Origin of the sequence: Pseudarthrobacter sp. NPDC058329, assembly GCF_042879835.1 — a bacterium.
Lineage (GTDB): Bacteria > Actinomycetota > Actinomycetes > Actinomycetales > Micrococcaceae > Arthrobacter.
The window spans coordinates 1-46744 of record NZ_JBHVZR010000007.1 but is presented as its reverse complement, the minus strand read 5'-3'; the positions used below and the strand labels follow the sequence as shown (position 1 = coordinate 46744).

The window sequence follows — 46744 nt, the reverse complement described above, 5'->3', positions numbered from 1 at the left end:
AGCAGTTCTACAAGGAGATGGCGTGGCTCGCGGACCAGGAGATCTCCACCGGCTGGGAGGAGCCTGGCGGCACCGTGACGTACCGCCCGTTCCAGGCCGTCAGCAGGGATGCGATGGGAGCGTTCCTCTTCCGACTGCACAACCCAACGGCTGACTAAAAATACGAAATACCAGTCAAAAGGGGCAGGCTCCGGATCACTCCGGGGCCTGTCCCTTGCCCTTCGGGCTACTTGGAAGTACCTACCCGCAGTACTTGCTTGCTTTATCCGCCAGCGGACCAAATTACTTGTTTTTCAAGTCGAGTACTTAAACAAGTAGTGCCCGGACGATGCCCGGGTACGTGTCTTTTCCGCCTGGGCAAAGTCAGGTATCGGCGACGCTTGTTGGCCACTTTTCACCGTGTCACGGTGGTTCTGGAAAGCCGGAAGAACAGCACTACCGCTGATTCATCCGACGGGGGACATTGGAGGCAATCGTGGGGAATACTCCTGCACCGCAAGGACAAATTTCGGTTCGTCTGTTCGGCACGTTCGAAGTGAGGCGCAACGGCGTCACACTGTCCGCTGCTGATATGGGCGGCTGCAAACCGCGCCACATCCTTGAAATACTGCTGCTGAACCTGGGCAGTCCAGTTTCCAAGAACCGCATCATCGAAACCCTCTGGGGGCCGGCCGCGGGCCACGGAACGGTGGCAACACTCGAAAGCTACATCAGCGGCATCCGCCGCGCCATCCAGCCGGGCAACACAAAGAACGGTCCACTTCGCACAGCCAATGGCGGCTATGTCCTGGACCCGGCTTTGGTGGAGCTGGACCTGGCCCGGTTCCGCCATCTGGTCGACGAGGCGGAGCTCGCCTCGCCCCCGGACGCCTACACCATGCTGACCCAGGCGCTGGAACTGTCTGCGGATCCGTTGCTCGGTTCCGAACTCGCCTTCGACTGGGCGGACGAGGCAAGGGCGGGCCAGGAAGCTGAGAAGGTGGCGGCGCAGGTCAAGGCGGCAGAGGCCGCCGCTTCAGCAGGTCGGCCCATGGATTCCATCCAGTGGGCACAGCGGGCAGTAGAGTCCGACGCGCTCAACGAGCGTGCCTGGACGCTGCTCATTACGGGCTACGAACAGTTGGGGCTGCCGGCTGAGGGATTGTCCGCTTACGCCCGCTGCAGGGCGGTGTTTGATCGGGAACTTGGTTGCGCTCCCGGGCCGGCGCTGCAGGCCGCACACATGAGGCTCCTCCGGCAACGGGCCGAGGTGAACTCGGACCTTTCAGAAGTTATGGCAGCCCTTGTTTACCTCGGGGACAGCTTGGACGGGCAGAGGAACTCCTGGGGCCCCGCAACCGACGAGGGCTTCACGCGGGAAAACGCGGGGCGCATTGTGACCTCATTCCTGCGCCGCGCACGCGTCGCCGTCTGAGACCGGGCAGCCGCCGGGGCCGACAGCAGCCCATGGGCCCAGCCCTCGCTGTAGGGTAGGAATACCCGGGATTCTTATGAATTCCGGGTATTCGCGTTGCCTGCGATCCGCTGAACCCCACAGGAGCTTTTGCCATGAGCCTTCCCGGCCCGTCCACTGCCGGCCATTCCAGCGCGGGCCCGTCGCTGGACGGACTGCGCCGCGCGCTCGCTCCGGACCAGACTTTCGCCCGCGTCCGGGCCGAGGCTGCCCGCGGCTTCGACGCCCGGGGCCAGGACTACCAGATCAGTGCGCCCGCCGGACTGCGGCCGGTGCTTTTGGCCGAGATGGCGGATGGAGTAGCGGCAGGCGGAGCGTCCTACGGCGCCGGGCCGGGGGTGGTGCTGGCGGTCACGGCTACCGGCCGCGAGGCAGAGGACCTGACGGCCGCGCTGCGGGCCTACCTCCCGGCGGACGCCGTCGCTGAGTTCCCCAGTTGGGAAACCCTCCCGCACGAACGGCTCTCACCGCGCTCGGACACCGTGGGCCGCCGCCTCTCCGTGCTCCGCCGCCTTGCGCACCCGGAAAGCTCGACGGCGGGATCGCTCCGCGTGGTGGTGGCGCCTGTCCGCGCCGTGGTGCAGCCCGTGGTGGCCGGCTTGGGCGAACTGGTTCCGGTCACGCTGAAGGTAGGCCAGGAGCGGCCCTTCACTGAGGTGGTGCGGAGCCTGGCAGACGCCGCGTACGCCCGCGTGGACATGGTGACGCACCGTGGGGAGTTCGCAGTCCGCGGCGGCATCATCGACGTTTTCCCGCCCACCGAGGACCACCCCGTCCGGGTGGAGTTCTTCGGCGACGAGGTGGACCAGATGCGCTGGTTCGCCGTTGCGGACCAGCGCTCGCTGTCCTCACCCGGGCTGCACCATCCCACCGAACTGCATGCTCCGCCGTGCCGGGAAATCCTTATCACCCCCTCCGTGATGTCGCGGGCGGCAACGCTGAAATCCCAGCTTCCGGCCGCGGCCGACATGTTGGAAAAGATTGCCGGCGGGATCGCCGTGGAGGGCATGGAGTCCCTGGCACCGGTGCTGGTGGATGCCATGGTTCCATTTGTGGAGCAGTTGCCTGCCGGTTCCATTTCGGTGATCATCGAGCCCGAGAAGGTCCGTACCCGCGCCCACGACCTCGCCGCCACGAACGAGGAATTCCTGGAAGCGGCATGGTCCACTGCCTCCGACGGCGGGACCGCGCCGCTGGACCTCAGCTCGCAGGCAAGCGCTGCGCTGCACTCCGCCAGCTTCCGTTCGTTGACCGAAACGCGGACCTCTTCCCTTGAGCACGGTGTCTCCTGGTGGTCCATCACTTCGCTGGCGCAGGACGAGGAGCTGCTGCCGGACATCGATGTCCTGAACCTGCACGCACGCGAACCGCGGGGCTACCAGGGCGACGTGGCGGAAATGATGGAGTTCATCGGGTCCCATGTGCGGGACCAGTGGCGGGTCGTTGTGGCCACCGAAGGTCCCGGGCCGGCCCAGCGCCTGGCCGAACTGTTCCACGACGCCGACATCCCGTGCGCCAGGGTGGACAGCCTGGACCACGAGCCCCAGGCCGGCATCATCGAGGTGACCACTGCCGCCGTCGGTCGCGGTTTTGTCCTGGACGGCCTCAAACTCGGGCTGCTCACCGAAGCCGACCTGCTGGGCAGGACTTCCGCCGGGTCCACCAAGGACATGCGCCGCATGCCCTCCAAGCGGCGCAACGCGGTGGACCCGCTGCAGCTGGTGGCGGGCGATCACGTGGTCCACGAACAACACGGCATCGGGCGCTTTGTGGAACTGATCCAGCGCAAGGTGGCCGGCGGCGGTGACGGGGTGCGCGAGTACTTGGTCCTGGAATACGCGCCGTCCAAGCGCGGCGCCCCGGGGGACAGGCTGTTTGTCCCCACGGACCAGCTGGACCAGGTGACGCGGTACGTGGGCGGGGACACTCCCGTCCTGAGCAAGATGGGCGGCGCCGACTGGGCAAGCACCAAGTCCAAAGCCCGCAAAGCTGTCAAGGAGATCGCCGGTGAGCTGATTCGGCTGTACTCGGCCCGGATGGCCTCGCGGGGACACGCTTTTGGGCCGGACACCCCATGGCAGCGCGAGCTTGAGGAAGCTTTCCCGTACGTGGAGACGCCGGACCAGCTGACCACGATCAACGAGGTCAAGGCGGACATGGAGCGCGAGATCCCCATGGACCGGCTGGTCTCGGGCGACGTGGGCTACGGCAAAACGGAGATCGCGGTGCGTGCCGCCTTCAAGGCGGTGCAGGACGGCAAGCAGGTGGCCGTGCTGGTACCCACCACCCTGCTGGCCCAGCAGCACTACGAAACGTTCACCGAGCGGTTTTCCGGCTTCCCGGTAAGGGTCAAGGCACTGTCACGGTTCCAGGGGACCAAGGAAACCAAGGAGACCGTGGAGGGCGTCAAGAGCGGCTCCGTGGACGTCGTCATCGGTACGCACCGGCTGCTGTCCAAGGACTTTGAGTTCAAGGACCTGGGCCTGGTGATTGTGGACGAGGAGCAGCGCTTCGGGGTGGAGCACAAGGAAGCGCTCAAGAAGATGCGCACCAACGTGGACGTGCTGGCCATGAGCGCCACCCCGATTCCCCGCACCCTGGAAATGTCCCTCACGGGCATCCGGGAGACCTCCACCCTGGCCACGCCGCCCGAGGAACGCCATCCCGTCCTGACGTACGTTGGCCCCTACACGGACAAGCAGACGTCCGCTGCCATCCGGCGTGAACTGATGCGCGAAGGCCAGGTGTTCCTGGTGCACAACAGGGTGTCCACCATCGAGCGCACGGCCGCCAAGATCCGTGAACTGGTACCTGAAGCGCGGGTGGAGGTGGCCCACGGACAGATGTCGGAGAGCCGCCTTGAGCAGATCATCGTGGACTTCTGGGAGAAGCGCTTCGATGTGCTGGTGTGCACCACCATTATCGAAACCGGCCTGGACATCTCCAACGCCAACACGCTGATCGTGGACGGGGCGGACAAGTACGGCCTGTCACAGCTGCACCAGCTCCGCGGCCGCGTGGGCCGGGGACGCGAGCGCGCCTACGCCTACTTCCTCTACCCGTCCGAGAAACCGCTGGGCGAAGTGGCGTTGGAACGGCTGAAGGCCGTGGCCACGCACAACGAGCTGGGCGCTGGCATGCAGCTCGCCATGAAGGACCTTGAGATCAGGGGCGCCGGCAACCTGCTGGGCGGCGAGCAGTCAGGCCACATCCAGGGCGTCGGCTTCGACCTCTACATCCGCCTGGTGGGGGAGGCGGTAGCAGACTTCCGCGGCGAGGCCGAGGAGAAGGCTGCCGAAATGAAGATCGAACTGCCGGTCAATGCGCACCTTCCGCACGACTACGTACCGGGGGAGCGGCTGCGCCTGGAGGCCTACCGCAAGCTGGCGGCCGCACTTACCAACGAGGCCATCGAAGAAGTACTGGCTGAGCTCGTGGACAGGTACGGCGAGCCGCCGCTGCCGGCCCGGAACCTCGTGTCCGTGGCGCGCTTCCGGGTGGGTGCCCGCGAAGCCGGCCTGTCCGATGTGGCCCTTCAGGGCAACTTCATCAAGTTCTCTCCCGCGGCCCTTCCGGAGTCCAAGGTCATGCGCCTCAACCGGATGTATCCCGGTTCCCAGTCCAAGCCTGCCCTGGATGCAGTACTGATCCCCAAGCCGAAGACAGCGAAGATCGGCGGGCGGGACCTGCAGGACGCGGAGATCCTGGAATGGGCCAACGGCGTCATCCGGAACATCTTCTCCGACCAGCCGCTGGCGGTGGGATAGACCTTGATGGGAGGACACCACGCCGCGTCGGGAGCCGCGGCGTGGGTAGCTATTGCCTCAACGGGGCCGTACACGCTGGGCTGGTACCCGCTGGATGCCACCGGCATCCTGATCGGCGGAATGGCGACGGCCGGAACTGCCCTGGTGTGCGACTGGGACCACCGGCACAGCACGGTGGCGAATTCCCTGCCGCCGCTGTCCAACGTCATCGCGGTCGGGATTGAAAACGCCAGCGGCGGCCACCGGCAGGGTACCCACTCCGTGCTCGGAGCAGCCTTCTTTGTGCTGCTGGCAACCTTGGCCGGACAGGTCCAGGTGCAGACGGACTGGGGACTGCTGTCCGTGGGCGCGGGGCTGCTGTGTATGTTCATGATCAACATCGCGGCCAAAGCCCTGAAGCTTTTTCCGAAGGCGGGCTTCATCAGTAACTGGGTTTTTGCCCTGACCATGGCCGGGCTGGTCACCTGGTTCGCGCCGGACCAGTGGACCTGGCTCCCTGTGTCGATGCTGACCGGCGTCGTTGTGCACATCGTGGGTGACCTGATCACCACAGGAGGCGTGCCGCTGCTGTGGCCGATCGTCATCCGGCCACCCAAACTCCTCCGCAAGGTCCCGCTGCTCCGCCAGGTCTGGCGGCCCAATGGCGCACTGTCCTTGCCGTTGCTGGGCCGCGCAGGATCGAAACGTGAGTGGCTGCTCTTGATCCCGGTGAGCGCCTACGCCATGGTGGGGCTGTGCCTGGCCGGGTGGTCGCTCGCCGGAGAGAGCTGGCAGGCCCTGGACTTCTTCCGCACCATCACCGATTTCGCTGTGGGGACAGGTCCGGCGAACTAACTCCTTTCGCTTGGAAATCATCGTCAACTCTGGTCCCAAGGGTTTCCCAAGATCGCCCGAGCATAGTGGGCGCACGGGAAGCCGCGGGTGGAAGCGCTCCCGCCAATGGATGAGGAGATGGTTTCAAATGCAACAAAACAAATTGAGCCGGGGTCCCGACGGGGCCGGGCACCGGCACCTGCTGGGGAAGGCAGCGGCGGGCCTGACTGCGGGGGCGATTCTTGCCTCGGTAATGTCAGTCCCGGCAGCCGCGGTACTTTCCGAGACGGGTCCGATCGACCCCACTCACGGCTACCCGGCCTGGTTCTCGGACGGAGGCAATGCTGCAGCGGGGCTGGATCCGCTGCAACTCGAACTGTGCCTCGATGGTCCGTTGTGCCTGGCAACTGCCGAACGTCCCAACCCGGACCAGCCGGTGTCCTTCCCCGACAACTTCCCGGGGGAGGCCTTCTGGTGGACAGGTGAGGCGTCAATCGACTCGGGAAACACCAGCGCACTGCTGGTACTGGCGCAGGAGGCCGCCTTTGTCAACGAGGACCCCGTTGAGGGGGACCAGGTGGCATTCAGCCGGGTGCGGATCCGTATTGACGGCGTGGCTGCGAACTCGAATTACACCGTCACGCATCCGTACGGAACGATCACTTTGCCCTCTGATGCGGCCGGCAGCATCAACTTCACCGAGGACCACGGCTGCTTTGACACCCCGTGCAACCAGCAGACATTCGAACGGGCGGCGAACGGTACAGTCGGCCCGTTCCTGCGCTGGACCTCAGGGGCGCCGGAGGGATACATCGGCGACCCCAACCAGGTGCACGCGGTGGTGGGCAGCCCGACGGGGAACAACTTCTTCCAGGTAGAGGGGCCAGGCATCAGCCCTCTGCGGACGGACCTGTTCGCCATCCAGGGCAAACTTGCCGGTGTGTTCTCCGACGTAGCCACCACCCATCAGTTCGCGGATGCAATTGCATACGCGAAGAACGAGGGAATCACCACGGGCTACCCCGACGGAACGTTCCGTCCGTTGGGCTCGACCGAACGTGGTGCAATGGCCGCGTTCCTTTACCGGTACACCGGCCAAAGCGATGCCACGTTCACCCCGCCCACCACGGCGACGTTCACCGATGTGCCCACCAACCACCAGTTCTTCAAGGAGATCGAGTGGCTGAAAAATTCGGGCATCACCACCGGGATGACTCCCACCGTGTTCGCTCCCAACGAGCATGTAAGCCGCAAGGACATGGCTGCCTTCCTCTACCGGTTGTCAGAAGAGCCCGAGTTCACGGCGCCGGCAGCGTCACCTTTCAACGACCTCACCCCTGACAGCCAGTTCTACAAGGAAATTACATGGTTGCAGGACCAGCAGATCACCTCCGGGTTTGATGACGGCGGCTACCACCCGTTCGAGAACGTGCAACGGCAGGCAACCGCCGCGTTCCTGTACCGGATGGCCGGATCGCCCGCCGTATAACGGACCAGGAAATCCAGCAGTAATCACGGCAAACAAAAGACCCCCCGGAACATATCCGGGGGGTCTTTTCCGTGAACTTTGAGGGCTTAGTGCTCGCCGGCTGAATCCGAGCGGCCGAGGATGGTCTGCGGGATCCAGTACGCCAGTGCGAACAGCGCCAGGCAGGCGGCCATCGGCCACGGGTTGCCCAGCGTCAGGAAGGACAGCGAGTAGATTGAGCCGAGGAACAGGGCCATGCACACCACGAAGAGGAAAATGCTCGTGCCGAGCTTGTTCTCGTTCTGGGGCGTCTGCAGGGTGCCCTGGTCAGACGCTGAGCCCTGGTTGGAAGCCGGGATACTGCTGGACATTAGTTCCTCCTTTGGCCCGCGGGCCTCAATCTGTGGCGGCTCCGGTTGCCGTCAGTAGGAGGATGAACCCTGTTCACCCTTGACGATGGCAATGCCGGAGCTGGCACCAATACGTGTTGCACCTGCAGCAATCATAGCCTGCGCGTCTTCGAGGGACCGCACGCCGCCGGAGGCCTTCACGCCGGGGCCGGGGCCCACCGTCTTCCGCATCAGGGCGACATCCGCTGCGGTGGCACCTCCGCCGTTGAAGCCTGTTGAGGTCTTGACGAAATCGGCGCCGGCTTCCACGGCGGCCTCACAGGCGAGGACCTTCTGACCATCCTCCAGCAGCGCTGTTTCGATGATGACTTTGAGGATCGCGCCGCTGGCGTGGACTGCCTCTGCCACCGCTGTGATGTCCTCAACCAGCGCACCCTTGTCCCCGGCCCTGGCGGCCGCAATGTTGATCACCATGTCCACCTCGTCGGCGCCGTCCAGCACCGCGCCCCGGGCTTCGAAGACCTTGACGTCGGTGGGTGTGGCGCCCAGCGGGAAACCCACCACGGAACAGGTCAGGACACCGGAACCCTTGAGGGCAGTCTTGACGGTCTTCACCCAGATGGGGTTAACGCACACGGACTTGAAGTGGTATTCCGCGGCTTCGGCGCAGACCTTGAGGACGTCAGCTTCTCCCGCCTCGGGCTTCAGCAGTGTGTGGTCGATGAAGGATGCGATGGTGCCCGATCCGGTGGCGGAAGTGTGAACGGAAGGGGTGGCTTCGTTGCTCATGATGGTCCTCTCCAGGGGCCTGTGGCCAGGGCGCTGTAACGCCCATGACTCGTTTCGGGAACCATCTTGCCACAGCCGGAGCGCCCGTCCCCGGGCGGACGGCCGCGCGGGTAGGCCGCGGGGCGGCCGCCGCGGTCAGGCAGCCGCCGGCAAGGCAGCAGGAGCAGAAGCCGTCAGCAGCTGCGTGGCGCAGGCGCCCGCCGCGGAAGCAGCAGCAACGAGCAGCCCCAGCCGGACGCCGTCGAACGCTGCGGCGTCACCGAGTGCCCAGATGCCCGGGACGGACGTCCGGAAGTCCTCGCTGATGACGATCCCGCCGTTTGCTGCCGTCCGGAGGCCGGCGCTGGCCGCGAGCCCGTCCCGGGACACCCGCTCCTCGGCAAGAACCACCAGGTCGCCGTACATGCTGCTGCCATCCTCGAAGACTACTCCGGAGGCGGCGAAGCCTGACCCTGATACGGCGGGCATCACGGTGGCCGGCCTGGCGGTGGTGCGGATGGGGCGCACACCCCGGGCGCGGAGGACAGCTTCCGCCTGGCCGGCAGCGGCGCCCGTGCCCACCAGGATTCCCAGGGGACGCCTGCCCAGTTCCCGCGTGACCTCGCTGACGGCTTCGCCGATGCGGGCGGCGTCGTCAATGGTGGAGTAGCTCAGGCACCGGCCGGCGCCCGTCACCGGGCTGGCTACCGGTGCCGACCCGGTGGCGATGACCAGCTGGTCGTAGCTGAACTCCATGCCATCCGCCGTCGCAACAGTCCGGTTCTCCGCGTCGATGTAGCTGGCCGGCTGGCCGAAGCGGACGGAAACCTGCGGGAGCAGCGCCAACTCCAGCAACTCTTCCGGGGTGTCGTCCCGGTTGCTCAGCACGGTGATGGTGCCGCTGAAACGTGCACGGTCCAGCTGGCTGACGAGAGCCTGCGCAGCAGGGCCCGCCCCTGCGATGACAATGCGGGTAGCGGGAATGGTGGAGGTGGAGGGTGCCGGAGCGGACATGTGCTGGCCCTTTCGCTGGCGGCCGGAAGCCGGCCGGAACTTCGTGATGGAACCCAGCGTAGGCCCGCGCTTTTTCCGGCGTGTTTCCCCGCAGTTGCCGTTTAACCGGTCCGTGTTCGCCAATATTTACCGGCCGGTAACAGAACCCGTGACGTGGCTCTCATTCCTCCGTTGGTCGACACATTTGGCCCCCTGGGGCAGCTAGACACGGATGCGGTAACCGCGTTTCACCACTGTCTCCACCAGGCTTCCGTCCGGCAGCGAAGAACGCAGCCGGCTCACGGTCATGTCGAGGGCGTGCACCGATCCGCGAAGTTCCAGCAGGTCCGACAGCGACTCGCGGGACAAGACGGCGCCGCCGGCACCCAGCAGGGCGCGGAGCAGCAGCAGCGGGGCGGGCGCGAGTTCCACAACCTGGCCGTTGATGCGGAGGCTGCGTCCGCGCAGCTCGATGTTGCCGCTCCGGGTGTCCAGCCGCCGGACGTGGTTCAGGGCGAGGTGTTCGCACACCAGCCGGATGAGCGCCCCCATCCGGAACCGTTCCGGTACCAGGGGTGTCACGCCGGCATCGAGCAGTGGCTGTGCCGTGACCGGCCCCACCACCGCGGTGGTGACGTTGGTCTTCAGGCTTTCGATGAGCTGTTTGTAGACACCCATTTCGTGGGCGGTGCTCCACATGGCGTCGACGGCGGGCGCACTCGTGAACGTCAGGACGTCGAGGTTCCCGCTGCACGCGGCCTCGATGAGGCGGGGAAGCCTGTCCGCGCCGTCGGGCTTCACCCAGCGGTATGGCGTGACGGTCAGGACCGTGGCGCCGGACATGCGCAGGCGCTCCAGCTGCCGGACATCGGTGTAGCCGTGCAGCTGCACCGCCACCGTTTTGCCACGGACGCCCTCGGCGAGCAGCATGTCCACCAGTGTGGCGGTGGTTTCGTCGCTGCTGATGCCGACGTCGGCAAGCCCCGCCGCGCGCACGGCGCCGCGGGCTTTGGGGCCCCGGACGAACATCCGGCAGGCGCCCAGGGTTTCCAGCAGCTCATCGCCGATGCCGAAGGAATCCGCCGCCTCGCACCAGCGGCGCATGCCGTAGGCGGTGGTGGCGATGCAGAGATCGGGCTTGGCCGCGATGATGGCCCTGGTGTCCTCAATGAGGCGCATGTCCTCCTGCACTGGAGCGATTTTCAGCGCAGGAGCGTGCAGCACCTCGGCGCCCCGGCGTTCCAGGGCTTCAATCAGGTCCTGGGACCGCCGGTGCGAAGTGACACCGATGCGGAAACCCTCCAGAGGGGCTTCGGTGGCGTCGGGCGCTTCTTCAACCCGCGGCGTTTCGGCCGGTGCAAGTGCAGTCATGGAGGTCAATCCTTTCACGAGCCCAGCAGCGAGGCCGCCAGCCTGTCCAAATCGGCGGCGGCCTCAGCATGCCCGCGGTTGGCTTCCGCCACCCGAACCACCTCGCCGATGACCAGCACAGCGGGGTTGCTGCAGCCGGCGGCTGCAGTGGTGATGGTGCCGAGGTCGGCAATGGTGGTGCGCTGCCCGGGCCGGTAGCCGCGCTCCACAACGGCCATGGGCATGTCTGAGCGCATCCCGGCCCTCCGCAGTCCGGCGGCAAGCTGGTGGAGGGTGCCGATACCCATCAGGACAACGATGGTTCCGCCCAGGCCGGCCAGGTGGTGGTGCTCCTTTTCCGTGAGGGGTGCATGTCCGGAGACCACGGTGAACATGTGGCTGACTTCACGGTGCGTGACCGGAATTCCGGCTGCGGCAGGAACAGAGATGGCGCTGGTGACGCCTGAGATGACGCGGACCGGCACCCCGGCTGCCACGCAGGAGGCAACTTCTTCGCCGCCGCGTCCAAACACGTACGGATCGCCGCCCTTGAGCCGGACCACGTTGTTGCCTGCAAGGGCACTTTCCACCATCAGCTTCTCGATGTCGCCCTGGCTTACCTTGTGGTGGCCGGGCTTTTTGCCGACGTCCACCAGTTCGGCGGAGGTCAGGGAAGCCAGGTCCTGGCACGGGGCCAGCCGGTCAAAAAACACCACGTCGGCGTCACGGAGGGCCTTGACGGCCCCGACGGTGAGCAGCTCGGTTGTTCCCGGGCCGCCGCCCACCAGGGTGACGTGGCCAACGGGTCCGGCCGCCGGCTCGGCGGCAACGGGGATCCCGGTGGCGCGGCAGCGGTCCAGCAGGAGCTCCCAGCCGGGCTGGCCGTCGTCGACCGCGGCAACAAGGAAGGGACGTTCGGGCAGCGGGCCGTCGTGCCCGGCACCCTGCGGGGTGCTGAGGCGGGAGACGACGGCGCCGGCGGCTTCGTAGCGGCGGACCGCCTGGCGCGCCGCGTGGTCAGAGCCGGTGACCAGGACTTCGCGACCGGTCAGATCAATGCTGAGCTGCATGCCTATACCTCGTTCTCGTCCAGCAGTTCGGGCGTGGAGGGCCTCACCGGGATGGAGGCCCCGATCAGTACCTTGCCCTTTTCTTCCTGGGTGGCCGGGCGCATCTGCCCGCGCTCATCCGGGACAAAGGTGATGGAATCGTCCTTTTGGTCGGGTGCGTTGACGAAGGAGCGGAACCGGCGCAGCCGCTCGGGGTCCTTGAGGGTGTCCGCCCACTCATCCTGGTAGGTGTCCACGTGTTTTGCCATGGCGGCTTCCAGGTCCTCGGCGATGCCCAGGGTGTCCTTGACCACCACGTCCTCAACGTGCTTGATGCCGCCGTCGAGCTCTTCCTGCCAGCGGGCGGTGCGCTGCAGGCGGTCGGCGGTGCGGATGTAGTACATAAAGTAGCGGTCGATGTACTTGATCAGCGTTTCGTCGTCGAGGTCCTTGGCCAGCAGCTGGGCGTGGGCGGGGGTGGCGCCGCCGTTGCCGCCGACATACAGGTTCCAGCCGTCGGCGGTGGCGATGACGCCAACATCCTTGCCGCGTGCTTCGGCGCATTCGCGGGCGCAGCCGGAGACACCCATCTTCAGCTTGTGCGGGCTCCGGAGGCCGCGGTAGCGGAGCTCGAGCTGGATGGCCATGGCCACCGAGTCCTGTACCCCGAAGCGGCACCAGGTGGAGCCGACACAGGATTTCACCGTGCGAAGGCTCTTGCCGTAGGCCTGGCCGGATTCAAAGCCGGCGTCAACGAGTTCCTTCCAGATCTCGGGAAGCTCCTCGAGGCGTGCGCCGAACATGTCGATGCGCTGGCCGCCGGTGATCTTGGTGTAAAGGTTGTACTTTTCGGCCACGGCCGCGATGACGCCCAGCTTCTTGGGAGTGATCTCGCCGCCGGCGATGCGGGGGACCACCGAGTAGGTACCGTCCTTCTGCATGTTGGCCAGGGCGCGGTCGTTGGTGTCCTGCAGGGTGCCGCGGCCCGCGTCCAGGACGTAGGCGCTGTTCTGGCTGGCGAGGATGTTGGCGATGGTGGGCTTGCAGATGTCGCAGCCCGCTCCTGTGCCGTACTTGGCCATGATCTCTTCGAAGGACGACAGTTCCAGGACGCGGATGGCGTCGAAGAGCTCCTGGCGGGACAGCTCGATGTGCTCGCAGAGGGCCTTGGAAACCTCGACCCCGGACTTGGTGAGCTCGGTTTCCAGCAGCTTCTTGAGCATCGGGACGCAGGAACCGCACTGGGTGCCGGCCCGGGTGCAGCCCTTCAGCTCACCGAGTTCCTGGACGGGGGCGTTGCCCTCGCAGGCCCCGCAACCGTTGATGGTGTCGCGGATGGTTCCGGCGGTGACATTGTTGCAGGAGCACAGGGTGGCGTCGTCCGGCAGCTCGGTTTCCGGGGCGTCGCCGCCGCCAGCCGCGCTGAGGAACGCGCCGGGTTCTGCTGGAAGTTCGCGGCCCAGGAGCGGCCGGAGGCTCATGTACGGTGAGGCGTCACCCACGAAGATGCCGCCGAGCAGGGTCTTGGCATCGTCTGTGGTGACAATTTTCTGGTAGACGCCGCGGGCGGGGTCGGCGTAGACGATTTCGAGCGCGTGCTCGGTCTTGGCGAATGCGTCGCCGAAGCTGGCGACGTCGACGCCGGAGAGCTTGAGCTTGGTGGCGGTGTCGAAGCCGGGGAAGGTGGCGTCTCCGCCGTGGAGGCGGTCGGCGACGATCTCTGCCATGGTGTTGGCGGGGGCAACCAGGCCCAGGCACATGCCGCCGAAGTTGGCCACTTCACCAATGGCCCAGATTCCGTCCACTTCGGTGGCGCAGTAATCGTTGATGACCACGCCGCCCCGCTGGCCCAGGGAGAAGATCTGCTCCTCGCCCTCTGCGGCGCGGAAGAGCTCGTCACGGGGGCGGACACCAATCGCGACGATCACCAGGTCGGCGTCGATGATGCGGCCGTCAGCCATGAGGACACCGGTGACCTGGCCGTCGTCGTCGGAGAGTACTTCCGAGGGGAAGACACCGCCGTGGACTTCGAAGCCCTTGGATTTGATGAGCCGGCCCATTGCCTGGCCCGCGCCTTCATCCAGCTGGGTGGCCATCAGCCACTGCGAACCGTCGATGACAATCGGGTTGGCGCCGAGCTGCTCCGTGCCGGCCGCCGACTCGAGCCCTAGGAGGCCGCCGCCGATGGTGACGGCGTTGACCTTGCGGCCGAGCTTTTCCGTGAGCTCCGTGATGGCCTTGTTAATGGCCCAGACGTCTTCGAGCGTCCGGTAGACGTGCGTGTGCTCGGCGCCGGGGATGGGAAGCCGGGCGGCATTCGAACCCGTGGCAACCACGAGTTCGTCGTATTCGAAGACGCTTCCGGCTGCCGTTTCCACCGTTTTGGCGTCGTGGTTGATTTTGGCGACGCGCTCACCGGTCCTCAGCGACAAGGCATCGTGGTCCCACATGGACGCCTGGCCGAGTGTGAGGTCGTAGTCCATTTCGGTCAAGGCCTTGGAGAGTGCCACACGGTCGTAGGGGAGGTGGGCTTCCTCGGTGAGGACCGTGACATGCCAGCCGTCCAGGCCACGGGCGTACATAGCGTCCGCAAAACGGTGGGCCGCGGGGCCGCCGCCGGCGACGACGATGCGGCGCGGAGTCTCGGTGCTGGAAGTCTGTTCGGTCACGGTGGGCCTTTCGCATGGGCCGCAGACGGTTCTCTGCAGCCTTCTCTGACGAGTGTTCCTCCAGACTAGGGAGCCGCAGTTTCGCTTCAGTTTCCCAAATGTTTCGTCAACTTAACTTCTGCATCACGAACGCGTTTCCGGCTGCGTGAGGTGTCTTTTACGCGCCGGACACATTCACTGCACCCCTTTGAAACACCCGCGGCCTAGCGTGGAAAACGGCTGCAGAGGCGGCCAAAGGCAAGGATTACACGCACAGGGAGAGGAGCCGACATGACGGCAACACTGGAACTTGGGGCACCCGCGGCCGGTATTGATGAGGCCGTACCGGGCATCACGGCCGGCTGGCACCGCGTCTGCCTGGTGGATGATCTGGAACCCGCCTGGGGTGAAGCAGCCCTCGTCGCAGGACGCCAGATCGCGCTATTCCGCACCGGACCCGGCGAAGTGTTCGCGGTGGCCCACGAGGACCCGGCCACCGGAGCACACGTGATGGCCCGGGGAATCCTCGGATCCCGGGGAGCCCGTCCCACCATCGCCTCCCCGCTGCACAAAGAGGTCTATGACCTGGAGACCGGCGAGTGCTTCAGCACCCCCGGCCTAAGCCTTGCAACGTTCAACACCCGCATCGCGGACGGTTGCGTCGAGATCGAACTCTAAACAGCATCCCGCCGCGGGGGCGCGCGGCTATAGCCCCAGCGCCTCGCTCACGTCCTGCAGCACCTCGTCCAGCGCTGCGCGCGCTGCCTGGCGGGCCGCCGGCAGTTCAGCTGCGGTGCCCACGTGCTGGATGACTTCGAGGTAGCACTTCAGCTTCGGCTCGGTGCCGCTGGGCCGGATAATCACGCGGGTAAGGTCCCTGGTGAGGTAGACAAGGCCGTCCGTGGGCGGGAGCTGCCCGCTGCCCTCGGCGAGGTCCGTAAAAACCTCCACCGCGGATGACGCAAAGGATTCCGGCGGGCTGACCCGGAGGCGGTTCATCATGGCGTCCAACAGGCCCAGGTCCGCCACCCGGATGCTGAGTTGATCGCTGGCGTGCAGGCCGTGTTGCAGGTACAGCTCGTCCAGGGTGTCAAAAACAGTCTTCCCGCCGGCCTTTGCCGCGGCAGCGAGTTCCGCGATGAGAACCGCCGCGGAGATGCCGTCCTTGTCCTTCACCACATCGGGCGCCACACAGTAGCCCAGTGCTTCCTCATAGCCGTACAGCAGCCCGGGCACCCGCGAAATCCATTTGAACCCGGTCAACGTCTCCTCATGCGCGTAGCCCGCGGCCGTTGCGATCCGTGCCAGGAGCCGTGAGGACACGATCGAATTCGCGAACACCCCCGGGCTGTCCTGCTCGGCGGCGTTCGCATCGTCCGTCGCCAGCCGCGCCGCGATGTGGGCTCCGAGCAACGCGCCCACTTCGTCTCCGCGGAGCATCCGCCAGGCGCCGGTGTCCGGATCCTTTGCCGCAACTGCTGCCCTGTCGGCGTCGGGATCATTGGCGATCACGATGTCGGCATCCAGCCGCTCCGCCGTTTCCAGGGCCAGGTCCAGCGCGCCGGGTTCTTCGGGGTTCGGGAAGCTGACGGTGGGAAAGTCCGGGTCCGGCTCGGCCTGTTCGGCCACGAGCGTCACGTCAGTGAACCCGGCGGCCTTCAGCACGGCCTGCGCGGTTTCGCCCCCCACACCGTGCATCGGGGTGAGAACGATGCGCAGATTCCGGGCGGGAAAGCGCTCCGGCAGGGCCAGTGCTGCCGTGGCCTGTTCGTAGCCCGCAGCCAGGGAGTCGTCGAGCACCGTCCAGCCGCCGGAGGCGAGCGCAATGGTCTCATGCGGGCCGACCGCGTCGATGCGGGCCGCGATCTGCGCGTCGTAGGGTGCCACGATCTGGGCACCGTTACCGCTTTCCGTGACGGCATGGCGGCCCAGGTAGACCTTGTATCCGTTGTCCTGCGGAGGGTTGTGGCTGGCGGTAACCATCACGCCGCCGTCGCATTCCAGCGCCCGCACGGCATACGCCAGCAGGGGAGTAGGCAGTGCGGCCGGCATCAGGAAGGTTTCTATCCCGGCTGCGGTAAAGATGGCGGCGGTTTCTTCCGCGAAGATGTCCGAGTTGTACCGCGCGTCATAGCCGACGACGGCGCGCGGCCGCGTTCCCGGTGACGCCTGGCCCACTGCCTGGAGCAGGAAGTCCGCCAGCCCTGCGGCGGCCCGGCGCACCACCACCCGGTTCATCCGGTTGGGTCCCGGGCCCAGCGCCGCCCGCAGGCCTGCCGTGCCGAACTGCAATGTCCCCCGGAAGCTGTCTTCGAGCTCCTGCCGGGCAACCGGGGCGCCCTCCTCAACACTCCGGACGAGCTCCAGGAGCGAAGCCGAAGTCCGGGGGTCCGGGTCTTGGGCGGCCCATTCACGGGCCTCGTTGAGCAGGCGGAAATCGGCATCGGAAGACGTCATGGCCCTAACGCTACCCGACGGGCGTGGGCGCACCCTGCCTTAGAGCCGGGCGATGATTTCGGCGAGCAGTTTTGAAATCCGGGGACCTGCGGCCTGTCCCGACTCGATCACTTCCTGGTGGCTGAGCGGCTGCGGGCTGATGCCGGCGGCAAGGTTGGTGACCAGCGAGATCCCGAAGACTTCCATCCCTGCGTGGCGTCCGGCGATGGCCTCCAGGGCCGTTGACATTCCCACCAGGTCAGCGCCGATGCGTTTGGCATACTGCACCTCGGCGGGGGTCTCGTAGTGCGGGCCGGGGAACTGGGCGTAGATACCTTCGTCCAGCGTTGCGTCCACTTCCCGGGCGAGCCCGCGGATCCGCGCCGAGTAGAGATCTGTCAGGTCAACGAACGTGGCGCCCTCCAAGGGTGAGGCCGCGGTGAGGTTGATGTGATCGCTAATCAGCACCGGCGTGCCCGGAGCCCACTCTTCGTTGAGGCCGCCGCAGCCATTGGTGAGGACCAGGGTGCTGCAGCCTGCTGCCGCTGCCGTCCTGATGCCGTGGACCACGGCCCGGACGCCCTTGCCTTCGTAGTAGTGGGTCCGTGCGCCCAGGACCAGCGCCCGCTTGCCCCCCTTGGTGAGCACCGAGCGGATAGTGCCCACATGCCCAACAACCGCGGGAGCGTGGAAGCCGGGAACCTCTTCAGCTGACAGGGTGGCGGTGGTTTCGCCGATGAGGTCGGCCGCCTCGCCCCAGCCCGAGCCAAGGACGAGGGCGACGTCGTGGCTGTCCACGCCCGTTTCTTCGGCGATGTACTCGGCGGCGGCCCGTGCGGCGGCGAAGGGATCGGTCTTCAGGAAGTCTGTTGTACTCACTGGTACAAGCTATCCTGCCTCTCCGCCTTCGCCCACCCCTGCGCCGCTTTCCTGAGAGACCGTTTTCTTTGGTGGTGCGGGGAGGATGCAGGACAATGAGTGATTGTGACTACGCATCCAGACTTCAGCTCGCCCCGGATCGCAATCCTGGGAGGTGGTCCCGGCGGATACGAAGCCGCCATGGTGGCCGCCTCGCTCGGAGCGCAGGTCACCATCATCGAACGGGCGGGGCTGGGCGGCTCAGCGGTGCTGACCGACGTCGTCCCCTCCAAAACGCTGATTGCCACTGCAGACCTGATGACCCGCGTCGCCGAGGCGGGGGAGCTGGGAGTGAAGTTCGACGTCGACGGCGGCGACTTTGTGCCGGTGATGCGCGCGGACCTCAAACACATCAACGACCGCCTCCTCAACCTGGCCCGCAGCCAGTCCAAGGACATCCACGACGGCCTGGCTAACCAGGGGGTCCGCATCCTGGCCGGGTCCGGCCGGCTCGTGGACGACCACACCATCGAGGTCCTCACGGCCGAGGGTACGGAAACCGTTGAGGCGGACACCATCCTGCTGGCGGTAGGGGCCCATCCGCGTGAGCTTGCCACGGCCCGGCCTGACGGCGAGCGGATCCTCAACTGGACGCAGATTTACGACCTCGACGAACTGCCCGAGGACCTGATCGTTGTGGGTTCCGGTGTGACCGGAGCCGAGTTCGCCTCTGCCTACAACGGCCTGGGTTCGAAGGTAACGCTGATTTCCAGCCGCGACCGCGTGCTTCCGGGCTCCGACGTGGATGCCGCAGTGGTGTTGGAGGAAGTATTCGAGCGCCGCGGTGTCCGTGTTCTGTCCCGCTCCCGCGCCGAGACGGTGGAAAGGACCGACGACGGCGTGGTGGTAACCCTCAGCGACGGCTCCAAGGTCACCGGCAGCCACTGCCTCCTCTGCCTGGGCTCGATCCCCAACACCGCAGGCATAGGACTGGAAGAAGCCGGTGTGGCGGTCAGCGAAAGCGGCCACATCAAGGTGGACGGCGTCTCCCGCACCACCGCACCCAACATCTACGCCGCCGGAGACTGCACCGGCGTGCTGCCGCTTGCCTCGGTGGCCGCCATGCAGGGCCGCATTGCCGTGGCCCACTTCATGGGCGACAGTGTCACCCCGCTCAAGCTGCACCAGGTGGCGTCCAACATCTTCACCTCGCCCGAGATCGCGAATGTTGGTGTGTCCGAGGCAGAGATCGATTCCGGCAAGTACCAGGGCGATGTGGTCAAGCTTTCGCTGCGCAGCAACGCCCGCGCCAAGATGCGCAACCACAAGGACGGCTTCGTGAAGATCTTCGCCCGGAAGGGCTCCGGAACGGTCATCGGCGGTGTGGTGGTGGGGCCGAATGCCTCGGAGCTGATCTTCCCGATCTCCATCGCCGTGAAGCAGAAGCTGCACGTGGACGACGTCGCCAGCACCTTCACCGTGTACCCGTCATTGACCGGGTCCATTTCGGAGGCGGCGCGCCGGTTGCACGTCCACCTGTAGCTTCGGTGGCCGGGGAGCGGCCGGGGAGCGAAACCCGGGCTCCCTCGCCCGCCGGATATGGGTGTAGCGTGGCCGCATGACAACAGCCCTCGTCCGTCCCCGCAGCGGCAAAATCATCGGCGGCGTCTGCGCGGCCCTGGCCACCCGGTTCGGGCTCCCCAAATTCCTGGTCCGGCTGGGCTTCGTGATCTTTGGCCTGGTGGGGATCGGTGAACTGGTTTACATCGCCCTCTGGATCATGATCCCGAAGGCGCCGGCGTAACAGCCCGGTTCGCCTGTTGAGGGGCGGCTGGGGTCAGGCGGCGGTCACCGCCTGAAAGTGTTTTTCGATCAGACCCTTGATGTCCTCGTGGCAGCCGCCGCAGCCGGTGCCCGCACGGGTGGCCTTGGACACTTCGGCCACGGTTGAGCAGCCACCCTCCACGGCCCCTGCGATGGCCGCCCCGCTGACGCCAGCACACCGGCAGACGGTTCCCTGCGGGTCGGCGGCCGCGCCGGGCAGCTGGTCCGGCCCGTCGAGGCGCAAAAGCAGGGACCGGTCCGCCGGAAGCTCCGCGCCGCGCTCAAACAGTCCTACCAGTTCGGCAGCGGTACGCGGCATGCCCACTGCTACCAGGCCCTCCAGCACACCGCCGCGGGTGGTCATTTTGACGTAGCGGCCGTGTTCCGGATCCGCCCACTGGGCGATCTGCAGGCGCGGGCGGCCGTTGACTGCACCGGCAGCAAGGATTTCCTCGTCCCACGGCTCGGCAGCATTGTCCCCGGCAACTGCCATGTTCATGCCCCGGGCCTTCAGGACTATGACGCCGGCCTGCTCGGCGGGCAATTCCGGCAAGAGTTCGGCCTCCCCGGCAGCGTCGGACGCCAGGAGGGTCAAGTATTCTGCCAGCCACTCAGCCTGTCGCCACCCGGGCCCAACGAGGCCGGACGGACCCTTGGCATTCCTGCACTGCGAACAGTCCGCATCAGGGCAGCGGACTTCGGCGCAGTCGCCAATGGCGAAGATGTGCGGCTCATGGTGGGCCCGGAGCCGGTGGTCCACCAGGATCCCGGCGGACGTGGAGAGCCCGCAGCCTTCGGCCAGTTCCGTGCGGGGACGGACGCCGCACGAGAGAACCAGGAGGTCGCCGTCGATCGCTGACCCGTCATCCAGCAGCAGGGCGGAGAACCCGCCGTCGGGCGCGTTGTGCTCCACTCCGGTGGAACGCGCGTTGCCGGCCATCCGGACGCCGCAGCGCCGCAGGCCCGCGGCCAGCACGGCGCCGCCGCCGCGGTCGATGTTGCGGCCCAGCGGGTGCGGCCCGTTGTGGACCACGGTGACGGTTGCGCCTTCTTCCGCTGCGGCCAAAGCCGTCTCCAGCCCCAGGACGCCGCCGCCCAGGACCACCACCCGTTTGCCGCCGTCCACCGCCTGGCGCAGCACCTCCGCATCGCGAAGGTCACGCAGCGCGGTAACACCCGCCGGGAGCACCGGAGCCGCGGGGTCCGGGTTGATGCCGGTCAGGTTGGGAATCACCGGCCGCGATCCGGTGGCGAAGACCAGGCGGTCGTAATGGGCCACCCCGCCGTCAGTCAGGAGGACCTGCTGGCGGGCACGGTCCACGCGGCGGACGCGGACGCCAAGGCGGATGTCCACCCCTTCCGCGGCCAGGGCGCCGGCGTCGGAAAGTGCCAGGGCATCCGCAGTGGTCCGCCCCACGCCGAGGTCGGCAACCAGTACACGGTTGTACGCCGCTTCCGCCTCCGCGCCTACCACCGTCAGTGTCACAACGCCGCTGCGGACAGCAGGCAGGAGCTCATCAACCAGCCGGGCAGCCACCGGCCCGAATCCTACAATGACAACTTGCTCGCTCATGAGGCCTCCGTCGTTTGAAGCACGTGGGATGAAACCGGTGTGGCAGCCGGCCGGACCCACACCTTGTTGAACTTGAACTCCGGCATTCCCGAGATGGGGTCCGTGGCGGCCTCCGTGAGGCGGTTGGCGCTTTCGAGTTCCGGGAAGTGGAAGGGCAGGAAGACCGTGTCCGGGCGGATGGCGGTGCTCAGTTCAACCCGGCACAGCACCTCGCCGCGTTCATTCGCCACCGACACAAACCCGCCATCGGTGATCCCCATCGAATCCGCGGCGGCCGGGTGGAGCTGCAGCTTCGCCTCGGGCCGGGCCTCCAGCAGTTCCGTCACCCGGCGGGTCTGCGCGCCGGACTGGTAATGCTCCAGGAGGCGGCCGGTGATGAGGGTCATGGTTTTTGCCGCCGGATCGGTGTTGGCGGCAGGCGTCCGACGGCGGCGGGGCGTCACCGGGGTCATCACGGCCTTGCCGTCGGCGTGGGCAAAGGCCTTCAGGAAGAGCCGCGGCGTGCCGGTGCTGCCGGCGGGGTAGGGCCAGTAGGCGGCTTCCCCGCGGTCCAGCATGGCGTAGTCGATGCCGGAGTAGTCGGCGAGCCCGCCGGCCGACGCCCGCCGGAGCTCCTCAAACACTGTTTCCGGGTCCTCGCTGTAGGTGGACGGCGCGTCGAGGGCCTCGGCCAGCCTCGCCATGATCCAGAGCTCACTGCGGGCTCCGGCAGGGGGTGTCAGGGCCTGACGGCGGCGCAGCACGCGGCCTTCGAGGTTGGTCAGCGTGCCTTCCTCCTCCGCCCACTGGAGCACCGGAAGGATCAGGTCCGCCTCGGCTGCGGTCTCGGACATAAAGAAATCGCACACCACCAGGAAGTCCAGGCTGCGCAAGCCGCTGATCACGGCGTTGGCGTCGGGGGAAGCCACCGCAATGTTGGAGGCGTGGACAAAAAGGCAGCGGACGCCGTCGGGCTGTCCCAGTGACTTCAGCAGCTGGACGGCGGGCAGGCCTGGCCCGGGAATAAGGTCCTCCGGGACGCCCCACACGCCAGCAACATGGGCGCGGGCGGCGGGGTCGGTGATCTTCCGGTAGCCGGGGAGCTGGTCGGCCTTCTGGCCGTGCTCGCGCCCGCCCTGGCCGTTGCCCTGGCCGGTGAGGGTGCCGTAGCCGCTGCGGGCCGAACCCGGCAGTCCCAGCAGGAGGCTGAGGTTAATCGCTGCCGTGGCGGTATCGGTTCCGTCCACATGCTGTTCAACGCCGCGGCCCGTGAGGATGTAGCTGCCGCCTTTGCGTGCACCTTCGGCGAGCCTGCGGGCGGTTTCCCGGATCAGTTCGGCCGGGACGCCGGTGATGGACTGGACCCGTTCCGGCCAGAAGGAGTTCACGCTGCGGACAACGGCGCCATAGCCCGAGGTGCGTTCCTCGACGTAGGTGGTGTCCACCAGGTTTTCGTGGATGACCACGTGGGAGAGGCCCAGCAGGAGGGCAAGGTCGGTGCCCGGCAGGGGCTGGAGGTGGAGGCCCCCGCCGTCGGCCGTAAACGCAGCCGTGGCTGAGCGTCGCGGATCCACCACGATCAGCCCGCCGGCGTCGCGCGTTCCCTTAAGGTGCTGGACGAAGGGCGGCATGGTCTCGGCCACGTTGGAGCCCAGCATCAGGATGGCGCTGGCGGTGTCCAGGGCTTCGAGCGGGAAGGGGAGCCCGCGGTCCACCCCGAAGGCGCGCATCCCTGCAGCCGCAGCCGAGGACATGCAGAACCGGCCGTTGTAGTCGATGCGGGAGGTGCCCAGGGCGAGCCGGGCGAACTTGCCCAGCATGTAGGCCTTCTCGTTGGTGAGGCCGCCGCCGCCGAATACGCCCACTGAATTCCGCCCGTAGCGGGCGCGGGCGTCTTTGACCGCATCCGCTGCGAGTTCCAGGGCCCGGTCCCAGCTGATGGGGCGGTGGACGCCGTCGGGGCCCTTTAGGAGGGGCTCGGTGACACGGCCCGGGTGGTTCAAGAGCGAGGCGGAGGTCCAGCCCTTGCGGCAGAGACCGCCGCGGTTGGTGGGAAAGTCCCGGCCGCTCACCTCGAGGGGCGCAGGGAGGGGCGCACGAAGCGGCACCTCTCGGGCGGAGGGCCCTCCTGCCTTTGGTGCTGACACGGGGACTGACCCCGGCTGGGAAGCCGGGGCCAGTACCGCTGGAGACGTGAGCGTCATGGCGCACTGCAGGGCGCAGTAAGGGCAGTGCGTGTCGGCGCTTTTGGTCATGTTAGACGTGTCCCATCGCATTTCGGTTGGCATTGCGGATGTAGAAGGCCCAGCAGACAACCAGCATCAGGACGTAGGCCCCCACGAAGCCGTAGAAGGCCGGGGTGTAGGATCCGCTGGCAGTGTTTGAGGCGTTCAGTACCTGCGGGATCACAAACCCGCCGTACGCCCCGATCGCTGAGATCAGGCCGAGCGCGGAGGATGCGAGGCGCTGGGTGGCCACCGAGCTTGCCCCGTTTCGCGCTGCCCGGCTGGAGGTGGCGAAGATGACCGGGATCATCCGGTAAGTGGCACCGTTCCCGAAGCCGCTGGCGGTGAAGAGCATCAGGAAGAGGGCCAGGAAGAGCCAGAAGTTCTTCAGCGGCAGGGTCCAGATCATGGTGAGGGTGATGATTGCCATGGAAGCAAAGGCGGCCACAGTCATCCGGGCGCCGCCCATGCGGTCGGCCATGCGTCCGCCGTAGGGGCGTGCCAGGGAGCCGACCAGCGGGCCGAGGAAGGCCAGCGAGAGTGCCACCGTGCCGACTCCGATGGAGGAGAACGCCGGGAAGTAGTCCTTGATCAGCTTGGGGAACACACCGGCGAAGCCGATGAAGGAGCCGAAGGTGCCGATGTACAGCAGGGCCATGATCCACAGGTGCGGTTCCTTCAGCGCTGCCACCGAACCGGCGATGTCACCCTTGGCGCTGGTGAGGTTGTCCATGAACTTCCAGGCGCCAAAGGCAGCGACCAGGATAAACGGCACCCACATCCAGCCGGCCATGGGCAGGTTGACCGTGCCGACGGCCAGCAGGGTGATCACGATCGGGACAGCGAGCTGTGCGACGGCGGCACCCATGTTGCCGCCGGCGGCGTTCAGGCCCAGCGCCCAGCCCTTTTCCCGGGCCGGGTAGAAGAAGGTGATGTTGGCCATCGAGCTGGCGAAGTTTCCGCCGCCGAAACCTGCAAGGGCAGCCACGAGCAACATCACACCGAACGGAGTCTCCGGGTTGGAGACGCACAACGCCAGGCCGATGGAGGGAATCAGGAGCAGCAGGGCGGACACAATGGTCCAGTTGCGGCCACCGAACCGGGGGACCATAAACGTGTAGGGAATGCGTAGGGTAGCGCCCACGAGGCTGGGCATGGAGATCAGCCAGAAGATTTCGGAAGTGGAGAAGTTGAAGCCGGCAGCGGGCAGCTGGACCACCACGATGGACCAGAGCTGCCAGACAACGAAACCGAGGAACTCGGCGAAGATTGACCAGTTAAGGTTGCGGCGGGCGATGGAGCGGCCGGTGGACTCCCACTGTTCCTTGTTCTCGGCATCCCAGTTGGCAATCCAGCGGCCGGGGCGGAATTCAAGGGCGGGGGCGTCTGTGGTGCGGGTAGGGCCGGGCTGTGCGCTGGCGGATGCGGCGGCTCCGGGCCTTGCGGCTTCGTCCAGATCCAGGGAATTGCCGGGGCCGGCATCAGCGGTGCGGTCAACAGTCACGGGGTACCTCCTTTTGGGGGATGTTGTTCCTCCAAGGTAGGGATGCCGCGTTTCGCGGACCGACGATGTTTGTTAACGGGCTGTGACATTTGCCTATCGGTGGCCGCGGAGGAGCGTGAGGCATAGGCTGGGGGCCACGAAGTGAGACGTACAGCACGTGTCCGGATAGTGGACCTTTCGTCCATTGACTGGACCGCCGGAACTAATATTGAACTCTAACTATTTCGAGCCGGGCCTCTACGCACGGCCTGGCCGGTTCTCATGAAAGCGTTTACCTATGTCATCCACCGATACCTCCACGGTGCCCGGATCCCCGCAGCCGGTGAACTCACGCGGCCGCGTGATCGTCGCCAGCCTGATCGGCACCACGGTTGAGTTTTACGACTTCTATGTCTATGCCACCGCAGCCGTCCTGGTTTTCCCGCAGTTGTTCTTCCCCAACCAGAACGAAACCACCCAGCTCCTGAGCTCCTTTGCCGTCTTCGGCGTGGCATTTGTCGCCCGCCCGCTGGGCTCGATTGTCTTTGGCCACTTCGGCGACAAGTTCGGCCGCAAGGGCACACTGGTGGCATCCCTGCTGACCATGGGTATTGCCACGTTCCTGATTGGCTGCCTGCCCACCGCGCTGGTACCCGGCTGGGAATTCTGGGCTCCGGCCCTGCTGGTGGTAATGCGTTTCGCCCAGGGCCTGGCCCTGGGTGGCGAATGGAGCGGCGCCGCGCTGCTGGCCACGGAGAACGCCCCGGCCAACAAGCGGGCCATCTACGGCACCTTCCCCCAACTGGGCGCCCCCATCGGCTTCATCATCGCCAACGTGATCTTCCTGGTCTTCAGCTACGCACTGTCCCAGGCGGACTTCCAGTCGTGGGGCTGGCGCGTCCCGTTCCTGCTCAGCGCCGTGATGGTCATCATCGGGCTCTACGTCCGGCTGAAACTGATCGAAACCCCTGCCTTTACAAAGGTGATCGAGTCCAACGAGGTAGCCAAGCTGCCCCTGGGCCGGGTGTTCAAGACCAGCTGGCGCCAGCTGATCCTCGGAACGTTCATCATGCTTGCCACCTATGTGCTCTTCTACCTGATGACCACCTTCACCCTCACCTACGGCACCCGCCCCGCCAGCCTGGAGGCTGCCCGGGCCGCGGCCGAAAAGGCCGGAAAGCCGATGACCGAAGCAGCCGCGGCAAACTTCGTTTCCGGCCTCGGCTACACCCGCAACGACTTCCTCTGGATGCTGATTGCCGGCGTCGTCTTCTTCGGCATCTTCACGCTGGTTTCCGGACCGCTGGCCGAAAAGTACGGGCGCCGCAAGATGCTGCTGGCGGTCACCGGCGGCATCTTCGTCTTCGGCCTGCTCTTCGTCCCGCTCTTCAGCGGCGGCTTCGTCGGCACTATGGCCCTGCTGATCATCGGCTTCTCCCTGATGGGATTGACCTTCGGGCCGATGGGTGCGCTGCTGCCCGAACTGTTCCCCACCAACGTCCGCTACACCGGCTCGGCGGTGAGCTACAACTTCTCCAGCATCCTGGGGGCAGCGGTGGCTCCGTTCATTGCCGTCGCGCTGTGGGAACTGGCCGACGGCAGCCCGGTCCTGGTGGGTGTCTACCTGACCGCCATGTCCGTCCTGACTCTCATCGCGCTGTTCGTCAGCAAGGAAACCCGCGACGTGGACTACGAGAACAACGTGGCCTGATCACGCCGCACCCCTCACTTGGAATGCCCGGCTGGTCTGCGGACCGGCCGGGCATTTCTATGCGCCCGAGGCGTAGCGGGCCACAAAGTTCTTCAGGATGTTCATCGGCTCGGTGACCGTGAACTGCCGGGCCTCGTCCATCAGCTGCCCGGCCGACTCCGGCGGGAAATAGCCGGCATACCGGTAAATGTTGATGCGGGTGCACAGGCCCTCTGCGTCCAGCTCGGGGTGGAACTGGGTGGCATAGAGGTTTTGGCGGATACGGAACATCTGGACCGGGCACGCGGCGGACCGCGCCAGCAGCACCGCGTGCGGGGGCAGGGCGGTGCAGGCTTCCTTGTGGCCCGTGAAGGCTGTAAAGGTCCTGGGCATGCCGCTGAGCACAGGATCTTCCAGGCCGGCGTCCGTGAGTTCGATGTCCGCGGCGCCCAGCGGCTCTCCGTAGGTCCTGTCGATCACGGCGCCCTGGTGCGTCCCGAGGGTGCCGACGCCGTAGCAGGCACCAAGGAACGGAAAGTCGCGGGCTACCAGCCGGTCCAGGAGGCCGGACAGCTCACGCTCAACGCGGTGCTGAGTGGCCGTCTTGTGCCCGGGCGGGTCGCTGGACGTGAACGGGCTGCCGCCCACAATCACGCCTGAGAAACCGTCCAGGTCCAGTTCGGGCAGGGGAGCGGCCTCCAGCCGGATGCGCCGGAGCCCGGAGGGTTCCAGCCCGCCAAACCGGAGGTAGGCAGCATACTCATCCTCGGCAGCTGCGTCTTCGGCCCTCGACGCCAGGAACAGGAAAGGCAACATGTGCCCAGTGTGCCTTTTTCTGCGGAACCTGTCAGCTGTTGGCGGGCTGGCTCAGGGAACGGCGGGACTGTGGCCGGGCAGCGGGATCGGCATGGCGGTGCAGGAGTTTCCAGTATCCTTCCTCACGGCGGAAAACGCTGGTCACGCGGAGCGCGAACTCCTCGGTGACGGCGGCGCCGTCCAGCCGCGCCCGGAAGTGCTCGGTCTCCACCAGGAAGGCCGTGTCCCGCGCGGTGTAGGACGTGATGGTGTCGAAGCCGAGCATCTCGCCGTCCTGGAACTGCCGGGCAGCCTGGTCCAGCCGGGCTTCCACCTGCGCCCAGCCGCGGGCGATGCCGCCGAACGGGTTCGCCAGCGTCACGTCGTCAAGGCGGGAGTACAGGTCCTTGACGGGTCCCGGGTTGCCCCGGGTGATCTCGGGCACGGCGAGGTGGTAGCGGTCCACTTCTTCTTCAAAGCTGGGTGCGAGCATGGGGGCCTCCGGCGCTTGCTAGTCTTCGATGGTGGCGATGACGGCGCCGGCTGACACTGTCTCTCCGGCTGCAGCGGTCAGGCCGGTGATGGTTCCCGAGCGGTGCGCGGTCAGCGGCTGCTCCATCTTCATCGCCTCGAGGACCACCACCAGGTCGCCCTCAGCCACAACGTCGCCGTCGGCCACGGCCACCTTGACGATGGTGCCCTGCATGGGGGAGGTCAGCGCGTTGCCGGTGGCCGCTGCCGTGCCCCCGGAGCGGGAACGCTTCTTCGACTTGCCGGGTTTGGCCGCGGCGCCGGCGGTGCCGGTCCCCACCGAACCGAGCGAGGCGGGCAGTACCACCTCGAGCCGTTTGCCGCCGACTTCAACCACCACGCGCTGCCGCTCCTCGGCGTCCGCGTCGGAGCCTGCGCCGCCGTCCGGGGTCCAGGCCGGCAGGTTGTTGACGAACTCGGTCTCGATCCAGCGGGTGTGGACGCTGAACGGGCCCTCCGCCGGCGCGAACGCCGGGTCCGAGACCACGGCGAGGTCGAACGGGATCACCGTTGGAATGCCCTCGACCACCATCTCCTCCAGGGCGCGGCGGGCGCGCTGCAGGGCCTGCGGCCGGTTGGCACCCGTCACGATCAGCTTGGACAGCATGGAATCGAAGTTGCCGCTGATCACGTCGCCCTCCTCCACGCCGGAGTCGATGCGGATACCGGGGCCGGTGGGATTCTTCAGGACCCGGAGTGTGCCCGGGGCCGGCAGGAAGTTCCGGCCCGGGTCTTCGCCGGTGATGCGGAATTCGAAGGAGTGGCCGCGTACCTCGGGATCGTCGTAACCAAGTTCCTCGCCGCGGGCCAGCCGGAACTGCTCGCGCACCAGGTCGATGCCGGTGACTTCCTCGGAAACACAGTGCTCCACCTGCAGACGGGTGTTCACCTCAAGGAAGGAGATGGTGCCGTCCTGGCCCACCAGGAACTCGCAGGTGCCGGCGCCCAGGTAGCCGGCTTCCTTCAGGATGGCTTTGGAGGACTCGTACAGGCGGCGGTTCTGCTCCTCGGTCAGGAACGGGGCCGGTGCCTCCTCCACCAGTTTCTGGTTTCGGCGCTGCAGCGAGCAGTCGCGCGTGGAGACCACCACCACGTTGCCGTGGGCGTCCGCCAGGCACTGCGTTTCGACGTGGCGGGGCGCGTCCAGGAAGCGCTCGATGAAGCACTCGCCGCGGCCGAAGGCGGCGGTGGCTTCACGGACAGCGGATTCGAACAGTTCGGGAATCTCGTCGCGGCTGCGGGCGACCTTGATGCCGCGTCCGCCGCCGCCGAAGGCCGCCTTGATGGCCACGGGGAGCCCGTACTGGTCCACGAAGTCGAGGATTTCCTCGGCGGACTGGACGGGATCCGCGGTGCCGGGGACCTGGGGTGCGCCCACCTTCTCGGCGATGTGCCGGGCCTGGACCTTGTCGCCGAGGGCGGAGATGGCTTCAGGGGAGGGGCCGATCCAGGTGATGCCGGCCTCGATCACGCGGGCAGCGAACTGGGCGTTTTCGGCCAGGAACCCGTAGCCGGGGTGGATGGCGTCGGCGCCGGACTGGCGGGCGGCGTCGATGATCTTGTCCATCACGAGGTAGGACTCAGCGGCGGTGCTGCCGCCCAGTGCGAAGGCCTCGTCAGCAAGGCGGACGTGCAGGGCGTCGCGGTCTGCGTCCGCGTAAACGGCAACGGAGGCGATACCTTCATCACGGGCGGCGCGGATGATGCGCACCGCGATTTCACCGCGGTTGGCGATCAGCACCTTGGTGAGGGTCGACTGCGTGGGACGTGCGGACTGCTCCAAATTTGCTGACAAGGCGTCTCCTTCTTTCCTTCAGGGAGCCTAGCGCGGTTTTGAGGGTTCCGCCGATATTACTTGCGGATTCCGCGTGTAAAGAGCTCAGGCTTTGTAGGGAAGCTACAAGACTGGCTGAAATGGGTAGCTTCAGGCCGCCGGCCAGAGGTCGGTGATCCGCACTTGCGCCTGGGCCAATAATTCGCGGAGCGTGGAGACGGACAGGCCCACGACGGCGTGCGGGTCGCCGTCGATCTTGCGGATAAACGCCCCGCCCAGCCCGTCGATGGTGAAGGACCCGGCGCAGTGCAGCGGCTCGCCGGTGGCGATGTACGCGTCAATCTCCGCCGCATCCATCTCAAGGAAGGAAACCTCCGCCGATGCCACGGTCCCGAGGGTGGCCCCCGTGCCGGGGGCAGCGCCGTCGTCGGGATCAGTGGCCCGGCAATCCACCAGCCAGTGTCCGGTATGCAGCCAGCCGGCGTTGCCGCTCATCCGCAGCATCCGTTCACGCGCGACGGCGGCGGTGTACGGTTTGCCGTGCGCCTCGCCGTCGAACTCAAAGACGGAGTCACACCCGAGTACCAGCGCACCCTCCGCTTCCGGCAGTGCCGCCACCGCCTCCGCTTTCGCGCGGGCCAGCAGCAACGCGGTATCGTGCGGGTCGGTGACGCCGTACCGGGCCTGGACGGCATCCTCATCAACGTCCGAGACCAGGACCGAATGCCGGATGCCGGCCTCTGCCAGGAGCTTGGTGCGGGCGGGGGACTGGGAAGCGAGAATCAGGCGGACCACGGATTCAGCCTAGTGGACGAGTTCACCGGGCGCCGGTGCTGCCTCGGGCCTGCTGAGCTTGGCGCCCTCCACGTCGACGTCCGGCAGGATCCGGTCCAGCCAGCGGGGAAGCCACCAGGACTTCTCGCCGAGCAGGTACATCACGGCCGGAACAATGGTCATCCGCACCACAAAGGCATCCAGCAGGACACCAAACGCCATGGCAAAGCCGAGCGGCCGCACCATGGTGAGGTGGCTGAAGATAAAGCCGGCGAAGACGCTGACCATGATGATCGCCGCGGCCGCCACCACTGCGGCAGCATGGCGGAAGCCCACCCGTACGGCCTGTTTGGCCGAGGAGCCGTGCATGTATGCCTCGCGCATCCCGGAGGCGATGAACACCTGGTAATCCATGGCCAGCCCGAAGAGGACACCGATCAGGATGATCGGCAGGAAGCTGAGCACGGCTCCGGGGTTGGCCACATCGAACACGCCGCCCAGCCAGCCCCACTGGTACACGGCCACCACGGCGCCGAACGCCGCGGCGAGGGAGAGCAGGAAGCCGCCGGTGGCCAGCAGCGGGACCACGATGGAGCGGAATACCAGCAGCAGCAGGATCAGGGAAAGTCCGACGACGATCGCCAGGTAGGGCGGCAGCGCGTCACCGAGCTTCGTGGAGACATCCACGTTGCCGGCGGTCTGGCCCGTCAGCCCCATGGCCACATCGAATTCGGACTGGATGGCCCCGTTGAGGCCGCGGAGCTCGGAAACCACCTGCACGGTGCTGGCGCTGGCCGGACCCTCCTCGGGGATGACCTGGAAGACGGCCGTCCGGCGGTCCTCGCTAAGGGCGACGGGCACGGCGGCAACGACGTTGTCCACGGCGCGGAGCTTGTCCGCGATGTCATACTGCAGGGTCTGCGCCTGGGACTCGTCCAGGTTTGCCGGGAATTCGCCCACTGCCACGATCGGACCGGTTACGCCTTCGCCGAAGCTCCGGGCGGTCAGGTCGTAGGCCTGGTAGGCCTCGGACTCAACAGGTTCGGAGCCGCCGTCGGGCAGTGCAAGCTGCAGCTGGGTGGCGGGCAGTGCAAGGGTGCCCAGAAGGAGTACACCGGCCAGGAGTGCCAGCACGGGGTGCCGGGTGACGAGGCCGCCCCAGCCGTGGGTGCTGCGCTCGCGGTCCTGGGCTTCGTCGGCAGCTTCATGGCCCGGTTCGGCGTTGTGGACCTCGGCCTTGGCCCAGGCGCGCCGGGAGATGATGCGCCGGCCGATCAGGGAAAGCATGGCCGGGGTAAGCGTGATGGCCACGAGGACGGCAACCGCGACCGTTCCGGCTGCTGCCAGGCCCATCACGGCAAGGAAGGGCAGGCCCGGAACCACCAGCGCGGCCAATGCGATGATCACGGTCAGGCCGGCGAAAACCACCGCGTTGCCGGAGGTGCCGGTGGCGCAGGCCACCGATTCCTCCTGGTCCATGCCGGCCAGGAGCTGCGTGCGGTGCCGGTTGACGATAAACAGGGAGTAGTCGATCCCCACGGCCAGGCCCAGCATCAGTGCCAGCATGGGGGAGATGGAGCTCATGTCGAAGAGGCCGGACAAGGCGAAGGTGATGCCCACGCCGACGCCCACACCGATGACTGCCATGAGCAGCGGCAGTCCGGCGGCGATGAGCGTTCCCAGCATGATGATCAGGACCAGGGCCGCCACGGCGATGCCGATGATCTCGGCGGCGCCGAACAGTTCGGAGATGTCCTCGGTAATTTCCTTGCTGGCGTAGGCGGTGACGCCGGCAGCGGAGGTTTCATGGGCGATGTCCTGGACCTGCTCGCGGACCTCGGGGCTCAGGCCATTGATGGAGGTGCTGAACTGGACCTGTGCGACGGCGGCACGGCCATCCTCGGACACAAAGCGAATGGCGGCGGAAGCCTCTGCCTGGCGCTTGCCCAGCTCCAGCTTTGCCTTTCCGGCTTCGAGTTCCCGGGCGCCGGCGTCGAGCCTTGCCTGCCCTTCCGCGAGGGCGGCCTTTTGCTGGCCAAGCTGCGCCTCGATGAGGGCGGCCGGGGCGCCGGATGCTGCGAGCTGCTGTTCGGCGGCTGCGAGCTGGGCCTTGCCGGCCTCCAGCCCGGCGCGGGATGCGTCAAGCTGCGCCTGGCCGGCGGCAAGCTGCTGCCCGCCGTCGGAGATGGCCTGTCCGGCCTGGTCAACCTGTGCCTGGGTGGCGAACGGATCGATGGTGCCGCGGACATCGGGCACGGACTCGAGCTTCTTCAGGGCGTCGGTGACGGCGGCCCGGCTCTCGGCGGTGAAGCCGCCGTCGGGCGCTTCAAACACGATGGTGGCGGTGCCTCCGGAAGCTGAGGGAAGCTCTTCCTTCAGCTTGTCCGCGATGCGCTGTGTTTCGGTGCCGGGGATCTGGAAATTGTTGGACAGGGTGCCGTGGAAGGCGGCAGCCGAGCCGCCCACGGCCACCAGGACCGCCAGCCACAGCGAGATGACCAGCCAGCGCCGGCGGTAGGAGAACTTGCCCAGGCGGTACAGGAGCAGTGCCATAACAGGAAACCGATCTGATCAGGAGGAGCGGGAGTCGGAAGATGAAGGAGATGGCAGCCCTGCGGTGAAGCCGGAGCCCAGGAGCGCCATGGCGTCGATGAGCAACTGCCGGAGTTCGGCCAGGGATGCAGGCGAGAGGTCGGCTCCGCGGCGGGCAAACCAGACTTCCATCGCCGCCTTGCCGCAGGAGATGACGGAGCCTGCGAAGGCGTGAAGGTAGAGCTCGTCCACGGCGCCGGGCGTTCCGGCCGCGCGTTCCCGGGCCACCGCGGTGATTTGCTCCCGGCAGTGGTCCCAGGCTTCCAGCTCCGAGTGGGACATCAGGGAACTCTGCTGGGTGAGGGTGAAGAGCTCCGCGAGGGGTGCCACCGTCATGGGGTCAGCGAGGGCCATGAGGGCAGCCTGCGCCGACTGGAGGATCGGTTCGTTGGCCGGCCGGAGCCGAAACTGCACGATGGCATTGTCCAGGAAGCCGTGGGTAACGGACGCGAGGGCGGCGTCGGTGCTGCCGAAGTAGTTGAAGAAGGTGCGTCGCGAAATCCCGGCGGAATCGGCGATGTCCTCCACAGTGAAGCTTCCAGGGCCCCGGCTGCGAAGCAGCGCCAGGGCGGCCTCCGTAATGGCCTGGCGGGTGGCTGCTTTGTTCAACTCGCGCCGCGAAGGGGCGGGGGCCGGTGGCGCAGGGCCGGGGGAGATGTTCACACCATTACACTACGTGCAAGTTTGCACGGTGGGCAACTTTTGGATTGTTCCACTTTCACAGGTAGATGAAAGGTCCCGAACAGCTCTCCCAGAACCTGCGCCCGGATGCTGGTGTTGCCCTGAAAGGGGCAAACCATCACCAGCCGTCACCGACGGCGGATCCAGGAGACAAAAATGTCACGCACTAAGAAAATGACCCTCGGACTGTCAGCCACGGCACTGGCCCTTGGCGCAGGAATCGGAGTTGCCGGCATGGCTTCCGCCACCACCACACCCACCCCGACGCCCAGTGCCAGCTCCAGCGCAGCTGCCGACGGGAGCCCCTCCACAGCACCCGGCAGCGGCACGGGCAAGCACGGCGGCCGCGGTGGGGAGCGGGGCGTCGCGCAGGCATCTGCGCTCGCCGAAAAGCTTGGGGTGGAGGAAGCCAAGGTCACCGAAGCGCTGCAGGCCTTCCGCGCAGCAAACAAGCCGGCAGCCCCGCCCGCTGAGGGAACCAAGCCTGACACCGCCAACCGTGATGCTGCCCTTGCCAAGGCCCTGGCTGAGTCGCTCGGCGTCGAGGAGTCAAAGGTCAGCGGCGCCTTGGCGGAGCTCCGCACCGAAAAGCAGGCAGAGAAGGCCGCAGCGCTCAAGACCCGGCTGGATCAGGCGGTGGCGGACGGAAAGCTCACCCGGGCCGAGGCCGACGCCGTCACCAAGGCCGTGGAAAACCGCGTTATCGGCGGCGGCCGCTGACCCGTCCCTACACAAAGAAGTCCCCGGGAAACTCCCGGGGACTTCTTACTACAGCAGGGGTGAGCAGGGACCCTTAGGCCTTCGCGTCCGCCAGTTCACGCGCGGCGGTGTCCGTCGAGGTTCCGTCGGACGGGGCTTCGGCGTCCACCGTGTCGTCAACGAAGGGAGTTCCATTCCGGGGCGCGTTGTACAGGGCCTCATTCAGGATGCCTTGGCGCTTGGCGACGATGGTGGGGACGAGCGCCTGGCCGGCGACGTTTACCGCGGTGCGGCCCATGTCCAGGATGGGATCGATGGCCAGGAGCAGGCCGACGCCGGCAAGCGGCAGTCCCAGCGTGGACAGCGTCAGCGTGAGCATAACAACCGCGCCGGTGGTGCCCGCGGTTGCCGCGGAGCCCAGGACGGAGACCAGTGCGATCAGCAGGTACTGGCTGAAGTCGAGCTGGATGCCGAAGAACTGCGCGACGAAGATGGCTGAGATGGCGGGGTAGATGGCGGCGCAGCCGTCCATCTTGGTGGTGGCGCCCAGCGGCACGGCGAAGGAAGCGTAACCGCGGGGGACACCCAGGCTGCGTTCGGTAACCCGCTGGGTCAGGGGCAGGGTGCCCACCGAGGAGCGCGAAACGAAGGCCAGCTGGACGGCCGGCCACACACCGGAGAAGTACTGCTTGACGGACAGGCCGTGGGTGCGCACCAGGACGGGGTAGACCGCGAAGAGCACCAGGGCCAGGCCCACGTAGATGGCGAAGGTGAACTTGCCCAGCGAGCCGATGGTGTCCCAGCCGTAGACAGCGACGGCGTTGCCGATCAGGCCCACGGTGCCCAGCGGTGCGATGCGGATGATCCACCACAGGACCTTCTGGATGACGGCCAGCGCGGAGGCATTCAGGTTCAGGAACGGTTCGGCAGCCTTGCCCACCTTGAGTGCGGCCACGCCGACGGCGATGGCGATCACCAGGATCTGGAGCACGTTGAAGCTGACGGAGGTGGTAACGGCGCCGGATTCGGCGACAGTGGAGCTGGCCCCCAGGCCGAGGAAGTTCTTGGGGAACAGGCCGATGAGGAAGGACCACCAGTCACCGGACTTGCCGGCGTACTTGGCTTCTTCGGTGATGCCGGTGTTGGCGCCGGGCTGGAGCAGCACGCCCAGGCCAATGCCGATCAGCACGGCGATCAGGGAGGTAATGGCGAACCACAGCAGGGTGTTCCACGCCAGCTTCGCGGCGTTGGACACCTGGCGCAGGTTGGAAATGGAACTGACCACCGCGGTGAAGATCAGGGGAACGACGGCGGTCTGCAGCAATGAGACATAGCTGGAGCCGATGGTCTGCAGCGTGGCGCCGAGGCCGTTGGGGCTGGTTTTGGTGCTGCCGGTGTACTTGGCCAGCAGGCCGAGGCCGAGCCCTACGATGAGGGCGGCGATAATCTGGAAGCCGAACGAGCCAGCCCATTTGGGCAGCTGGAAGCCGGTCTTTCCTGCGGATTCTGAGGGGCGGGTTGATGTGCTCACCCGAATACGTTAGGGCTCGCCCCAATATCACGGCGAACCCATGTTGAGAAATATTACGGCGTCACAAAGCGGCTGAGGTCGCAGGACCCCCGTACTTCCGCCGCCAATACAACGTTTTGTGAAGTTATTCCCACCCCCTGTGTGGCAAACGTCTCCCTAAGCGGGCCTGGGCCGTGCGCGGACATGCATCCGCTCGCCCTGCTGTCCGAACAGGCTGATGAACTCGACCGGCTCCCCGTCAGCGCTGGCGAACCAGTGCGGGGTGCGGGTGTCGAATTCCGCGGCTTCGCCCGGGCGCAGTTCGAAGTCCTTCCCGCCCAGCACCAAACGCAGCCGTCCGTTGAGGATGTACAGCCATTCGTAGCCTTCATGGACACGCGGCTCGGGCTCGGCCCCGCGGCCGTCGCCGGTCAGTACCATCTTGAAGGCCTGCAGCCCGCCCGGGCGCCGCGTGAGGGGAACCGCCGTCATGCCGGCATGGGTGATGGGGCGCAGGTGGATTCTCGGATCCCCTGTGGGCGGGGCGCCCACCAGATCGTCGAGGGGGACACCGTACAACCCGGCGAGGGGCAGCAGGAGTTCCAGGTTTGGCCTGCGTTGGCCGGATTCCAGGCGGGACAGGGTGCTGACTGAGACGCCGGAAGCGCTGGACACCTCCCCGAGGGTGAGGTTCCGCTCAGTGCGAAGCGCCCGGAGCCGGGGGCCGACAGCCCCGAGTACACCATTCAACTCATCTGCCATGGAAGCATTTTGCCATATCAGCAAGAACATTTGCCAGCAACTAAACGCCGGTGGAGGCTTGTGTTACCGCCCGGCACCTTGGCGGTGAACCCACAGGACGGACGAAGGACAGCATCAGCATGGACACCACACGGTATGACGTTGTGATTATTGGCGGCGGCGCCGCGGGGCTCAGCGCGGCCACGACATTGGCCCGGGCGCTGCGCCAGGTGCTGGTCATCGATGCCGGAACTCCACGCAACGCACGCGCGGCCGGTGTGCACGGCTACCTGTCGAGGGACGGAATCAACCCTTCGGAACTCCTGTCCATCGGACGCCGTGAAGTGCTTTCGTATGGCGGGACGGTTGCGGACGGCGAAGCCGTTTCGGCACGGCGGACATCTGATGGATTTGAGGTGATCCTCGGAGATGGCCGCCGGTTCTCCGGCAGGCGCCTCCTCGTCACCAGCGGCCTGACGGATGAATTGCCACCGATCGACGGGTTGCGGGAGCAATGGGGCAAGGGCGTGGTGCACTGCCCTTACTGCCATGGCTGGGAGATCCGCGGGCAACGCATAGGTGTGCTGGGCACGGGTCCCCTGTCTGTCCATCAAGCACTGCTTTTCAGGCAATGGTCCAGTGAGATCACCCTTTTCCTCAACGACACCGTGGAGCCCACGGCCGAAGAATGGGACAAGCTCACTGCCCGGTCTGTAGCGGTGGTGGCTGGACCCGTTGCCTCCGTTGATGCGGTGGATGGTGTCCTCACGGGGCTGACGCTCCGCCAGGGCTCCTCATTCGACCTGGAGTCGCTGGCTGTCGGAACGCGGATGGAGGCCAGATCCGTACTTCTGGAATCACTCGGGCTCAGTCCCCGGACCCACCCGACGGGGGCCGGGCGGTTCATCGAGACCGACGCCATGGGCGGTGCAACAGCCGTCCCCGGCCTGTACGCAGCGGGCAATGTCTCCAATCTGATGGCTCAAGTGATAACTGCGGCAGCCGAGGGTGTTATGAGCGGAGCGAGGATCAACGCCGACCTCGTCGAGGAGGACACCAGGTTGGCAATGGCAGGACACTTCGGCCCCATCCCGGCGCCAGTAGAAGGGTGATGACGATGGATCACCACCACCAGCGCTCCGACAGCCAGGGCCAGCAGCGCTTCCTCGACCTCGACGCGGAGGTGTTCGGCCACCAACTCGCGGCTGTCCTGGACATGGCCGCGGTGCCGACCGCAGGCAGCATCGTTGACCTCGGCGCCGGCACCGGCGCAGGCAGCCGGCTGCTGAGGAGGCGGTACCCCGAAGCCACCGTGACGTGCGTCGATAACGATCCGCAGATGCTTGAGCAGCTCCGCGGCCAGGGATTCGCCGTCGTCGGCGCGGACCTCAACGACGGTTTCCCTGCGCTTGCCGCCCTGGCTACAGCAGATACGGCCGGGGTGGACCTCGTGTGGGCCTCATCCTCGCTGCACCACCTCACGCGGCCCGCCCGGCTTCTGTCGGGGGTCCGCCGGGCACTGGCGCCGGGCGGGGCCCTGGTGGTGGTTGAGCTCGCTGCCCTGCCCCGCTTCCTCAAGGAACGGGGCGAAGCGCTGCTGGAGCAGCGCTGCCATGCCGCTGCGGCGGCGGCGGGATGGAACCGTCACCCGGACTGGACGCCTGACCTCGAGGCCGCCGGGTTCGCCGTCACCCGGTCCGAGGTGACGGCGACACCACCTGTCACAACGGCAGCACGGGAGTATGCCCGGCAGTGGTTCGCGCGCTTCGCCCACCTGCCGGCCCTGGCCAGGGAAGACCGCCAAGCCGTGGAAGCCTTGCGGGTCCGTTTCTCAAACGGCATTGAGCTGGAACCCCGTGCCACCCGGACCGTCTGGGTGGCCACCCCGGACTGAACCGCGGAATTGGGCCAGTTCAAACCGCTGGAAACTAGGACAGCAGTGCGCGCCTCAGGGTGTCCAGTCCCACCGACCCGATGTTCAGGGCCCGGGTGTGGAACTCCTTGAGGTCGAAGCCGGGGCGGGCTTCGAGTTCTGCGCGGATTTGTTCCCAGAGGCGCTGTCCCACTTTGTAGGAGGGCGCCTGGCCCGGCCAGCCGAGGTAGCGGGTGAACTCGAAGTTGAGCTGCCCCTCGCTGATGGGCAGGTTTTCCTTCAGGAACTTGTAGCCCTTGTCAGGGGTCCAGGTGCCCGAGCCCCACCGCCCGGGGACCTCGAGTTCGAGGTGGACGCCGATGTCGAAGACCACGCGGGCGGCCCGCATCCGCTGCATGTCCAGCATGCCCATGTGGTCGCCGGGATCGTTCAGGTAGCCCAGTTCCTGCATCAGTTTCTCGGCGTAGAGGGCCCAGCCTTCGCCGTGGCCGGAGGTCCAGCACACGTTGCGCCGCCACTTGTTCAACAGTTCGTGGCGGTAGGTGGCAGTGGCAACCTGGAGGTGGTGGCCCGGGACGCCCTCGTGGAAGACCGTGGTGGTTTCGGCCCACGTGGTGAACGTGTCCTCGCCGGCCGGGACCGACCACCACATGCGGCCGGGGCGGCTGAAGTCGTCGGACGGTCCGGTGTAGTAGATGCCGCCCTCGTCCGTGGGGGCGATGAGGCACTCGAGTTTTCGCATGACATCCGGGATGTCAAAGTGGACGCCGGCGAGGTCGGCAACGGCTTGGTCCGAGAGCTCTTGCATCCATTCCCGCAGCGCTTCTTTGCCTTTCAGCTGGCGCGCGGGATCGCTGTTCAGGAGCTCCTTTGCCTCACCAATCGTGGCGCCGGCCTTGATGGTGTCCGCCACTTCCTCCTGCTGGGCGATGATGCGGTCGAGTTCCTGCACACCCCAGGCGTAGGTCTCTTCGAGGTCCACCGTCGCGCCGAGGAAGGAGCGGGAAGCCAGCGCGTAGCGTGCCCGGCCCACGGCGTCCTTTTCGGGCGCGGCCGGCAGCAGTTCCGTCCGGAGGAATTCCGCCAGCCCGGCGTAGGCACTCCTGGCGGCGGCAGCACCGGCGTCGAGCTCTTCCTGGACAGCGGCAGGCAGGGGCCCGGCGGCGGTTGATGCGCCCGCCGCGAGCTTCGCAAAGAAGCCGTCCCCGGCCGCATACTTGCTGGTCTGCTCAATAACGATGTTCACCTGCCGGGCAGCGGCAACCCGTCCGGCGTCCCGAGCAAGCCGCAAGGATTCCGTGTAGCCGCGGATGGCTCCGGGGATGTTCAGCGCGCGTCCGGCGATGTGCCGCCAGTCCTGCTCCGTTGCCGTGGGCATGAGGTCGAGAATGGAGCGGATGTCCTGGGCGGGGGAGGCGATGTTGTTCAGGTCCGCGTAATCCCAGCCGGACGCGTGGATCAGCAGCTGCAGGCCCAGCCGCTCCTGCATGGCGTCAAGGGTGACGGCGTCGACGTCGTCCTCGGGCTCAAGGCCTTCAAGGTCCGTGAGGACCTTCCGGGCAGCCTCGGCGAATTCCGCGATGCCGGCGGGGGAGAAGTCCTGGTACTCAGTCTCGTGTCCGGGCACGCCAAGGGTAGTGGCGAGTGACGGATTGAGCCTGATAAGCGTGTCCGTGTAGTTGTCCGCGACGGCGTCGATGCGGCTTTTCGGGCGGGCGGCGGGAGGAGTGTCTGTAGTCACTCTCCGAGACTAACGCCCGAACCGGGTGAAGAGGTGCCTTTCAGCCGCGGCTTCGCTTCCACGCCCCGGGCCCGGGCGTGGGGGCCAGCCGCAGCTGCTGCCGGCGAACCCAGTGCCGCACCGATGGCTTGCCGGCGGGCGCCGGCTCCTCGCCGCCCAAGGAGAGTACGACGGCGGTCAGGGCGGCCAGTTCCTCGGCCGTCGGCTGGCCTTTGACAACAGAGAGCAGCGGCGCGGCGGGCAGGGGAGCCTCCCCGGCAGGCTGGTTGGGGACCGTCACAGCGGGATGTTCCCATGCTTCTTGGTGGGAAGGCTGGCGCGCTTGTCCCGTAGCGCGCGCAGGCCCTTGATGATCTGGGTCCTGGTCTCGGACGGGGCGATGACGGCGTCCACGTAGCCCAGTTCGGCTGCCTGGTACGGGTTCAGCAGCTCCTCCTCGTACTGCTGGACCACCTCAGCCCGCCGCGCTTCAACGTCTCCCCCGGCTTCGGCCACGGCGGCGAGGTCGCGGCGGTAAAGGATGTTGACCGCGCCCTGGGCACCCATCACACCGATCTGCGCTGTGGGCCATGCCAGGTTCAGGTCGGCGCCCAGCTTTTTGGAACCCATCACGATGTAGGCGCCGCCGTAGGCCTTGCGGGTAATCACGGTGAGCTTGGGCACGGTGGCTTCGGCGTAGGCGTAGAGGAGTTTGGCGCCGCGGCGGATGATGCCCTGGAACTCCTGGTCCTTGCCGGGAAGGAAGCCGGGAACGTCCACCAGGGTGATGATGGGGATGTTGAAGGCGTCGCAGTGGCGGACGAAGCGGGCCGCCTTTTCCGAGGCGGCTATGTCCAGGGTTCCGGCGAACTGCAAGGGCTGGTTGGCCACAATGCCCACGGTGTGGCCCTCCACCCGCCCGTAGCCGATCATCACGTTGGGGGCGTACAGGGCCTGCATTTCCAGGAAGTGGGCGTCGTCCACGATCTGCTCCACAACACTGCGCATGTCGTAGGGCTGGTTGGCCGAATCCGGGATCAGCGCGTCAAGGGTGAGGTCGTCGTCGTCAACCTCAAGCTCCTGCTGGTGCTCCAGCACGGGAGCCTCGGAGAGGTTGTTGGAAGGAAGGAAATCCAGCAGTTCGCGGACGAATTCGATGGCATCGGCTTCGTCCGGGGCCAAGTACGTGGAGGTTCCGGTGGTGGCGTTGTGCTGCCGGGCCCCGCCCAGGGTTTCCATATCCACGTCCTCGCCGGTGACGGTCTTGATGACATCCGGGCCGGTAATGAACATGTGCGAGGTCTTGTCCACCATCACCACGTAGTCGGTGAGCGCGGGGGAGTAGGCGGCGCCGCCGGCGGAGGGACCCATGATCAGGGAAATCTGGGGTACCACCCCTGAGGCGTGGACGTTGTTGCGGAAGATATCGGCGAACATGGCGAGCGAGGCCACACCCTCCTGGATGCGGGCTCCGCCGCCGTCGAGGATGCCCACCACGGGGCAGCCATTGCGCAGGGCGAATTCCTGCACCTTGACGATCTTTTCGCCGTTGACCTGGCTGAGGGAGCCGCCATACACCGAGAAGTCCTGGCTGTAGACGGCTACGGGGCGCCCGTCCACGGTGCCGTAGCCGGAAACCAGGCCGTCGCCCAGGGGCTTCTTCTTTTCCATGCCGAACGCGGTAGAGCGGTGTACTGCCAGGGCATCGAATTCCACAAACGAGTCTTCATCAAGCAGGAGGGCGATGCGCTCCCGGGCGGTGTTCTTGCCGCGCGCGTGCTGCTTTTCGATTGCTTCGGGACCGGAGGGCTGTTCGGCACGGGCCTGGCGGTCGCGGAAGTCGGCGATCTTTCCCGCTGTCGTTGTCAGATCGTGGCTCATCAAATATCTCCGGCTCTGTAGCAGATTGGTCCTGTGGCGCTGTCCTTGCTGGCAGGTCTGATGCGGGAGTTAAGTAGCATCCACACAAAAAACGAACCCTGCTGGCTAGTCTAGTGACGCTTCTGGCGCCTGCCGCTGTAGAAAACCTACAATTTTCTGCCGTGCCGCAGCCAGCCGCGGCATGTTACTTGCCAGTAATATAACTGGGTTACAGTGGCTTTTATGACTTTGAGCGATGATGCTTCGGGATCCCCTGCAAGCCCCTACCGGCCTGCTGGTTCCCTCCACGGCCGGACCATACTGATCTCCGGCGGAAGCCGCGGAATCGGGTTGGCCATTGCCCTCCGGGCAGCGGAAGACGGCGCCAACATCGTCCTGATGGCCAAGACGGGGGAGCCTCATCCGAAACTTGAAGGCACGGTTTTCACTGCCGCCGAACAACTGGAGGCGGCCGGCGGCCGGGCACTTCCGCTGGTTGGCGATGTCCGGTGTGACGAGGATGTGGAGCGGGCTGTCTCGGCGGCGGTCGAACGGTTCGGGGGCATCGACGCCGTCATCAACAATGCCTCTGCCATCGACCTTTCACGCACCGATGCCGTGGACATGAAAAAGTACGACCTGATGCAGGACATCAATGTCCGCGGAACGTTCCTGCTGTCCAAGCTGGCCTTGCCTGCGCTGCGCGCTTCCGCCGGTGGTCACATCCTTACCCTCTCACCGCCGCTGAACCTGGCTCCGCACTGGGCCGGGAAGCATTTGGCCTACACCATGGCGAAATACGGAATGAGCCTGACTACCCTGGGGCTGGCCGAAGAACTGAAAGCGGACGGGATCAGCGTCAACTCGCTGTGGCCCTGCACCCTGATCGACACTGCGGCCATCCGCAACATGCCCCATGGCGAACAAATCGTCCAAGCTGCACGCGGCCCGCAGATCATGGCTGATGCCGCGCACGCCGTCCTTACCGGCGCCAACCTTCGCTCCGGGGGCGGGGCGAGCGGGAACTTCTACACCGACGAGGAAGTCCTCGCTGCAGCCGGTGTGGCGGACTTTCGTCCGTACAGCCTGGGGGCTTCCGAAGACCGGCTGGTTCCAGACATCTTCCTGTAGGTGGGACCTCCTGCCCGTGTCGGTAGGATTTAGGTATGGATGACGCACATGCCCCCGGTACGCCCCTGGACCGGGGGGACCTGGCGGACCAGAACTTCCTGTCTGCCACCGGCATCCCGCTGCTTGAGGTGGTGGACTCCACCGGCTCCACCAACGCCGACCTCCTCCGGTCCGTCACGGTGGAGCCCGCTGCCTGGCCCGACCTCTCCGTGCTCACTGCCGAGTACCAGAGCGCAGCGCGCGGGCGGCTGGACCGGCACTGGGAAGCTCCGCCGCTGAGCTCCATCCTGGTCTCGGTTGTCCTCCGCCCGGCCAATGCCGAAGGGCGTCCGCTGCCCACGCAAACCTACTCCTGGCTGTCCCTGATTGCCGCGCTGGCGCTGCGTGAAACCCTGCTGGAGACGGCAGGAATACCGGCGGAGCTGAAGTGGCCCAACGACGTCCTGGTACGCGGGAAGAAGATCGCGGGCATCCTGGCCCAGCTGGGCCCCATGGTGGACGGCTCCGTGCCGCCCGTCATCCTGGGAACCGGCCTGAACGTCACCCTCCGTGCAGCGGAACTGCCTGTTCCCACGGCCACGTCGGTGGTGCTGGAAGAGGGCCGGACAGCGGACCGGACCTTGCTCCTGAAGAGCTACCTTTCGAAGTTCGCCGTGTTGTACCGCAGCTTCTGCAATGCCGACGGCGATCCGGCGGCAGGCTTGGCGGGCGGCCCGTCACTGCACAAGCGGGTTGAGGCCGCCATGGTCACCTTGGGCATGCAGGTGCGGGCGCAGCTTCCGGGAGACCACGAGATCATCGGCCACGCGTCCCGCTTGGACGAGTACGGTTCGCTGCTGGTGGTGGACCGCGACTCCCGCGAGCACGTGGTCACCGCCGGGGACGTGGTGCACCTGCGTCCGTGGACCTCCCCGGACGTCTCCGGCCAAGGCGGTTATGCGTAAAGACCTTGTCCCGGGCGAGCAGGTGATTGTCACCACCCGCCCGCAGCCGAGGAAACTCGCCGGGGCCATGGTTGCCTTTATCCTGGCTCCCGCGATGGCGGCCTATTGCTCCGCCTGGGTGATCCGCGGCGAGGCCGGGCGGGCTGTTCCCGCTCTGTCCGGCCGTTGGACTCCGTGGCTGGTGACCGGGTGCGTCCTCGCGGCAGCTTCGGTGTGGCTGGGCTTTTGCCTGCCCCGGCTGCTGCGCTGGCACGGGACCCGCTATACGCTGACCAGCAGGAGGCTGGTGGCCAGGTCCGGAATGTGGAAGCGGCAGAACCAGCAGGTGATCCTGGCGTCGATCCGCAACCTGACTGTCCAGGAATCGGTCCTGCAACGTCTCTTCCGCTCCGGGAATATATCCTTGGAAACCGGATACCAGGGAGTGGTCACGTTTCCTGATGTGCCGGAAGTAGCCAGGTTCCGGGACTTCATCCTCGACGCCATCGGGGAGTTGCCGGACGAGCACGACGCCCAGCCGGGCGGAACAACGAATTACCCCGCCGGAGCTTTGCCGTGGGATATGAGAGAAGGTGGACCGGATGAACGATGAGCACCAGCAGGAAAGCGTCGAGTCCATCGCGCCGCCCGCTCCGGCCGCGGACGCCCATCCCGCCACCGGCACTATGTCAGCCGAGCGGTTGGCGATGAAAGCCCTGGAGACCCGCCTGCTGGGCGGGGAACGCAAGCTCCGCCGTCGTGAAGTCGCCGCCGGCGCAGGGCTTTCCCTGCTGTCTGCGCGCAAACTTTGGCGCGCCCTCGGTTTCCCCAACTTCGGTGACGAGGACGTTGCCTTTACCGAACGCGATGAGGCGGCCCTCTCCACCGTGGTGGACCTGGTCCGGTCCGGAAAGCTGACGGAGGAAGCCGCCATCTCCGTCACCCGCTCCATCGGCCAGATGACCGACCGGATGGTGGTGTGGCAGATTGAAGCCCTTGTCGAAGACATGGTGCACGAACAGGGCGTCACCGATGCGGTGGCCCGCAAGCGCCTGGTGAATGAGCTCCCGGCGCTGGTGGATGCGCTGGAGGACATGCTGGTCTACTCCTGGCGCCGCCAGCTTAACGCCGGCGTCCAGCGGCTCGCGGTCCGTGCCGAAGCCGGACTGCAGGCCAGCGAGGAAGGCCGGGAAGGCGACGAGGACGACGCCCCGCTGCCCCTGGCGCGCGCCGTCGGCTTCGCGGACCTTGTTTCCTACACCAGCCTGTCCCGGCGCATGAACGAAAAAACGCTGGCCCGGCTGGTCCAGCGGTTTGAAAACAAATGCGCGGAAATCATCTCCGTGGGCGGTGGCCGCCTGGTCAAGACCGTGGGAGACGAAGTCCTCTACATCGCGGAAACCCCGGCAGCGGGTGCGGAAATTTCCTTGGCGCTGGCCCAGGCCTTCACCGAAGACGAGATCCTTCCGGAGGCCAGGGTGGCGATGGTCTGGGGCAGGATCCTGTCCCGGCTCGGTGATATTTACGGGCCCACCGTGAACCTCGCGGCCCGGCTGACAACGCTGGCGGATCCGGGGACAGTGCTGGTGGATTCCATGACGGCATCGGCGCTGGAGCATGACGAGCGGTTTGTGATGCTGCCCCAGCCTCCGGAAAATGTCCGCGGCTTCGGTGAGATCCGCCCGGTCCGCCTCACCCGCGGCCTCGGCAAGGGGCTGGTCCTGGACTGACGGGGCCTGGTTCTGCGCGGACGAACCGTCTGCGCCGGTTTATCCAGTTGTTGGTTTATCTAGGTATAGTCGGTGTCGTTGCACCCGCCGCGTGGGGCAGGTCTCCCCATCGCGGCCGGATAACAATAATCGGTAGGATTGCCACCGGACATACGGCTTTGCCGGATTCCGTTCGGGCGTCCTGCCGGGCACCCAACGAAGGTCTCATTTCGCTCCTGCGGAGCGCGACGTTTCACATCAGGGCACGGGGCGCAAGCCCCGGCCAGCAGCTGCCGAGCGCAGCGCCAACCGGGGGAATCAACGCTGTGAGAAGTGTGCTGGGGAAGCTTGGGCTGAAGAGGCGGCATAAGAGGGTTGTTGCTGGTACGGCTTTTGGTGCTGTTGTTGCTGCTTTGGTGGCTGGGGCCATTATTTATCCGGGGTTTAAGACCACTGAGGTGGAGTTGAACGATGGTGGTGTGTGGGTTGTCTCGAAGTCCAGGAATGCTGTGGGGCGGTTGAATTATCCGTCGCGGGTTCTTGATGGTGCGGTGACGCCGGCGTCGACGACGTTTGATATTTTGCAGGATGCCGGTGAGGTGTTTGTTGATGATGAGTCTGGTTCGACGTTGAATCAGGTGTCGCCGGCGAATATGCGCCTGGGTGGGGATAAGCAGTTGCCGGGTGCGGCGGAGGTGAGTTTT

Annotated in this window: 38 protein-coding genes; 16 read left to right on the top strand and 22 right to left on the bottom strand. The window is 66.4% G+C overall.

All coding sequences use genetic code 11. The features are described 5' to 3' along the window. Positions 1-475: 475 nt before the first annotated feature. The 4 genes from ACFVYC_RS11310 (at position 476) to ACFVYC_RS11295 (ending at position 7522) form a co-directional block, all read left to right on the top strand. On the top strand, positions 476-1414 hold the full coding sequence (locus ACFVYC_RS11310) for a BTAD domain-containing putative transcriptional regulator (protein WP_387549875.1): 939 nt from the start codon (positions 476-478) through the stop codon (positions 1412-1414). A 134-nt stretch (positions 1415-1548) separates the two neighbouring features. Then, complete coding sequence (gene mfd, locus ACFVYC_RS11305; RefSeq protein ID WP_387549874.1) at positions 1549-5220, top strand: transcription-repair coupling factor; 3672 nt, start codon at positions 1549-1551, stop codon at positions 5218-5220. A gap of 6 nt (positions 5221-5226) precedes the next feature. Then, on the top strand, positions 5227-6054 hold the full coding sequence (locus ACFVYC_RS11300) for a metal-dependent hydrolase (RefSeq protein WP_387549872.1): 828 nt from the start codon (positions 5227-5229) through the stop codon (positions 6052-6054). Positions 6055-6181: 127 nt separating this feature from the next. Beyond that, positions 6182-7522: an S-layer homology domain-containing protein gene (locus ACFVYC_RS11295; RefSeq protein WP_387549870.1), complete on the top strand. Its 1341-nt coding sequence runs from the start codon at positions 6182-6184 to the stop codon at positions 7520-7522. Between the two features lie 86 nt (positions 7523-7608). On the opposite strand, the gene ACFVYC_RS11290 is transcribed toward ACFVYC_RS11295, so the two are convergent. From ACFVYC_RS11290 to nirB, 6 genes are all read right to left on the bottom strand, one after another. Continuing rightward, positions 7609-7872: a hypothetical protein gene (locus ACFVYC_RS11290; RefSeq protein ID WP_387549868.1), complete on the bottom strand. Its 264-nt coding sequence runs from the start codon at positions 7870-7872 to the stop codon at positions 7609-7611. 51 nt (positions 7873-7923) lie between these two features. Further along, positions 7924-8640 carry a deoxyribose-phosphate aldolase gene (gene deoC / locus ACFVYC_RS11285; RefSeq protein WP_387549867.1) on the bottom strand — a complete coding sequence of 239 codons (717 nt, stop codon included), beginning with the start codon at positions 8638-8640 and terminating at the stop codon, positions 7924-7926. Between the two features lie 135 nt (positions 8641-8775). Then, a complete protein-coding gene (locus tag ACFVYC_RS11280; protein WP_387549866.1) occupies positions 8776-9633 on the bottom strand; it encodes an FAD-dependent oxidoreductase in 858 nt (285 codons plus the stop codon). Between the two features lie 201 nt (positions 9634-9834). Next, a complete protein-coding gene (locus ACFVYC_RS11275) occupies positions 9835-10983 on the bottom strand; it encodes a uroporphyrinogen-III synthase (protein WP_387549865.1) in 1149 nt (382 codons plus the stop codon). A 14-nt stretch (positions 10984-10997) separates the two neighbouring features. Further along, the gene (cobA, locus tag ACFVYC_RS11270) at positions 10998-12032 is read right to left on the bottom strand and encodes a uroporphyrinogen-III C-methyltransferase (protein WP_387549863.1); all 1035 of its coding nucleotides are present in this window, start codon (positions 12030-12032) and stop codon (positions 10998-11000) included. A gap of 2 nt (positions 12033-12034) precedes the next feature. Next, positions 12035-14680, bottom strand: coding sequence for a nitrite reductase large subunit NirB (gene nirB / locus ACFVYC_RS11265; RefSeq protein WP_387549861.1), 2646 nt, complete (start codon positions 14678-14680; stop codon positions 12035-12037). 270 nt (positions 14681-14950) lie between these two features. Here nirB and nirD point away from each other — a divergent pair, with 270 nt between their 5' ends. Next, on the top strand, positions 14951-15337 hold the full coding sequence (gene nirD / locus ACFVYC_RS11260; RefSeq protein ID WP_387549860.1) for a nitrite reductase small subunit NirD: 387 nt from the start codon (positions 14951-14953) through the stop codon (positions 15335-15337). A gap of 27 nt (positions 15338-15364) precedes the next feature. Here nirD and ACFVYC_RS11255 read toward each other — a convergent pair whose 3' ends face one another. Continuing rightward, on the bottom strand, positions 15365-17116 hold the full coding sequence (locus tag ACFVYC_RS11255; protein ID WP_387549859.1) for a phospho-sugar mutase: 1752 nt from the start codon (positions 17114-17116) through the stop codon (positions 15365-15367). 39 nt (positions 17117-17155) lie between these two features. Further along, positions 17156-17974, bottom strand: coding sequence for a purine-nucleoside phosphorylase (locus ACFVYC_RS11250; RefSeq protein WP_387549857.1), 819 nt, complete (start codon positions 17972-17974; stop codon positions 17156-17158). A 105-nt stretch (positions 17975-18079) separates the two neighbouring features. Here ACFVYC_RS11250 and ACFVYC_RS11245 point away from each other — a divergent pair, with 105 nt between their 5' ends. Then, positions 18080-19495: an NAD(P)H-quinone dehydrogenase gene (locus tag ACFVYC_RS11245; RefSeq protein WP_387549855.1), complete on the top strand. Its 1416-nt coding sequence runs from the start codon at positions 18080-18082 to the stop codon at positions 19493-19495. Positions 19496-19571: 76 nt separating this feature from the next. Next, positions 19572-19757 carry a PspC domain-containing protein gene (locus ACFVYC_RS11240; protein WP_387549853.1) on the top strand — a complete coding sequence of 62 codons (186 nt, stop codon included), beginning with the start codon at positions 19572-19574 and terminating at the stop codon, positions 19755-19757. A gap of 33 nt (positions 19758-19790) precedes the next feature. Here the strand turns inward: ACFVYC_RS11240 and ACFVYC_RS11235 are convergent, their stop codons facing one another. From ACFVYC_RS11235 to ACFVYC_RS11225, 3 genes are read right to left on the bottom strand one after another with little or no spacing between them, the layout of a single operon-like run. After that, positions 19791-21350 carry an FAD-dependent oxidoreductase gene (locus tag ACFVYC_RS11235; protein WP_387549852.1) on the bottom strand — a complete coding sequence of 520 codons (1560 nt, stop codon included), beginning with the start codon at positions 21348-21350 and terminating at the stop codon, positions 19791-19793. Further along, complete coding sequence (locus ACFVYC_RS11230) at positions 21347-23584, bottom strand: molybdopterin oxidoreductase family protein (RefSeq protein WP_387549850.1); 2238 nt, start codon at positions 23582-23584, stop codon at positions 21347-21349. Before ACFVYC_RS11230 ends, ACFVYC_RS11235 begins: the two co-directional genes overlap by 4 nt. A gap of 1 nt (position 23585) precedes the next feature. Beyond that, positions 23586-25058 (bottom strand): MFS transporter, encoded by a 1473-nt coding sequence (locus tag ACFVYC_RS11225; RefSeq protein WP_387549848.1) that lies wholly within the window; start codon positions 25056-25058, stop codon positions 23586-23588. A gap of 277 nt (positions 25059-25335) precedes the next feature. Between ACFVYC_RS11225 and ACFVYC_RS11220 the strand changes: the two genes are divergently transcribed. After that, positions 25336-26748, top strand: a complete 1413-nt coding sequence (locus tag ACFVYC_RS11220) for an MFS transporter (RefSeq protein WP_387549846.1) — start codon at positions 25336-25338, stop codon at positions 26746-26748. Between the two features lie 57 nt (positions 26749-26805). Here ACFVYC_RS11220 and ACFVYC_RS11215 read toward each other — a convergent pair whose 3' ends face one another. The 6 genes from ACFVYC_RS11215 to ACFVYC_RS11190 all read right to left on the bottom strand — a co-directional run bounded on the left by ACFVYC_RS11215 (position 26806) and on the right by ACFVYC_RS11190 (position 33850). Next, positions 26806-27543: a glutamine amidotransferase gene (locus ACFVYC_RS11215; protein WP_387549844.1), complete on the bottom strand. Its 738-nt coding sequence runs from the start codon at positions 27541-27543 to the stop codon at positions 26806-26808. 31 nt (positions 27544-27574) lie between these two features. Further along, a complete protein-coding gene (locus ACFVYC_RS11210; RefSeq protein ID WP_387549843.1) occupies positions 27575-28015 on the bottom strand; it encodes a YybH family protein in 441 nt (146 codons plus the stop codon). Positions 28016-28033: 18 nt separating this feature from the next. Further along, positions 28034-29848: an acetyl/propionyl/methylcrotonyl-CoA carboxylase subunit alpha gene (locus ACFVYC_RS11205; protein WP_387549841.1), complete on the bottom strand. Its 1815-nt coding sequence runs from the start codon at positions 29846-29848 to the stop codon at positions 28034-28036. Between the two features lie 129 nt (positions 29849-29977). Beyond that, positions 29978-30622, bottom strand: a complete 645-nt coding sequence (locus ACFVYC_RS11200; RefSeq protein WP_387549840.1) for a Maf family protein — start codon at positions 30620-30622, stop codon at positions 29978-29980. 9 nt (positions 30623-30631) lie between these two features. Continuing rightward, positions 30632-33154, bottom strand: a complete 2523-nt coding sequence (locus ACFVYC_RS11195) for an MMPL family transporter (RefSeq protein ID WP_387549838.1) — start codon at positions 33152-33154, stop codon at positions 30632-30634. An 18-nt stretch (positions 33155-33172) separates the two neighbouring features. After that, entirely contained in the window at positions 33173-33850 is a 678-nt protein-coding gene (locus tag ACFVYC_RS11190; RefSeq protein WP_387550088.1) for a TetR/AcrR family transcriptional regulator, read from the bottom strand. A 180-nt stretch (positions 33851-34030) separates the two neighbouring features. Here ACFVYC_RS11190 and ACFVYC_RS11185 point away from each other — a divergent pair, with 180 nt between their 5' ends. Beyond that, on the top strand, positions 34031-34594 hold the full coding sequence (locus ACFVYC_RS11185) for a hypothetical protein (protein ID WP_387549837.1): 564 nt from the start codon (positions 34031-34033) through the stop codon (positions 34592-34594). Between the two features lie 73 nt (positions 34595-34667). Here the strand turns inward: ACFVYC_RS11185 and ACFVYC_RS11180 are convergent, their stop codons facing one another. Then, on the bottom strand, positions 34668-36104 hold the full coding sequence (locus tag ACFVYC_RS11180) for a dicarboxylate/amino acid:cation symporter (RefSeq protein WP_387549835.1): 1437 nt from the start codon (positions 36102-36104) through the stop codon (positions 34668-34670). A 156-nt stretch (positions 36105-36260) separates the two neighbouring features. Further along, positions 36261-36845 (bottom strand): helix-turn-helix domain-containing protein, encoded by a 585-nt coding sequence (locus tag ACFVYC_RS11175; RefSeq protein ID WP_387549834.1) that lies wholly within the window; start codon positions 36843-36845, stop codon positions 36261-36263. Positions 36846-36964: 119 nt separating this feature from the next. Here ACFVYC_RS11175 and ACFVYC_RS11170 point away from each other — a divergent pair, with 119 nt between their 5' ends. Beyond that, positions 36965-37936 carry an NAD(P)/FAD-dependent oxidoreductase gene (locus ACFVYC_RS11170; protein ID WP_387549832.1) on the top strand — a complete coding sequence of 324 codons (972 nt, stop codon included), beginning with the start codon at positions 36965-36967 and terminating at the stop codon, positions 37934-37936. A 5-nt stretch (positions 37937-37941) separates the two neighbouring features. Further along, on the top strand, positions 37942-38718 hold the full coding sequence (locus ACFVYC_RS11165; protein ID WP_387549830.1) for a class I SAM-dependent methyltransferase: 777 nt from the start codon (positions 37942-37944) through the stop codon (positions 38716-38718). A gap of 34 nt (positions 38719-38752) precedes the next feature. On the opposite strand, the gene ACFVYC_RS11160 is transcribed toward ACFVYC_RS11165, so the two are convergent. From ACFVYC_RS11160 to ACFVYC_RS11150, 3 genes are read right to left on the bottom strand one after another with little or no spacing between them, the layout of a single operon-like run. After that, entirely contained in the window at positions 38753-40438 is a 1686-nt protein-coding gene (locus ACFVYC_RS11160; protein ID WP_387549828.1) for a DUF885 domain-containing protein, read from the bottom strand. Between the two features lie 40 nt (positions 40439-40478). Beyond that, positions 40479-40718 carry an acyl-CoA carboxylase subunit epsilon gene (locus tag ACFVYC_RS11155; RefSeq protein ID WP_387549827.1) on the bottom strand — a complete coding sequence of 80 codons (240 nt, stop codon included), beginning with the start codon at positions 40716-40718 and terminating at the stop codon, positions 40479-40481. Beyond that, the gene (locus ACFVYC_RS11150) at positions 40715-42298 is read right to left on the bottom strand and encodes an acyl-CoA carboxylase subunit beta (protein WP_387549825.1); all 1584 of its coding nucleotides are present in this window, start codon (positions 42296-42298) and stop codon (positions 40715-40717) included. Before ACFVYC_RS11150 ends, ACFVYC_RS11155 begins: the two co-directional genes overlap by 4 nt. Before the next feature lie 222 nt (positions 42299-42520). On the opposite strand from ACFVYC_RS11150, the gene ACFVYC_RS11145 reads away from it, so the two are divergent. The 5 genes from ACFVYC_RS11145 to ACFVYC_RS11125 all read left to right on the top strand — a co-directional run. Then, the gene (locus tag ACFVYC_RS11145) at positions 42521-43408 is read left to right on the top strand and encodes an SDR family oxidoreductase (protein ID WP_387549823.1); all 888 of its coding nucleotides are present in this window, start codon (positions 42521-42523) and stop codon (positions 43406-43408) included. 35 nt (positions 43409-43443) lie between these two features. Then, the gene (locus tag ACFVYC_RS11140) at positions 43444-44352 is read left to right on the top strand and encodes a biotin--[acetyl-CoA-carboxylase] ligase (protein WP_387549822.1); all 909 of its coding nucleotides are present in this window, start codon (positions 43444-43446) and stop codon (positions 44350-44352) included. After that, on the top strand, positions 44345-44944 hold the full coding sequence (locus ACFVYC_RS11135) for a PH domain-containing protein (protein ID WP_387549820.1): 600 nt from the start codon (positions 44345-44347) through the stop codon (positions 44942-44944). Before ACFVYC_RS11140 ends, ACFVYC_RS11135 begins: the two co-directional genes overlap by 8 nt. Further along, positions 44934-46061, top strand: coding sequence for an adenylate/guanylate cyclase domain-containing protein (locus tag ACFVYC_RS11130; RefSeq protein ID WP_387549818.1), 1128 nt, complete (start codon positions 44934-44936; stop codon positions 46059-46061). Before ACFVYC_RS11135 ends, ACFVYC_RS11130 begins: the two co-directional genes overlap by 11 nt. Positions 46062-46366: 305 nt before the next feature. After that, positions 46367-46744: hypothetical protein (locus tag ACFVYC_RS11125; RefSeq protein WP_387549816.1), on the top strand; the 378-nt coding region annotated here is incomplete at its 3' end.

Coding starts and splice junctions, on each gene's coding strand:
- mfd (WP_387549874.1), top strand. CDS start 1,549: ATGAGCCTTCCCGGCCCGTCCACTGCCGGCCATTCCAGCGCGGGCCCG.
- ACFVYC_RS11300 (WP_387549872.1), top strand. CDS start 5,227: ATGGGAGGACACCACGCCGCGTCGGGAGCCGCGGCGTGGGTAGCTATT.
- ACFVYC_RS11295 (WP_387549870.1), top strand. CDS start 6,182: ATGCAACAAAACAAATTGAGCCGGGGTCCCGACGGGGCCGGGCACCGG.
- ACFVYC_RS11290 (WP_387549868.1), bottom strand. CDS start 7,872: ATGTCCAGCAGTATCCCGGCTTCCAACCAGGGCTCAGCGTCTGACCAG.
- deoC (WP_387549867.1), bottom strand. CDS start 8,640: ATGAGCAACGAAGCCACCCCTTCCGTTCACACTTCCGCCACCGGATCG.
- ACFVYC_RS11280 (WP_387549866.1), bottom strand. CDS start 9,633: ATGTCCGCTCCGGCACCCTCCACCTCCACCATTCCCGCTACCCGCATT.
- ACFVYC_RS11275 (WP_387549865.1), bottom strand. CDS start 10,983: ATGACTGCACTTGCACCGGCCGAAACGCCGCGGGTTGAAGAAGCGCCC.
- cobA (WP_387549863.1), bottom strand. CDS start 12,032: ATGCAGCTCAGCATTGATCTGACCGGTCGCGAAGTCCTGGTCACCGGC.
- nirD (WP_387549860.1), top strand. CDS start 14,951: ATGACGGCAACACTGGAACTTGGGGCACCCGCGGCCGGTATTGATGAG.
- ACFVYC_RS11255 (WP_387549859.1), bottom strand. CDS start 17,116: ATGACGTCTTCCGATGCCGATTTCCGCCTGCTCAACGAGGCCCGTGAA.
- ACFVYC_RS11240 (WP_387549853.1), top strand. CDS start 19,572: ATGACAACAGCCCTCGTCCGTCCCCGCAGCGGCAAAATCATCGGCGGC.
- ACFVYC_RS11235 (WP_387549852.1), bottom strand. CDS start 21,350: ATGAGCGAGCAAGTTGTCATTGTAGGATTCGGGCCGGTGGCTGCCCGG.
- ACFVYC_RS11230 (WP_387549850.1), bottom strand. CDS start 23,584: ATGACCAAAAGCGCCGACACGCACTGCCCTTACTGCGCCCTGCAGTGC.
- ACFVYC_RS11220 (WP_387549846.1), top strand. CDS start 25,336: ATGTCATCCACCGATACCTCCACGGTGCCCGGATCCCCGCAGCCGGTG.
- ACFVYC_RS11215 (WP_387549844.1), bottom strand. CDS start 27,543: ATGTTGCCTTTCCTGTTCCTGGCGTCGAGGGCCGAAGACGCAGCTGCC.
- ACFVYC_RS11210 (WP_387549843.1), bottom strand. CDS start 28,015: ATGCTCGCACCCAGCTTTGAAGAAGAAGTGGACCGCTACCACCTCGCC.
- ACFVYC_RS11195 (WP_387549838.1), bottom strand. CDS start 33,154: ATGGCACTGCTCCTGTACCGCCTGGGCAAGTTCTCCTACCGCCGGCGC.
- ACFVYC_RS11185 (WP_387549837.1), top strand. CDS start 34,031: ATGTCACGCACTAAGAAAATGACCCTCGGACTGTCAGCCACGGCACTG.
- ACFVYC_RS11175 (WP_387549834.1), bottom strand. CDS start 36,845: ATGGCAGATGAGTTGAATGGTGTACTCGGGGCTGTCGGCCCCCGGCTC.
- ACFVYC_RS11170 (WP_387549832.1), top strand. CDS start 36,965: ATGGACACCACACGGTATGACGTTGTGATTATTGGCGGCGGCGCCGCG.
- ACFVYC_RS11165 (WP_387549830.1), top strand. CDS start 37,942: ATGGATCACCACCACCAGCGCTCCGACAGCCAGGGCCAGCAGCGCTTC.
- ACFVYC_RS11150 (WP_387549825.1), bottom strand. CDS start 42,298: ATGAGCCACGATCTGACAACGACAGCGGGAAAGATCGCCGACTTCCGC.
- ACFVYC_RS11145 (WP_387549823.1), top strand. CDS start 42,521: ATGACTTTGAGCGATGATGCTTCGGGATCCCCTGCAAGCCCCTACCGG.
- ACFVYC_RS11140 (WP_387549822.1), top strand. CDS start 43,444: ATGGATGACGCACATGCCCCCGGTACGCCCCTGGACCGGGGGGACCTG.
- ACFVYC_RS11135 (WP_387549820.1), top strand. CDS start 44,345: ATGCGTAAAGACCTTGTCCCGGGCGAGCAGGTGATTGTCACCACCCGC.
- ACFVYC_RS11130 (WP_387549818.1), top strand. CDS start 44,934: ATGAACGATGAGCACCAGCAGGAAAGCGTCGAGTCCATCGCGCCGCCC.